General features: G+C 72.7%; 35 protein-coding genes and 3 pseudogenes (1 of these 38 running past the window's edge). 16 read left to right on the plus strand and 22 right to left on the minus strand.

Going from position 1 to position 53815, the window contains the following annotated elements:
* Positions 1-111: the 3' end of a class I SAM-dependent methyltransferase gene (locus tag LZF96_RS12615; protein ID WP_233870511.1), read on the plus strand. Its footprint begins 597 nt before the window's first position; only the last 111 of its 708 coding nucleotides appear in the window; its start codon lies off the left edge, out of view; its stop codon occupies positions 109-111.
* A gap of 226 nt (positions 112-337) precedes the next feature.
* A complete protein-coding gene (locus LZF96_RS12620; RefSeq protein ID WP_233870421.1) occupies positions 338-1000 on the plus strand; it encodes a zinc ribbon domain-containing protein in 663 nt (220 codons plus the stop codon).
* A 366-nt stretch (positions 1001-1366) separates the two neighbouring features.
* Here the strand turns inward: LZF96_RS12620 and LZF96_RS12625 are convergent.
* The 8 genes and pseudogenes from LZF96_RS12625 to LZF96_RS12660 all read right to left on the minus strand — a co-directional run.
* Positions 1367-2032, minus strand: a pseudogene (locus tag LZF96_RS12625) (response regulator); the annotation flags it as partial.
* Positions 2033-2118: 86 nt separating this feature from the next.
* Complete coding sequence (locus tag LZF96_RS12630; protein WP_233870424.1) at positions 2119-4200, minus strand: sensor histidine kinase; 2082 nt, start codon at positions 4198-4200, stop codon at positions 2119-2121.
* 325 nt (positions 4201-4525) lie between these two features.
* The gene (locus LZF96_RS12635) at positions 4526-6208 is read right to left on the minus strand and encodes a DASS family sodium-coupled anion symporter (RefSeq protein ID WP_233870427.1); all 1683 of its coding nucleotides are present in this window, start codon (positions 6206-6208) and stop codon (positions 4526-4528) included.
* 206 nt (positions 6209-6414) lie between these two features.
* The gene (gene glgB / locus LZF96_RS12640; RefSeq protein ID WP_267940822.1) at positions 6415-8655 is read right to left on the minus strand and encodes a 1,4-alpha-glucan branching protein GlgB; all 2241 of its coding nucleotides are present in this window, start codon (positions 8653-8655) and stop codon (positions 6415-6417) included.
* A 210-nt stretch (positions 8656-8865) separates the two neighbouring features.
* Positions 8866-10338 (minus strand): phosphotransferase, encoded by a 1473-nt coding sequence (locus LZF96_RS12645; RefSeq protein ID WP_233870433.1) that lies wholly within the window; start codon positions 10336-10338, stop codon positions 8866-8868.
* A gap of 817 nt (positions 10339-11155) precedes the next feature.
* On the minus strand, positions 11156-12952 hold the full coding sequence (gene treS, locus LZF96_RS12650; RefSeq protein ID WP_233870436.1) for a maltose alpha-D-glucosyltransferase: 1797 nt from the start codon (positions 12950-12952) through the stop codon (positions 11156-11158).
* Positions 12939-14993 (minus strand): alpha-1,4-glucan--maltose-1-phosphate maltosyltransferase, encoded by a 2055-nt coding sequence (locus LZF96_RS12655; RefSeq protein WP_233870439.1) that lies wholly within the window; start codon positions 14991-14993, stop codon positions 12939-12941. Before LZF96_RS12655 ends, treS begins: the two co-directional genes overlap by 14 nt.
* Positions 14994-16090: 1097 nt before the next feature.
* Positions 16091-16891 (minus strand): pectate lyase, encoded by an 801-nt coding sequence (locus LZF96_RS12660; RefSeq protein WP_233870443.1) that lies wholly within the window; start codon positions 16889-16891, stop codon positions 16091-16093.
* Between the two features lie 454 nt (positions 16892-17345).
* Between LZF96_RS12660 and LZF96_RS12665 the strand changes: the two genes are divergently transcribed.
* The 5 genes and pseudogenes from LZF96_RS12665 to LZF96_RS12685 all read left to right on the plus strand — a co-directional run bounded on the left by LZF96_RS12665 (position 17346) and on the right by LZF96_RS12685 (position 23734).
* Positions 17346-19010: an ABC transporter substrate-binding protein gene (locus tag LZF96_RS12665; protein ID WP_233870446.1), complete on the plus strand. Its 1665-nt coding sequence runs from the start codon at positions 17346-17348 to the stop codon at positions 19008-19010.
* 359 nt (positions 19011-19369) lie between these two features.
* Complete coding sequence (locus LZF96_RS12670; RefSeq protein WP_233870449.1) at positions 19370-20374, plus strand: ABC transporter permease; 1005 nt, start codon at positions 19370-19372, stop codon at positions 20372-20374.
* Positions 20375-20496: 122 nt separating this feature from the next.
* Positions 20497-21474 carry an ABC transporter permease gene (locus tag LZF96_RS12675; RefSeq protein WP_233870514.1) on the plus strand — a complete coding sequence of 326 codons (978 nt, stop codon included), beginning with the start codon at positions 20497-20499 and terminating at the stop codon, positions 21472-21474.
* 5 nt (positions 21475-21479) lie between these two features.
* Positions 21480-22469, plus strand: a pseudogene (locus LZF96_RS12680) (ABC transporter ATP-binding protein); the annotation flags it as partial.
* 224 nt (positions 22470-22693) lie between these two features.
* Complete coding sequence (locus LZF96_RS12685) at positions 22694-23734, plus strand: ABC transporter ATP-binding protein (RefSeq protein ID WP_233870455.1); 1041 nt, start codon at positions 22694-22696, stop codon at positions 23732-23734.
* Positions 23735-23816: 82 nt separating this feature from the next.
* Here the strand turns inward: LZF96_RS12685 and LZF96_RS12690 are convergent, their stop codons facing one another.
* The 3 genes from LZF96_RS12690 to LZF96_RS12700 all read right to left on the minus strand — a co-directional run bounded on the left by LZF96_RS12690 (position 23817) and on the right by LZF96_RS12700 (position 27625).
* Positions 23817-24305, minus strand: a complete 489-nt coding sequence (locus LZF96_RS12690; protein ID WP_233870458.1) for a pyridoxamine 5'-phosphate oxidase family protein — start codon at positions 24303-24305, stop codon at positions 23817-23819.
* Positions 24306-24516: 211 nt separating this feature from the next.
* A complete protein-coding gene (locus LZF96_RS12695; protein WP_233870462.1) occupies positions 24517-25863 on the minus strand; it encodes a M14 family metallopeptidase in 1347 nt (448 codons plus the stop codon).
* A gap of 523 nt (positions 25864-26386) precedes the next feature.
* On the minus strand, positions 26387-27625 hold the full coding sequence (locus tag LZF96_RS12700; RefSeq protein WP_233870465.1) for a damage-control phosphatase ARMT1 family protein: 1239 nt from the start codon (positions 27623-27625) through the stop codon (positions 26387-26389).
* A gap of 1430 nt (positions 27626-29055) precedes the next feature.
* Here LZF96_RS12700 and LZF96_RS12710 point away from each other — a divergent pair.
* From LZF96_RS12710 to LZF96_RS12725, 4 genes are all read left to right on the plus strand, one after another.
* Complete coding sequence (locus LZF96_RS12710; RefSeq protein WP_374203210.1) at positions 29056-30726, plus strand: PP2C family protein-serine/threonine phosphatase; 1671 nt, start codon at positions 29056-29058, stop codon at positions 30724-30726.
* Positions 30723-31832, plus strand: a complete 1110-nt coding sequence (locus LZF96_RS12715; protein ID WP_233870469.1) for a B12-binding domain-containing protein — start codon at positions 30723-30725, stop codon at positions 31830-31832. Before LZF96_RS12710 ends, LZF96_RS12715 begins: the two co-directional genes overlap by 4 nt.
* Positions 31829-32320: a hypothetical protein gene (locus tag LZF96_RS12720; protein ID WP_233870472.1), complete on the plus strand. Its 492-nt coding sequence runs from the start codon at positions 31829-31831 to the stop codon at positions 32318-32320. The genes LZF96_RS12715 and LZF96_RS12720 overlap by 4 nt, the downstream gene beginning before the upstream one ends.
* A gap of 685 nt (positions 32321-33005) precedes the next feature.
* Positions 33006-33626 carry a superoxide dismutase family protein gene (locus LZF96_RS12725; protein ID WP_233870474.1) on the plus strand — a complete coding sequence of 207 codons (621 nt, stop codon included), beginning with the start codon at positions 33006-33008 and terminating at the stop codon, positions 33624-33626.
* On the opposite strand, the gene LZF96_RS12730 is transcribed toward LZF96_RS12725, so the two are convergent.
* Together LZF96_RS12730 and LZF96_RS26560 are read right to left on the minus strand one after the other, a co-directional pair.
* A complete protein-coding gene (locus LZF96_RS12730; RefSeq protein WP_233870477.1) occupies positions 33616-34104 on the minus strand; it encodes a hypothetical protein in 489 nt (162 codons plus the stop codon). The two genes, LZF96_RS12725 and LZF96_RS12730, sit on opposite strands and share 11 nt — an antisense overlap.
* 281 nt (positions 34105-34385) lie before the next feature.
* Positions 34386-34514, minus strand: coding sequence for a hypothetical protein (locus tag LZF96_RS26560; RefSeq protein ID WP_267940811.1), 129 nt, complete (start codon positions 34512-34514; stop codon positions 34386-34388).
* Positions 34515-34989: 475 nt separating this feature from the next.
* Here LZF96_RS26560 and glgP point away from each other — a divergent pair, with 475 nt between their 5' ends.
* Positions 34990-37584: an alpha-glucan family phosphorylase gene (gene glgP, locus LZF96_RS12735; protein WP_233870480.1), complete on the plus strand. Its 2595-nt coding sequence runs from the start codon at positions 34990-34992 to the stop codon at positions 37582-37584.
* A gap of 201 nt (positions 37585-37785) precedes the next feature.
* On the opposite strand, the gene LZF96_RS12740 is transcribed toward glgP, so the two are convergent.
* Positions 37786-39720: an ABC transporter ATP-binding protein gene (locus tag LZF96_RS12740; RefSeq protein WP_374203211.1), complete on the minus strand. Its 1935-nt coding sequence runs from the start codon at positions 39718-39720 to the stop codon at positions 37786-37788.
* Positions 39717-41858 carry an ABC transporter ATP-binding protein gene (locus LZF96_RS12745; protein WP_233870483.1) on the minus strand — a complete coding sequence of 714 codons (2142 nt, stop codon included), beginning with the start codon at positions 41856-41858 and terminating at the stop codon, positions 39717-39719. Before LZF96_RS12745 ends, LZF96_RS12740 begins: the two co-directional genes overlap by 4 nt.
* A 344-nt stretch (positions 41859-42202) precedes the next feature.
* Between LZF96_RS12745 and LZF96_RS12750 the strand changes: the two genes are divergently transcribed.
* Positions 42203-42517, plus strand: coding sequence for a hypothetical protein (locus LZF96_RS12750; RefSeq protein ID WP_233870486.1), 315 nt, complete (start codon positions 42203-42205; stop codon positions 42515-42517).
* A 196-nt stretch (positions 42518-42713) separates the two neighbouring features.
* On the opposite strand, the gene LZF96_RS12755 is transcribed toward LZF96_RS12750, so the two are convergent.
* The 3 genes from LZF96_RS12755 to LZF96_RS12765 all read right to left on the minus strand — a co-directional run bounded on the left by LZF96_RS12755 (position 42714) and on the right by LZF96_RS12765 (position 45858).
* On the minus strand, positions 42714-43148 hold the full coding sequence (locus tag LZF96_RS12755; RefSeq protein WP_308294195.1) for an ATP-binding protein: 435 nt from the start codon (positions 43146-43148) through the stop codon (positions 42714-42716).
* 577 nt (positions 43149-43725) lie between these two features.
* A complete protein-coding gene (locus LZF96_RS12760; RefSeq protein ID WP_233870492.1) occupies positions 43726-44496 on the minus strand; it encodes an enoyl-CoA hydratase/isomerase family protein in 771 nt (256 codons plus the stop codon).
* Between the two features lie 123 nt (positions 44497-44619).
* Positions 44620-45858 (minus strand): Ig-like domain-containing protein, encoded by a 1239-nt coding sequence (locus tag LZF96_RS12765; protein ID WP_233870524.1) that lies wholly within the window; start codon positions 45856-45858, stop codon positions 44620-44622.
* Between the two features lie 432 nt (positions 45859-46290).
* On the opposite strand from LZF96_RS12765, the gene glgX reads away from it, so the two are divergent.
* The 3 genes from glgX (at position 46291) to LZF96_RS12780 (ending at position 50298) form a co-directional block, all read left to right on the plus strand.
* A complete protein-coding gene (gene glgX / locus LZF96_RS12770; RefSeq protein WP_233870495.1) occupies positions 46291-48789 on the plus strand; it encodes a glycogen debranching protein GlgX in 2499 nt (832 codons plus the stop codon).
* Positions 48790-49048: 259 nt separating this feature from the next.
* A complete protein-coding gene (locus LZF96_RS27035) occupies positions 49049-49345 on the plus strand; it encodes an EF-hand domain-containing protein (protein WP_233870496.1) in 297 nt (98 codons plus the stop codon).
* Between the two features lie 275 nt (positions 49346-49620).
* Positions 49621-50298: an ADP-ribosyltransferase gene (locus tag LZF96_RS12780; RefSeq protein WP_233870498.1), complete on the plus strand. Its 678-nt coding sequence runs from the start codon at positions 49621-49623 to the stop codon at positions 50296-50298.
* 48 nt (positions 50299-50346) lie between these two features.
* Here LZF96_RS12780 and LZF96_RS12785 read toward each other — a convergent pair whose 3' ends face one another.
* The 4 genes and pseudogenes from LZF96_RS12785 to LZF96_RS12800 form a co-directional block, all read right to left on the minus strand.
* The gene (locus LZF96_RS12785) at positions 50347-51057 is read right to left on the minus strand and encodes a 4'-phosphopantetheinyl transferase superfamily protein (protein WP_233870500.1); all 711 of its coding nucleotides are present in this window, start codon (positions 51055-51057) and stop codon (positions 50347-50349) included.
* 93 nt (positions 51058-51150) lie between these two features.
* Positions 51151-51780 (minus strand): annotated as a pseudogene (locus tag LZF96_RS12790) (ABC transporter ATP-binding protein); the annotation flags it as partial.
* A 22-nt stretch (positions 51781-51802) separates the two neighbouring features.
* Positions 51803-52267 carry a GNAT family N-acetyltransferase gene (locus LZF96_RS12795; RefSeq protein WP_233870502.1) on the minus strand — a complete coding sequence of 155 codons (465 nt, stop codon included), beginning with the start codon at positions 52265-52267 and terminating at the stop codon, positions 51803-51805.
* Positions 52268-52329: 62 nt separating this feature from the next.
* Positions 52330-53694 (minus strand): MFS transporter, encoded by a 1365-nt coding sequence (locus LZF96_RS12800; protein WP_233870504.1) that lies wholly within the window; start codon positions 53692-53694, stop codon positions 52330-52332.
* Positions 53695-53815: the final 121 nt, after the last annotated feature.

The following is a 53815-nucleotide window of genomic DNA, read 5'->3' on the forward strand; positions in this document are numbered from 1 at the left end:
CGGCACGTCCGGTACGCGACCTGGGAGGGCGACCCCTTCGACCCGGACGCCGGTTACGCGGTCTCGGTGCACGCCCGCCCGGCGGAACCGCTGCTCCCCGAACACCTCTGAGGAGGAACCCGGATCCGGCCCGCCCCGACGGGCTTCGTGCCCAACGCCCGTCGGGCCGGACCGGTTTCACCGCCGGGACGGAACGGGGACGAAACCCCGACCGAACCGATGCGGAACCGATCCCCCCGACCCCCGGGCGCCCGGCGGGCGGGCCCGTAAGATTTCGCGGACTTGCCGTGCGCACCGTGGCGGAGATGTGCGCACCGGGCGAACGATGGGGGGTTTCATGAACGAGATCTCGTTCAGCCGCAATCACCGCGACCTGTCCCGTTCCAGTGGGGCGGACGCCGGTTTCCAGTTCGAGTTCCACTGCACCCGGTGCCGGGACGCGTGGCGATCGCAGTTCGAGCCGTACGGCTCCGGCCGCGCCGCCGACTGGCTGCGGCGCGGGGCGGGGATGCTCGGCCAGGTGATGGGTGGCGGCAACGGACGCCACATCAGTCGGGCCGCCGACGGCTTCGCCGACGCCGGCTGGGGCAAAGCCCGGGACGAGGCGTTCCAGCGGGCCATCGATTCCGCCCGGCAGCACTTCAACCGCTGCCCCAAGTGCACCGGACAACTCTGCGGCACGTGCTGGAATCCCGGCCTCGGGCTCTGTCTGCGCTGTGTCCCGGACACCGTGACCGAGGTGTCCGTCGCGCGGCACCGGGGACTCAACCGCGAGGCGTCGCGGCGGGCCTCCGAGGTCGGTGAGTCCCGGGCCGCCTCCTACGACGTGGAGACCGAGCACACCCTGGTCTGCCCGCGCTGCTCCACCGAGACCCGGGGCGGACGCTTCTGTCACGGCTGCGGGTACCAACTGGAGTTGAAGTCGACCTGCGCCGGCTGTTCCAACGACCTGCCGGAGGGCGCGGCCTTCTGTCCGGGCTGCGGGCGCCCCGCCGGCTGATCCGGACCCTCGCCCCGGTGCCGCGCGGTCGACGGCGCGGCGCCGGGGCGACCGGCGCGGACCGGGCCCTGCCGGGGCCATCCGCCGGCCGGCCCACCCGGGTTGTCCGGGGTGCGCGGGTCCGGCCCGGGGTGTGCGGGCGGTTCCGGGAGCGTGGTGCCCGCGGGGCCTCGTCGGGGACGCGGATCAGAACGCCGGGGACCCGCCGGGCGCCGCCGATGGGCCGTCCGGGCGATCCGGGTGCCCGCCCGGGGTGTCGAACCTCCCGGGTCCGCCGGCCGCCGGACGGGCCGGTCCCGTCCCGTCCGGCGCGGCCCCCGCGTCCGGGGACCAGGGCGGTCCGGGGGAGCGGTCGCGACCCAGCGCCCAGCTGTAGACGTGTTCCGGCCGGCCCTGACTGCCGTACCGGGGCGTACGGTCCACCACTCCCTGCGCGGCCAGGTGTTCCAGGTAGCGGCGGGCCGTGACCCGGGCGGCGCCCAGCTCCGCACCGGCCTCGGCGGCCGTCACCCCGCGCGGTTCCACCCGCCGCAGCAGGTCGACGACGGCGGTCAGCGTGCTGTCGCTCAACCCCTTGGGCACCGGGCCGCCGATGCTGCCGCGCAGGGCCCCGAACGCCCGGTCCAGGTCCTGCTGGGCGGCGTCCCCGGCGGGAGCCAACAGATGCCGACGGTACTCGGCGTACCGTTCCAGTTTCTCCCGGAAGGCCGCGAAGCCGAACGGCTTGAGCAGGTACTGCACCACCCCGTGCACCAGCATCGAGCGCACGGTCTCCACGTCCCGGGCGGAGGTGATGGCGATGACGTCCACCAACAGGCCACGGGCGCGCAGGGCCCGGCAGACCTCGAGCCCGTTCATGTCGGGCAGGTAGAAGTCGAGCAGCACCAGGTCCACCGGGCGGCGGGCGACGGCCTCCAGTGCCTCGGCGCCCCGGTGCGCGACGCCGACGACGGTGTAGCCGGGCACCCGGCCGACGTAACCGGCGTGGGCCTCGGCGATCAGCGGGTCGTCCTCGACGACGAGGGTGCGAATGGGGGTCGTGTCGGGGTCGTGTCGGGCGTCGTCGCCGGCACCGCCGGCGGGTTCGCCGGGGCGGTGCGGATCGCGGCGGGAGGGTCTCACGGCCGCCCATCCTCCCCGGTGTCGGGGGCTCGCGTCACCCCCGGGGCGGTACCGGTCCGCAGTCGGACGGTGAACACCGCCCCGGTGCGTGCCGGTGCCGCCCCGGCCCCGCCGGTGCCGACGGCCCGGTCGTGCGTACCGGTCCCGCCGGTGCCCGCGTCGCCCGAGCCGTCCGTACCGGTGTCGTTCGCTCCGGCCGTGCCGGTGCCACCCGTGCTGCCCTCACCGATGTTGTCCGTGTCGGCGCTGCCGATGTCGGTCCTGCCCGCGCGGTCCGTGCTGGTCCCGTCCGCGTCCTCCGTGTCGGCCCCGCCGGTGCCGGTTTCGCCCGCGCCACCCGTGCCCTCCGCGCCGCTCCCGCCGGTGCCGATGGCCCGGTCGTGCGTACCGGTCCCGCCGGTGCCCGCGTCGCCCGAGCCGGTCTCGCCCGGGCCGGTGCCCGGCTCACCGGGGTCGCCGGGGCCGGGACCGCCCGTGGTGACCTCGACGGAGCCGCCGTACCGGTCGATGACCTGCCGCACCAGCGCCAGCCCCAACCCCCGGCCGTGCGCGGCGTCGGTGGTCTTGGTGGACCAGCCGCGTCGGAACATCTCCTCCACCCGGTCCCCGTCCACGCCCGTGCCGGTATCCGCGACCCGCACCAGCAGTACCTCCCCGCCGCCGGGTCGTCCCCCGTTCCCCGGTCCCTCCTCCCGGACGGCGGCGGTGACGGTGACCCGGCGCGGTGGGGGAGCCGCCAGCGCGGCGTCGATCGCGTTGTCCACGAGGTTCCCGACCAGCGTGACCAGGTCGCGCGGGGAGATGCCGTGCCGGTGGCCGGTCAGGTCGGCGTCCACCTCGGTGTCCTCGGTGATCACCAGTTCCACACCCTTCTCGGCGGCCTGCGCGGCCTTGCCCAGGAGCAGGGCGGCGAGGGCCGGCTCGGTCACCGAGGCGGTCATCCGGTCGGCCAGTTGCTGGGCGGCGGCCACCTCCACGGTGGCGAACTCCACCGCTCGCTCGGTCTGCCCCAGTTCCACCATGGTGATCACGGTGTGCAATCGGTTGGCGGACTCGTGGGCCTGGGCGCGCAGCGCGTCGGCGAAGCCGCGCGCGGAGTCCAACTCACCGGCCAGTTCCTCCAGTTCGGTGTGGTCGCGCAGGGTGATGACGTTCCCCAGCCGCCGGCCGTCCTTCTCGATCGGCTTCGTGTTGAGCACCAGCACCCGGTCCCCGTACACGCACAGCCGGTCGGTGACGCTCTCACCGGTGGCGAGGAGTTCGTCCAGCGGGGCGCGCACGGCCAACTCGGCAGGCCGTCGGCCCTCGGCCTCGGCGGGCAGTCCGAGCAGCCGACGGGCGGGGTCGTTGACCAGTACCAGCCGGCCGGTCGGGTCGACGATCAGCAGCCCCTCGCGGACGGCGCGCAGCACGGCGTCGTGGTGCTCGTACAGGCGTGTGATCTCGGCCGCGCCCAGTCCCAGCGTCTGGCGGTCCAGACGGCGGCTGACGGCCCAGCTGCCGGCGGCGCCGACCGACAGGGCCGCGCCCGCCAACCAGACCACCGGGGCCAGCCGGCGCCGCAGCTCACCGCCTATCCGGTCCTGGAGGATGCCGACCGACAGCAGGCCGATCACCTCTCCGTCCGCCTCGCCGTCGCCGTCGGGGTCGTCGTGGATCGGGACCACCGCCCGCACGGAGGTGCCGAGGGTGCCCTCGTACTGTTCGGTGACCATCTCGCCGTGTCGGGCGGGCTCGATGGTCCCCAGGAAGCGTCCCCCGATCCGGGTCGGGTCGGGGTGGGTGTACCGGATGCCGTCGGGCGTCATGAAGACGATGAAGTCGGTGCCGGTGGCCTCCCGCACCGCGCGGGCGGTGGGGCGCAGTTCCGCCGTCGGGTCGGGGGCCTTCAGCGAGGCGCGGACCTCGGGGAGCCGGGACAGGCCCGTGGCCAGGGTCAGGGCGCGCTCCTCGGCGTCGGAGCGGCTGTCCCGCCGCACCTCCAGGGCGATCAGGGCGGTGCCGCTGCCGAGCAGCAGCACGATGACGGCCAACTGGAGGAGCAGCAGCTGGCGGGCGAGGCTCAGCCGGGCGTGCATGGGCCGATTCTCGCAGTCTCGGCCGAAACCCGACCCCGCCGGGCGTCCGTCGGTCGGGAGGAGCGGGGAACGCGCGGGAAGACGTTCGGATGATCGCCCCGGGGCTCGCTCCGGGGAGGGACATCGGGGCGGAGCCATCCGGTGTCGGTGTCGGTGATCCTCGGTCGGCTCCCCCGGACCCCCACGGGGAGCCGACCGCCGGACCGGGCCGGCCGGGTGCGGGGGAGCACGCCCGGCCCCGGCCCCGGTCCGGCTCCCGGGGACGGTACGAGCCGGCAGGCCCGTCACCGGGGAGCCCTCCCGGGAGGGCGGAACGGGGCGTGCGTCAGAAGACGATCCCCATCGCCCAGCCGCCGAGCAGCAGCGTCATCACCGTGATCAGCACGACGCCGATGAGGTTGAGCCACAGGCCCGCGCGGACCATCTGGGCCATGGTGACGTGCCCGGAGCCGAACACGATCGCGTTCGGCGGGGTACCGACCGGCAGCATGAAGCTGCAGGTGGCGGCCATGGCGGCGGGCACGGCCAGCAGCAGCGGGTCGACCGCGATACCGACCGCGACGGCGGCCAGCACCGGCAGGAAGGTGGAGGCGGTGGCGGTGTTGCTGGTCAGTTCGGTGAGCATCAGGATGATCAGACAGACCGCCGCGATGAGCAGGACGACCGGCAGCGTGCCCAGGCCGTCCATCTTCGTGCCGATCCAGGCCGCCAGGCCGGTCTCCTGCACGGCCTTGGCCAGTGCCAGGCCACCGCCGAACAGCAGCAGCACACCCCACGGCACGCCGCTCTGCACGGTTCGCCAGTCCATCGTCTGCACCCCGCGCCGGGTGTCGACCGGGATGAGGAAGAGCGCGACGACGGCGGCGATGGCGATCACCGTGTCGTCGAGGTGGGCCATGAACGGCAGCACGGAGGTGAGCGCGGACCACTCGGTGAGCGGCTCGCGGAAGACCCACAGCAGGGCGGTGGAGGCGAAGATCGAGAGCACGGTCCACTCGCCGCGGGACATCGGGCCCAGGTCGTCCAGCTCCCGCTGGATGACCTCGCGACCGCCCATGACGTCGCTCAGCCCGGTGGGGTAGGCGACCCGGGTCAGGAACAGCCAGGCGATGACGAGGAAGAGCGCCGACAGCGGCACGCCCAGCATCATCCAGTCGGCGAAGCCGATGGAGACGCCGTGGCTCTCCTCCATGATGCCGCTCATGATCAGGTTGGGCGGGCTGCCGATCAGGGTGGCCAGGCCGCCGATGGTGGCGGCGTAGGCGATGCCGAGCATCATGCAGACGGAGAAGTTGCGCACGTCCCGGTCGGCGACGGCGGTCGGGGTGACCGCCGTGGTCGCGCCGTCCCTCGCGGTCTTTCGCGCGGGCCCCACCGCGCCGTCGGCGGCGGCCCCGGTGTCGGCGGTGTCCGCCGCCTCCCCGGTGTCCCCGTCGGCGGTGCGGCGGGCCGTCACCAGGGCCAGCACGCTGGTACCGATCGGCAGCATCATCAGGGTGGTCGCGGTGTTCGACACCCACATGCTGAGGAACCAGGTGGCGGCCATGACGCCGAACATCAGCTGCTTGGGCCGGGTGCCGATGGCGCGCATCGTGAGCAGCGCGATCCGGCGGTGCAGGTTCCACTTCTGCATGGCCAGCGCGATGACGAAGCCGCCCAGGAAGAGGAAGACGATCGGGTTCGCGTACGGCGCGGCGGCCTCCGCGACCGGGAAGATCCCCAACAGGGGGAGGGCCACGATCGGTACCAGGGAGGTGGCGGCCAGCGGCAGTGCCTCGGTCATCCACCACACGGCCACCAGGACCACCACCGCCAGCGCGGTCCGGGCGGCGGTGGACAGGTCCGGGTCGGCGGGGATCAGGTGGTAGGCCGCCAGGGCCAGCACGGGGCCGAGGACTCGTCCCAGCCACATTCTTCGTCGGGGCAGGTGTTCCTCGGTCGCCCCGGGGCGGGGACCCGCGTCGTGCCGGGCCCGCGTCTCCGCGGTCGGCGTCTCCGTCGTCGCCATGACTCATCCTCCGAAATGTTCCGGCCATCTCGCGGTAACCGGTGGGTTCGGGTGAATGTGGCACGGCTCACCATCGCTGTCGCGCTTTTGTTCGTAAGGGTCGTGAACACCGGGAGTGAAGCCGACGGCCCCGGCCTCCCGTTCGGGAACGGGGAGCCGGGGCCGTGGCGTCGGGACGGCCGCCGGACCGACCGACGGGACGTCGGTCAGGCCGCCGGGCCCAGCCAGACCGTGGCCAGCGGGGGCAGGGTCAGCACCAGGCTGTTCGCGCGCCCGTGCCAGGGCGTGTCCTCGGCCTTGAGGACGTCCGGGTTGTCGATGCCGCCGCCGCCGTACCGCTCGTCGTCGGTGTTGAGGATCTCCTCCCAGCGCTCCACGTCGTCCGGTACGCCCACCCGGTAGTCGAAGCGCACCACGGGGGAGAAGTTGCACACGGCCAGCAGCGGCGTGCCGTCGGCCGCGTACCGGGCGAAGACCAGCACGTTGTCCTCGGCCGCGTTCGCCTCCATCCAGGAGAAGCCGGCCGGCTCGGTGTCCCGCTCCCACAGGGCGGGGTGGTCGCGGTAGACGTGGTTGAGGTCGCGCACCAGGTGCTGCACGCCCCGGTGGTCCGGCGCGGCGGGCCAGCCCGGGTCGAGCACCCACCATTGCGGTCCCTCCTCCTCGGACCACTCGGCGCCCTGCGCGAACTCCTGTCCCATGAAGAGCAGTTGCTTGCCCGGGTGGGCCCACATGTAGCCCAGGTAGGCGCGGTGGTTGGCCCGCCGCTGCCACCAGTCACCGGGCATCTTGGAGACCAGCGCGCCCTTGCCGTGCACCACCTCGTCGTGCGAGATGGGCAGCACGTAGTTCTCCGAGTAGGCGTAGACCATGGAGAAGGTCAGCTCGCCGTGGTGGTGGACCCGGTGCACCGGGTCCTTCGAGATGTACACCAGGCTGTCGTGCATCCAGCCCATGTTCCACTTGAAGCCGAAACCCAGGCCGCCGATGCCGGTGGGTCCGGTCTCGTGGGTGGCGCGGGTGACGCCGTCCCAGGCGGTGGACTCCTCCGCGATGGTCACCACGCCCGGGCAGCGCCGGTAGACGGTGGAGTTCATCTCCTGGAGGAAGCGCACCGCGTCGGGGTTGTCCCGGCCGCCGAACTCGTTCGGCGACCACTGGCCCTCCTCGCGGGAGTAGTCGAGGTAGAGCATCGAGGCGACCGCGTCCACCCGCAGCCCGTCGATGTGGAACTCCTCGCACCAGTACACGGCGTTGGCGACCAGGAAGTTGCGCACCTCGTGCCGTCCGTAGTCGAACTCCAGGGTGCCCCAGTCGGGATGCTCGGCCCGCGTCGGATCGGGATGTTCGTAGCAGGGGGTGCCGTCGAAGCGGGCCAGCGCCCACTCGTCCTTGGGGAAGTGGGCCGGCACCCAGTCGATGATCACACCGATCCCGGCCCGGTGCAGCGCGTCCACCAGGGCGCGGAACTCGTCGGGCGTGCCCAGCCGGGCGGTGGGCGCCCAGTAGCCGGTGACCTGGTAGCCCCAGGAGCCGCCGAAGGGGTGCTCGGCCGGCGGCATCAGCTCCACATGCGTGAAGCCCATCTCCTTGACGTACACCGGTAGTTGCTCGGCCAACTCGCGGTAGCCCAGGCCCGGCCGCCAGGAGGCGGGGTGCAGTTCGTACACCGACATCGGCGCGGCGTGGGAGGGACGCCGGCCGCGTTCGGCCATCCACCGGGCGTCGCCCCACTCGTATTCCGACTCCTCGACGATCGACGCCGTGGCGGGCGGGCACTCGGTGCGCCGGGCCATCGGGTCGGCCCGCAGGATGTGTGAGCCGTCGGCGCCGCAGACATCGAACTTGTAGTGGGCGCCGGCGCCGACACCCGGGAGGAACAGCTCCCACACCCCACTGGAGCCCAGCGATCGCATGGGGAAGGCGGTGCCGTCCCACACGCAGAAGTCACCGGTGACGCGGACGCCCCGGGCGTTGGGCGCCCACACCGCGAACCGGGTGCCGGTCACCCCCCGGTGGGTCATCACCCGCGCCCCCAGCACCCGCCACAACTCCTCGTGCCGGCCCTCGGAGATCAGGTACAGGTCCAGGTCGCCGAGGGCCGGCAGGAAGGAGTACGGGTCGGCGGTGACGACCTCGGTCCCCTCCCCGGCGCCGTTCCCCTCGCCGTCGTCGGTCTCGCCGGACCCGCCGTAGCGGATCCGCAGGCGGTAGTCGGGGATCTCGCGCAGCGGGAGCACGGCCGCGAAGAGGCCGTCACCCTCGGGGACGAGCCGGACCCGACCGCCGTCGTAATCGACGGTCACCCGCTCGGCGTACGGGCGCAGGACCCGCAGGCGGACGCCACCGGTCACCCGGTGGGCGCCCAGGAGGGAGTGCGGATCGTGGTGCGCCCCGGCGAGCAGGCGGGCGCGCTCCTCGTCGGGCAGCGGGACGGGGGCGGTCAGCGCGGAGGTCTCGCGGGGAACGGGAGGGGGGACCACGGGGGCTCCTCGGATGCGGATCGGGCCGGCCTTCCGGCAGCCGGCGGAATGTGGATGCGGTCGGACGGGGTCGGGCGCCGGCCGGCGGCGCGCGATCCGGGGGCCGGTCGATCGGCGCCGGTGCCCGGATCCGGCGGTGCCCCGGTGGATGTTCGGGGCACCGCCGGAACCGGGTCAGGCGGCGGCCTCCTCGGCGAGCCGGCGGATCGCGGCCATCGGCACGTGCAGCCATGCGGGACGGTGCCGTGCCTCGTACAACACCTCGTAGACGGCCTTGTCGGTCTCCCACGCGCGCAGCAGTTCGGGGTGTTCCAGCGGATCGCGCCCGCCGCCCTCGGCGTACCCCCGGCAGTAGGCGTCCCGGCAGAGCCGGGCCCACCGTTGGGCGCGCGGCCCCGGGTCGCGGTGCTGCGCGGCGGCGTAGTCGAAGGAACGCAGCATCCCGGCCACGTCGCGGATGGTGGGCTGCGGGGAGCGCCGCTCGGCCAACGGCCGGGCGGGTTCGCCCTCGAAGTCGATCAGGCTCCACCGATTCTCGTGCAGCAGTACCTGCCCGAGGTGCAGGTCGCCGTGGATGCGCTGGGCGGCGAGCCGGCCGCCGCGCCGGCCGTGTTCGGCGACGGCGTCGAAGGTGCGGCGGAGCTCCGCGCGGTGGGGGCGCAGGGCGGGAACGGCCGCGGCGGCGGCGTCGAGCCGCTGGGACATCTCCGCCGCGGCCTGTTCCAGTTGCGGGCGGCGCAGCACGCCGGTGGGCAGCGCCCGGGCGAGCGCGGTGTGCACCTCGGCGGTGGCCACGCCCAGGTCCCGGGCGCAGAGCTCGAAGTCGGTCCGGTGCTGCAGGGAGCTCAGGGCCAGGTGCCAGCCGTCCCGCGACCCATCGAGGAAGGGCTGGAGGATGCCGAGGGTGACCGGCTCGGAGGTGCCGGGCAGGTCCGCCTCGAACCAGGCGGTGGGCGGCGGCACCCGGGTGCCGCCCTCCTCGGTCAGCGCCAGGGAGAGCTCCAGATCGGGGTTGATCCCGGGACTCACCCGGCGGAACAGTTTCAGGATGTGTGAATTCCCGTATACCACCGATGAGTTGCTCTGTTCTGCGCTCAACAGTCGGCCGGGGAGACCGGAGGGGATCCCGGCGCCCGGGGCCTGTTCGAAGCGCAGCGCCCCGAGTGCGCCGGGTGCCCGCAGCCGCTCCAACAGGAGGGTGAGCAACCGGGGATCCTCCAGCGCCTCGTACACGGCCCGGCCGCGCAACGGCCCGTCGGCGGGGGTTCCGACGAAGGCGTCGGCGAGGTGCGGGGGGAGGGAGGGGCGAACGCCCAGCAGGAGTTGATAGCAGTCGCCGTCGCCCTCCCCGTCGGCATCGCCCGGTACGGCCCCCGGGGCGGGGGCGATGCGGGGGCCGGGTGGACCCACGCGCACGAGCAGGTGCAGCAGGCCGGGCTGGGGACCCGTGGTACCGCAGGGCAGCAGCTCGGTGGCCGACAGGAGTGTGAGTCCGCCGGGCGGACGGCCCTTGCCCGCGTACCAGCGGCGGCTCGGCAGCCACCGGGCGAGCAACCCCGTCAGGGAACGGAGCAGCACGCCGCCGGCGGGGGTGCCGACCGGCCGGGTTCGGGAAGGGGCCGTCCGGGGCGGAGAGCTTTCCGACATGGCGTCCTTTCCCCGGGGCACGTTGAATATATGGCGAAGTGTCCCGAAATACGGATGATGCTGTCCGGTGCGGTGGGACGTGTCGTGCGGGATCGGCCGGGTGGGTGATGGCTCACCCGGCCGGCCGACCCGGTGGAACGGGTGGTGCCGGTGGTGCGGGTGGTTCCGGTCCTGCGGTCGGCACCGGTGACGCCGGTGGTGCCGTCCCCCGGGGCCGGGTGGGGCCGGCGGGGTCGATGGGGGTTGTGGGGGCGGAGCCGTGAAAGCCACCCACAAGATCATGTGAGGATATGAAAAATTGGGATAGTGGGGAGGCTTCCCGGAGTCGTCCGGGGTAACCGTCCCTCCCGCGGACTTTCCGCCGGCTCCCCGGGGCCGGCGAAGGGCTCGTCGCGCGGCGAGCCCCGCGCGACGGGCGGGACACCCCGGCGTGCCCCGGCGGGGGAGGGGCACCGGTCGATACCCCCTCCCCGTGCGGTGCGGAGCCCGTGATGTCCCCGCATGTTCCCCCGGGCCGGAGCGCCGGCGGGAACGTCCGGATGACATCCCGGTTAAGCCCTCGGGTTCCGGGCGGCGCGCGCCCCGCCCGTCGCCCGTGCCCGGTGCGGGGGCCGAGCCGGCGCGGCCCCCGGAACCGGCACGGGCGACCGTTCCCGGTATCCGGGCGGTCCCCCGGGGGCCGGTTCCGGAACCCGGGACGAACCCCGGTGGCCGTCCCGACGCGCCCGGCAGGGTCTCCGGCAGGACCGCCCCGGCGCCCCGGGGGCGGTACCGGCCCGGTCGCACGCGACCCGACCGGCACCGGCGCCGGAACGGCTCAGTTCCCCGGCGTGCGGGCGTCCGCCCGCTCGGCGGCCCGCCGGCCGCCCTCGTCCCGCTCGGCGGCGAGCGCCGCGGCGGGGTCACCGACCCCGCCCGGCGTCCCCTGGCGCAGTCGGAACCAGTAGAAGCCGTGGCCCGCCAGGGTCAGCAGGTACGGCCACTCTCCGATCCGCGGGAACTGCACCCCACCGATCAGCTCGACCGGGTACCGGCCCTCCAGTGGGCGCAGGTCCAGCTCCGTCGGCTGCGAGAACCGCGAGAAGTTGTGCACGCACAGCACCAGGTCGTCCCCGTACTCCCGGGTGAAGGCGAGCACGGCGGGGTTGGAGGACTCCAGTTCCGTGTAGGTGCCCAGGCCGAAGGCCGGGTTCTGCTTGCGGATCTCCACCATCCGGCGGGTCCAGTGCAGCAGCGAGGAGGGAGAACTCATCGCCGCCTCCACGTTGGTCACCTGGTAGCCGTGGACCGGATCCATGATCGTGGGCAGGTACAGCCGCCCCGGGTCGCAGGTGGAGAAGCCCGCGTTGCGGTCGGGGGTCCACTGCATCGGCGTGCGCACCGCGTCCCGGTCACCGAGCCAGATGTTGTCGCCCATGCCGATCTCGTCCCCGTAGTAGAGGATCGGCGAGCCGGGCAGAGACAGCAGCAGGGCGGTGAACAGTTCGATCTGGTTGCGGTCGTTGTCCAGCAGGGTCGCCAGCCGCCGACGGATGCCGATGTTGGCGCGCATCCGCGGATCCTTGGCGTACTCCGCGTACATGTAGTCGCGCTCCTCGTCGGTGACCATCTCCAGGGTCAGCTCGTCGTGGTTGCGCAGGAAGATGCCCCACTGGCAGCCGGAGGGGATCGACGGGGTCTTGGCCAGGATTTCCGAGACCGGGTAGCGGGATTCCCGCCGGACGGCCATGAAGATCCTCGGCATCACCGGGAAGTGGAACGCCATGTGGCACTCGTCGCCCCCGGCCGAGTAGTCACCGAAGTAGTCGACGACGTCCTCGGGCCACTGGTTGGCCTCGGCCAGCAGGACGGTGTCCGGGTAGTGGGCGTCGATCTCGCTGCGCACCCGCTTGAGGAACTCGTGCGAGGCGGGGAGGTTCTCGCAGTTGGTGCCCTCCTCCGCGTACAGGTAGGGCACGGCGTCCAGCCGGAAGCCGTCGATGCCCAGGTCCAGCCAGAACCTCAGAGCCGAGAGGATCTCCTCCTGCACCATCGGGTTCTCGTAGTTGAGATCCGGCTGGTGCGAGAAGAACCGGTGGAAGTAGTACTGCTTGCGCACCGGGTCGAAGGCCCAGTTGGAACTCTCCGTGTCCACGAAGATGATCCGCGCGTCGTCGTACTTCTTGTCGTCGTCGGCCCACATGTAGTAGTCGCCGTACGGCCCGTCGGGATCCCGTCGGGACTCCTGGAACCACCGGTGCTGATCGCTGGTGTGGTTCATGACGAAGTCGATGATGACCCGGATGCCGCGCTGGTGGGCGGCGTCCACGAACTCCACGAAGTCGGCGAGGTCGCCGAACTCGGGGAGCACCGCGGTGTAGTCGGAGACGTCGTAGCCGCCGTCCCGCAGGGGCGATTGGAAGAAGGGGGGGAGCCACAGACAGTCGATGCCCAGCCACTGGAGGTAATCCAGCTTGGACGTGAGGCCCCTCAGGTCGCCGATTCCGTCCCCGTTGCTGTCCCGGAAGGATCGGACGAGGACTTCGTAGAAGACCGCGCGCTTGAACCACTCGGGGTCGCGGTCTCGGGCGGGCGTGTCCTCGAACGTGTCGAGGACCGGCTCATTGACGCTCATGGTTGGGTGACCCTCCGGTCTCCGAGGACGGTCGCAGGGAGAAGACGTGCGCCGAGGGAGCCGGCGCGTCCGCCCGCTCCGGCCCGAGCCGCACATAGTTGTCCCTGCCCCAGTGGTAGGTCTCCCCGGTGAGCAGATCGGTCACCGGGAAGGGCTCGGCGACGCCGCCGTCGGCGGTCGCGAGGCCGAGTTCCGCCGTGTTCAACGACACGGTGGCCTCGTGGGTGTGGTGGGGATCGAGGTTCGCCACCACGAGCACGGTGTCTCCCGCCGGGGCTCCCGGCGCTCCGGCCGGGACCCGCTTGGAGTAGGCGATCACGTGCTCGTTGTCCGTGTGGTGGAAGCACAGCCCGCGCAGCCTGCGCAGTGCCGGGTGCTCCCGCCGCAGCCGGTTCAGCCGGGTGATCAGGGGGGCGATCGTGGCCCCGGCCGCCTCGGCGCCGGCCCAGTCGCGGGGCCGCAGCTGGTACTTCTCCGAGTCCAGGTACTCCTCGCTGCCCGGCCGCACGGGGACGTTCTCGCACAGCTCGTACCCGGCGTACACGCCCCAGGTGGGGGAGAGGGTGGCGGCCAGCACGGCCCGCGTCTCGAAGGCGGGCCGGCCCCCGTGCTGGAGGTGGGCGTGCAGGATGTCGGGGGTGTTGACGAAGAAGTTCGGCCGCATGTAGGAGGCCGCGTCACCGCTCAGCTCGGTGAGGTACTCGGTCAGCTCCGCCTTGTCGTTGCGCCACGTGAAGTAGGTGTACGACTGCTGGAAGCCGATCCTGGCCAGGGTGTGCATCATCGCCGGCCGGGTGAAGGCCTCGGCGAGGAAGATCACGTCCGGGTCGGTGCGGTTGATCTCCGCGATCACCTTCTCCCAGAACACCACGGGCTTGGTGTGCGGGTTGTCCACCCGGAAGATCCGCACGCCGTGGGACATCCAGTGGCGCAGCAGCCGCACCGTCTCGGTGATCAGCCCGCGCATGTCCGCGTCGAAGGCGATCGGGTAGATGTCCTGGTACTTCTTCGGCGGGTTCTCCGCGTAGGCGATGGAGCCGTCGGGTCGGGAGCGGAACCACTCCGGATGTTCCTTGACCCACGGGTGGTCCGGACTGCACTGGAGGGCGAAGTCCAGGGCGATCTCCATGTCCAGCGCGCGGGCCCGCTCGACGAAGGCGTCGAAGTCCTCGATGGTGCCCAGGTCGGGGTGGATCGCGTCGTGCCCACCCTCGGCGGAGCCGATCGCCCACGGGCTGCCGACATCGTCGGGGCCGGGGGTCAGGGTGTTGTTCGGGCCCTTGCGGAAGGCGGTGCCGATGGGGTGGATCGGCGGCAGGTACACGACGTCGAAGCCCATCTCCGCGACGGCCGGCAGACGTTCGGCGGCGGTGCGGAAGCTGCCGGAGACCGGCGCGGAGTCGGGTTCGACACGGGCGCCCTCGGAGCGCGGGAAGAACTCGTACCAGGAGCCGAACAGGGCCCGCTCGCGTTCCACGAGCAGTGGCGCGGGGCGGGAGGAACTGACCAGTTCCCGCAGCGGGTGACGGGTGAGCAGGGCGGTGACCTCGGGGGAGCGGGCGGCCGCCCAGCGCTCCTCGACCGACAGCGAGGTGTCCTTGACGGTCGCGGCGGCGGCGCGCACCACATCCCGGCCGCCACCCTCCTTCGGTACGCCCGAGGCGGCCCGGCGCAACAGCGCGGCGCCCTCCGCGAGGACGAGTTCGACGTCCTGTCCGGCGGGGATCTTGATCCCGGCGACGTGCAGCCAGCCGGTGATGGGATCACCCCACGCCTCGACGGTGTAGGTCCAGCGGCCCTCGGCGTTCGGCGTGACCTCCGCGCCCCAGCGATCGGTGCCGGGGGCGAGTTCGCGCATCGGGGTCCACGGCCCGGGACGTCCGGCGGGATCACGCAGTACGACATTCGCGCCCAGCGCGTCGTGACCCTCCCGGAAGACGGTCGCGGTGACCGTGAAGGTCTCGCCGGGAACGGCCTTGACCGGGCGGCGCCCGCATTCGATCAAGGGCTGGACATCGAGGACGGGGATGCGACCGATCATGTGGTGATCACCTGGTGGAGTAGCGGGGGTTGCGGCGTCGGCGTCCGGGGACGGTGGGGAGACGGCGCCGAGTATGGGGTGCTTTGTCTTTTTTATCCGGTTTGGGGGAGTTGAGTGGGATCTGGGCATGGCTGCTCCCGGGCGCGTTCACTCGGCTGGGGGGAGGCATCGGACACGCGTACTGCCTTCAGCGGGTGATGGGGACAATCCTGCCCGCACCCGGGGGAGGGGCAATCAGAACCCGTGTGACCGGATTGTGTCGTCTCGGGAAACCGCCGGTGGGCCGGTTGATCGGCTGAACACCCGCCGGATTCACAACCGTCATCACCGCGCGACCGGCGCGCCCCGGGGCGAATCCGTGCGCCCACCGTGAACCGGTGGCTCCGACCGGAGCGGCGTGGCCCCCGGCACGACGGGGAATCCGGGGGATTTCGTCCACAATGTCGTCCCGGGCGTGTCGGGCGTGTTCCGCCGGGAGGCCGACGGGGCGCCCGGGACGGGGCCCGGGCGCCCCGGTGTTCGGGGCGCGACACCGGGGCGGGGGGCGTCGGGCCGGCGGGCCGGTGGTCCGGAAGTTCGCCGGTGTGATGCCGACTTCCACCCGGTGGATCGGGCGGCCCCGGAGCGCGGCGCCCGGTGGGGTTCGCCCCCCGCGCGCCGGGGGCGGGAGCCGTCGGCGCGCGGGGGGCGGCGCGGCCGAGGGCGCGAACCGGTGGAAACGTGGAACCGGCCGGCCCCCGGGGCCTCCTCCGGGGCCTCCTCCGGGGACCGGCCGGGGCCGGTGGGGCGGGGCGCCGTCCTTCCCGTGGAGGGGAAGGAGGAAGGACGGCGCCCCGCCGGTGTGGGGGGTGTTCGTTCCCGCCCGGGGGTGTGGGGCTCCCCGGGTGGGGTCGGGGGGCGGGGCGGTCGCTCGGCGACCCACTCCCCGACCAGCCGCGGACGGGGGGTCGACCCGGGTGTCCGGGAGTTCGGCGGAGCCGGGGCCCGCCGACGTGGGTGTCACCCGGTGTCGCACCGAGACATCGGGTGCCGACGCGCGTCGGTGGGCCCCGGTCCGTACCGGGGTCGATCCCCCGCCGCGGGGCGGGGGTCGGACGTCACTTGTAGGTGATGTCCGAGGCCTTGTAGACGCAGTGCTTGCCGTCCGCGTCGGTGCCCAGTCGCTTGGGCTCCTTGCCGCCGTTGTTGCCCTCGTACTTCTGGCAGATCACGATCTTCTTCGAGGAGTCCCCGAGGATCGTCACGCCCTGGAAGGTCGCGGTGTCGCCGTAGTTGGTGTTGATCCCCGCGAGCCGGGTGCCCGGGGCCTTCACCTCGACGTTCTTGAAGGTGACGGAACGCTTGTACTGGGTACCGCAGTTGCCACAGGAGCGGTACAGGGTCAGGAAGCTCTCCGCGGCGAAGTTCTCCACCGTCAGCCGGCCGCCGCCGTTGTGCTGGAAGACCTTGTCGGAGGCCTTCCGGGCACCGCCGCCCTTGACGTGGAAGACGGCGTTGTTGTCCCCGCGGAAGGTGGCGGCGTCCTCGCCGACATCCTCCCACCAGACGTTCTCGATGGTGCAGGAGCCCTGGCAGTGCACGCCGTCCGCACCCGGCGCGCCGATGATCACGTTCTTCAGGGTGGCGCCGGCGGCCAGTTTGAAGACCGGCTTCTGGCTCTCGCCCTGTCCGCCGTTGCCGAGGCCGACGGGGATGTACCGCTTGCCGCCGCCGTCGAAGGTGCCCTTGACCTCGATGGTCTTGGTGACCTTCTCCTCGCCCTTGGCGGAAGGCCAGGTGGCCGCGCTCGCCGAGGACATCATGGTGCCGGTCACGGCGGCGCCCGCGATCAGGGCGGTCGCGCCCACGCCGCCGAGCAGCGCGCGCCGCTTGATGCGACGCGACTTGTGCTGTGCCATTCGATGTTCCGATCGTTCGCTTGTGGGGGTGTGAGGGTGTGGTGGGGCGAGTAGCCGGAGAGTGGTTGGAAGGACCGCCGCCGGTGTGCCCCGTGCGGCCGGGCCGAACCGGATGTTCGGTTCCGTGTGCCGCTGTGCACTGCTGTGTGCACTTCCTGGTCGCCGCCGACCCGGGGAAGGTTGCCGCGCCCCTCGGAAATTTTTCCGACCCCATCAACGGTGACTCCGAGTTGTCGAGAAATTTCGGAGTGTGGCCATCGATGGTGTTGTTCCGCGGTCGGGCCCTTCGTCCCCGTCACCGCAAGCGGAACACGCGGGGGAAAGGTTGCCGTAGGAAGGAGGGCCGGTTGCGGCTCGGTCTCGCCCGTCTGCCGGCCGTTCACAACTATGGGGTTGCGCAGTAATCTGCGGCCACCAGAACCGGCCCTACCACCGCCAACCCCTGAGGTGGATGATGCAGATAGCCCGATCCAAGGCTGCCGCTGTCGCGGCGGCGGTTTCGATCGCCATGGTCGCGACCGCCTGCAGCAGCGAACGCGACACGTCGGACGACGCGGCCTCCACGGAGAGCTTCGTCTTCGGCGCCGCCGGCAACCCGGCGTCCCTCGACCCCTTCCTCGCCAGCGACGGCGAGACCTTCCGTATCTCCCGCCAGGTGCTCGAGACCCTCCTGGACCACGAGTCCGGCGGCTCGGAGCTGGTCGGCGGCCTCGCCGAGGAGTGGGAGAGCAACGACGAGGGCACCGAGTGGACCTTCTTCCTCCGGGACGGGGTGACCTTCCACGACGGGGCCGAGCTCACGGCCGAGGTCGTCTGCCAGAACTTCGACCGCTGGTACAACCTCACCGGCACCTACCAGTCGACCGCGCTCACCTACTACTGGCAGGCCGAGTTCGGTGGCTTCGCCGAGAACGAGAGCGAGGACACCCCGGAGAGCAACTACGCGGGGTGCGAGGCGACCGACGACCTGACGGCCGTCATCAGCGTCAACGAGCCCTCGGCCGTCTACCCCGGCGCCTTCTCGCTCGCGGCCTTCGCGATCCACTCGCCCAACTCCATCGAGGCCTACGAGGAGGACGAGGCCGGCGGTGAGGGCGACGCCATCTCGATGCCGGACTACAGCCAGGAGGCCGGCACCATCGCCGGCACCGGCCCGTTCGAGCTCACCGAGTGGAACAAGTCCAGCGGCGAGGTGACCATCACCCGCTTCGACGACTACTGGGGCGAGACCGCGGGCTTCGAGGAGATCGTCTTCCGCACGATCTCCGACGAGGCGGCCCGCCGCCAGGCCCTGCAGACCGGCGAGATCCACGGTTACGACCTCGTCGCCCCCGGCGACGTGGACACCCTGCTGGACGCCGGCTTCCAGGTGCCCACCCGTGACGTCTTCAACATCTTCTACATGGCGTTCACGCAGGAGAGCAACGAGGCGCTGGAGGACCTGCGGGTCCGGCAGGCCATCGCCCACGCGCTGGATCGGCAGACCCTGGTCGACACCCAGCTGCCCGAGGGCGGCGTGGTCGCCACCCAGTTCGTCCCCGACACCATCGAGGGCTACTCGGACGACGTCACCCTCTACGACTACGACCCGGACACCGCCCGGGACCTGCTCGCCGAGGCCGACGCCGAGGACCTCACCCTCGAGTTCTGCTACCCGACCGAGGTCACCCGGCCCTACATGCCCTCCCCGGCCGACCTCTTCGAGCTGATGAAGTCGGACCTGGAAGAGGTCGGCATCACCGTCGAGCCCCGCCCGATGCAGTGGACCCCCGACTACCTGGACACCACCCGGGACGGCGGTTGCGACATCTACCTGCTCGGTTGGACCGGTGACTTCAACGACGCCTACAACTTCCTGGGCACCTGGTTCGACGGCTACTCCAAGGAGTGGGGCTTCCGCAACGACGAGATCTTCGACGCCCTCGCCGCCTCGGCGGTCGAGCCCGACGTCGAGACCCGCGTCGAGATGTACAAGGAGGCCAACGAGCTGGTGATGGACTTCCTGCCGGGCGTCCCGATCTCCTCCTCGCCGCCCTCCATCGCGTTCGCCGAGAACGTGAACCCGCCGACCGTCTCCCCGCTGACGCAGGAGAAGTTCGCGGAGGGCTCCTTCAAGTAACCACCGCGGGCACGCGCCGGTCGGACCGCCCCGCGCGCCGTCCGGCACCGCCCGACCCCGGCCTCCCGCCGGGGTCGGGCGGACCGCCGCCTCCCGGACCGGCCTTCCCACGGAAGGCCGGTCCGGGAGCGGTTCGGCGGACCCGCTCGGCCCGTCCCTCCGCACCATCCGCCTCTCCCGCCGTCCGCCGCGCCCACCCGTGTGCCGCGCCGGCCCATCGGGCCCACCGCCCCATCGGGCCCACCGCCCCATCGGGCCCACCGCCCCATCGGGCCCACCGCCCCCTCGGCCACCGCCGAACCACGTGAACCACCGCGCGCGCACCGCGTGACCCACCCGAGAAAGGCGCGTCAACTCCCGTGTTGCGTCTCATCGTGCGCAGACTCCTACAGCTGATCCCCACCCTGATCGGCCTGTCGGTTCTGCTCTTCATCTGGCTCCACCGACTGCCCGGCGGTCCGACCGCCGCGCTGCTCGGTGAGCGGGCCACCGAGGCCGACCGCCGTCAGGCGGAGGCCCTGCTCGGACTCGACCAACCCCTGTGGGTGCAGTACGGCCGTTTCCTGCGCCGCCTGGTCGAACTCGACCTCGGCACCTCCATCCGCACCGGCCGGCCGGTGTGGGAGGAGTTCACGATGCGCTTCCCCGCCACCGTCGAACTCGCCCTCGCCGCCATCCTCCTGGCCATCGTCATCGGTGTGCCGCTCGGCTACTTCGCCGCCCGCCGGCGTGGTGGATGGCTCGACATCGGCGCGGTCACCGGATCCCTGATCGGCATCTGCATCCCGGTGTTCTTCCTCGCCTTCCTCCTCAAGGAGGTCTTCGCGGTCGTCCTCGGCTGGTTCCCCAGCGTGGGCAGGCAATCCACCGGCATCAACGCCACCGACGTCACCGGGTTCCACGTCCTGGACGGCATCCTGACCGGCGAGTTGGACGCCTCGGGCGACGCGCTGTGGCATCTGGTGCTGCCCGCCCTGGCGCTCTCCACCATCCCGCTGGCGATCATCACCCGCATGACCCGCGCCAGTGTCCTGGAGGTCCTTCAGGAGGACTACGTGCGCACCGCCGAGTCCAAGGGCCTGCACCAGCGCGTGGTGCGGCTCCGGCACGTGATGCGCAACGCGCTCCTGCCGGTCGTCACCGCCATCGGCCTGCTCACCGGCGGCCTGCTGTCGGGCGCCGTCCTCACCGAGACCGTCTTCTCCTGGGGCGGCATCGGCTCCTTCATCCGTGACGCCATCGACGGCCGCGACTACCCGGTCCTGATGGGCTTCATCCTCTTCATCGCGCTGATCTACGTGCTGATCAACCTGCTGGTCGACCTCGCCTACAGCGTCATCGACCCGAGAGTGCGGGTGCACTGATGGGTTCTCCTGTGTCGAACACCCCGAACCACCCCGACGACCGCGACGCCACGGACACCCCGGGCACCCCGGAGCTGTCGGGTACACCGGCCGTCCCCCACCAGTCCGAGGGGCCGGCCCCCGTGGAGGGCGAGCGCTCACGCCGCGCGTCCCGCAAGGTGGACCGCATCGACCGGCTCGCCGAACTCACCGCGCGCCGGGAGACCACCACCGGCGCCGGACTGTGGGTCGAGGCGTTCCGCCGACTGCGCACCAGCAAGATGGCGATCATCGGCGCCTGCGTCATCGCGGTCTTCGTCATCCTGGCGATCATCGGCCCGTGGATCGCGCCGTACAGCCCCACCGCCCAGAGCTGGCGTGGCGAGGTCTTCCCCAACCGCGGCCTGTTCGTCGGCCCGCGCGGGGAGAACTGGCTGGGCCTGGACCACCTGGGTCGGGACGTGTTCTCCCGGCTGCTGGTCGGGGCCCGCCAGACCCTGCTGGTCGGTGTCGTGGCCACCCTGATCGGCTTCACCGTCGGCGCCCTGATCGGCGGCGTCTCCGGTGCGGCCCTGGTCCTGGGCGGACGCACCGGGCAGCGGGTGGACGCCGTCATCATGCGCTTCATCGACATGATGCTCGCCCTGCCCTCCCTGCTGCTGGCCGTCAGCATCGCCGCGGTCATGGGGCAGAGCCTGACCACCGTCATGATCGCGGTCGGTGTGGTGCAGATCCCGGTCTTCGCCCGATTGCTGCGCGGAGCCATGCTCGCGCAGGGCGGCAGCGACTACGTGCTGGCCGCCCGGGCCCTGGGCGTGCGGCGCCGGCGCATCGTGATGGCCCACGTGCTGCCCAACTCGCTGAGCCCGGTCATCGTCCAGGCCACCCTCGCCCTGGCCACCGCCATCATCGAGGCGGCCGCCCTGTCCTTCCTCGGACTGGGCAACCCCGACGCCGCGCAACCCGAGTGGGGCGTCATGCTCGCCCAGGCGCAGCGCTTCTTCGACCAGGCGCCCATGCTGGCCGTCTACCCGGCCGTCGGCATCATCATCACCGCGCTCGGCTTCACCCTGCTGGGCGAGGCCATGCGGGAAGCACTCGACCCGAAACTGCGGAGCTGATGGGCATGGCACTGCTCACGGTGGACGAACTGTCCGTCACCTTCACCGCCCGGGGCCGCCGCGACGTCACGGCCGTCTCCGGCGTCTCCTTCGACGTCGCGCAGGGCGAGGTCGTCGGCCTGGTCGGCGAGTCCGGCTGCGGCAAGTCCGTCACCTCCCTCGCCCTGATGGGGCTGCTGCCCCGCAAGGGCGTGCGGCTCGGCGGCCGGGTCGACTTCGACGGCACCGACCTGCTGACCCTCTCCCAATCCCGGATGCGCGATCTGCGCGGTCGGCAACTGGCGATGATCTTCCAGGACCCGCTGTCCTCCCTGAACCCGGTCGTCCCGATCGGCGTGCAGGTCACCGAGATCCTCACCCGGCACCGCGGGATGAGGGGGGCACGCGCCCGCAAGGAGGCCGTCTCCCTGCTGGACCGGGTCGGCATCCCCGACCCGGACCGGCGACTGAAGGAGTACCCGCACCAGCTCTCCGGCGGCATGCGGCAGCGCGCGCTGATCGCCATGGCGGTGGCCTGCGCGCCCCGGCTGCTCATCGCGGACGAGCCGACCACCGCCCTGGACGTCACCATCCAGGCACAGATCCTGGAACTGCTGAGGGAACTGGTCGACCAGGAGGGCACCGCCCTGTTGATGATCACCCACGACCTCGGTGTGGTCGCCGGGCTCTGCGACCGGGTCAACGTCCTGTACGCCGGGAAGGTGGTGGAGGCCGCCGAACGGCGCCCGCTGTTCTCCGACCCCGCCCACCCCTACGCGCACGGGCTGCTCGGTTCCATCCCCCGGCTGGACGCCCCGCGCGGGCAGCCGCTCAGCCCCATCCGGGGCTCGATCAACGACACCATCGCCTGGGCCGACGGCTGCGCCTTCGCGCCCCGCTGCGACCACTACACCCTGGAGTGTCTGGAGGGCACCCCGGCGTTGGTGGAACCCGAGGGGTTGGGGCAGCCCGGTCACCTGGTGCGGTGCGTGAACCCGGTGCTGGACAGCTCCGACCTGCACACCCCGCTGCTGGAGACCCCGGTGATGGACGCCTCCGCCGAGGAGGGCGGCGACCCGGGGGCGGCCGGTGGGCCGGCCGCCGGCACCGAGGCCCCGTCCGGGGCCGCGACCTCCGGCATCCCCGGGCACGACGGGGTCTCCGACGCCGGTACCGGCAGCACCCCCGACACCGACCCCGGGGCGACACCCGGCAGCGAACCCGGGAAGGACACCCCCGCATGACCACCCTGCTCGAGCTGAAGGACCTCAAGGTCCACTTCCCGGTCCGCAAGGGCATCCTCTTCGACCGCACCGTCGGGCACGTCTACGCCGTGGACGGCGTCTCGCTGAGCGTCGAGGCGGGACAGACCTACGGCCTGGTCGGCGAGTCCGGCTGCGGCAAGACCACCCTGGGCCGGGCCGTGCTGCGGCTGGTGGACATCACCGACGGCGCCGCCGTCTTCGACGGCACCGACCTCGCCCGGCTCCCCGAGGAGGAGATGCGTCGTTCCCGCCGCCGTCTCCAGATGGTCTTCCAGGACCCGCTGGGCAGCCTCAACCCCCGGCAGAACATCGAGTCCATCCTCGCCGAGGGGATGGCCGCGCACGGCATCGGCGCCAACCGCGAGGAACGCCGGGCGAAGATCTCCGAGATCCTGGAGCGCGTCGGTCTGCCCGCCGGCTCCCTGTCCCGCTACCCCCACGAGTTCTCCGGCGGGCAGCGGCAGCGCATCGGTATCGCCCGGGCGCTGGTCCTGGAGCCCGATCTGATCATCTGCGACGAGCCGGTCTCGGCCCTGGACGTCTCCATCCAGGCGCAGGTCATCAACCTGCTGGAGGAACTCCAGGAGTCGATGGGCCTCACCTACCTGGTGATCGCCCACGACCTGGCGGTCGTCCGGCACATCTCCGACGTCATCGGGGTGATGTATCTGGGAGCCCTGGTGGAGGAGGCACCCAGCGACGAGATCTACTCCGAGCCGCGCCACCCCTACACCAGGGCGCTGATGTCGGCGGTGCCGGTCCCCGACCCCGAGGTGGAGGACAGCCGCGAGCGCATCCTGCTCACCGGCGACCTGCCCTCACCGGCCAACCCGCCCACCGGTTGCCGCTTCCACACCCGGTGCCCGTGGCGGCAGGAGACCCGCTGCGACACCGAACGCCCCGCGCTGCGGGACGTGGGCGGCGGGCACAAGGTGGCCTGCCACTGGGCCGAGGGCATCGCCGACGGCACCGTCACCCCCACCACCGAGTTGGCCCCCACGCTGCTCAAGGAGTGAGCCGCCGGGCCCTCCCGGCGGCGTCGCGGCGCGGCCCCGGTCGCTCCGTCCCTCCGGACGGCGCGACCGGGGCCCGCGCCTCTCAGCGGGCCTCGCCGCGCATCAGCCACCGCCGCACCCCGACCTCGAGCAGCAGGGTGCGCTCGCCCGCCTCGTAGGGCTCCCGGGGGTCCCGGTCGTACTTGGTGATGTACGCCGCCACCACCTCCGGTGGGAAGTCCTCCCGGTGGACGCGGACCTCCCCCTCGGCCACCACCGGACGGTCACCGTCCTCCAGCGCCAGGGAGACACGTGCCGAACGGGCCACCAGACGGGCTTTCACCGAAGAGGCGTGCACGCCGATCCACCACCGCTCCCGCAGGAAGACGAACCACACGGGCGTCACGTGCGGGGAGCCGTCGGCGCGCACACAGCACAGCCAGACGTTCCGCTCCCGGGCCAGACGGTCGGAAAGGTCCGCCCCGGCCCCGGGGGGCCGGGGGGCCTCGGGGGTGTCGGGGGTGTCGGGTGCGTTCGGGACATCCGGGGTGTCGGGGCCCGGGGGGACGGACGGTTTCCGTGACGAGGTCATCACCCCATTCCACCCGCTCGGCCGGTCCGGAGCCCCGGACCGGCGCGGTGTCTTCCCTCCGCCTTTCGTCCCGGGCCCCGTTCGGACCGCCCGCCCGCCCGCCTTCCGTTCCGCGGTCGGACACGGCACGCGGCCGGTGTCCTCCCGGTGGGGCGGGAGGACACCGGCCGCGCGGTGGAGCGGGCGGCACGGGATCAGGCGGCGCGCCTCATCACGTGGTGCAGAGCTGCGGCTTGCCGATGGAGCGGTACATGCAGTCGGCGTTCTCCAGGAGGATCAGCACGGCCTCACGGTTGCGCGCGGTCTCCCGGTTGATGACGCTGCCCGGGGGATAGAAGCCGCCCTGGCTCGCCGTCCTCGGGTACATCTCGAAGGTGTAGGACCAGATGCGCTGGTTACCCCACATCCAGTCACTGATGCTGCCGTCGGTGATGTACAGGTCGCTGGACTGCTGCGGCCGGTAACCGTTGCTCGCGGCCATCTGCCGGCCCACCGTGGCGAAGACGTTGTGCTGGTCCTGGTTCAGACCCGTCGCGGTGTCGTTGTAGGTGTAGCCGAAGGGCCACAGGATCAGCTCGCTGTAGGTGTGGAAGTCGATGTGCGCGGTGATCTGCTGGCGGCCGCCGATCACCCGGCTGCGCACGAAGTTGGTCAGCACCCGGGTCTCGGGGGCGGACTCGGCGCTCGGGCCCCGGTAGGTGTCGCTGGCCGGGTTGGTCGAGGACCCGCCGCAGCAACCCCACAGGTAGGCGAAGTTCCGGTTGATGTCGGTGCCGATGGCGGTGGAGCCGGAGTTGGGCTGCCGGTTCTTGCGCCAGTTCCGGAAGGTACCGGAGTCCTGGTCCCAGACCTTTCCGTCGGGGTTGAGGGTCGGGATGATCCAGATCTCACGGGTGTTCATCATGTTGGTGATGCGCGAGTCCTGCCCGTACCCGGTGGCGAACTCGTTCATCAGGTAGAGCGCCATCTCGGTGGTCAGGTGCTCACGGGCGTGCATGTTGTGGCTGAACAGCACCTCGGGACGGTTGTGGTCGACCCGGGCGTTGTTGCTCATCTTGACCGCGATGATCTCGCGGCCTTGGTGCGAGCGGCCGATGACCTGGCGGGTCATCAGGTTCGGGTGGCGGGAGACCAGTGAGTTCACCGTCGCCGTCATCTGGGCGTAGCTGGTGTACTGCGAGGGGGTGGAGGTGACGGAGAAGTCACCACCGCCGGAGGCGTCCTGCGGAAGGGCGTCCGGCACGGCCTGCGGGATCTCATCCAGCAGGTAGCCCATGCTCCGCAGCCGCTTGGCGGTGGCCTTGTCGGCGGTGACGGTCACCGAGTGGTCGTCGACCGCGTCGATGGACACGCCGTGGGCGGCGAGGACGGAACGCTGGGTGGCGGAGGAGACGCCGCGCACCTCGTAGACGCCGGGGATCTCCTCGGCCGTGGTCCGGGTGTCGGGGGCGGCGTCGGTGCCGACGGCGGCGGCCTGCGCCCCGAGGGTCACGGCCATGGCCAGTGAGAGGGCGGCGGCGGCGGTGGCGGTGAAGCGGCCGCGCAGGGGTATTCGCATCGCGTCTCCGGGGGTGTCCAGTGCGACGGGCGGGGGGATGCGCGTCGGTGGGGCGCGCGGGGCACATCGTGGCCGAATGGCATGGACGGGTCAAGGATGCGAATCCGGCCGTCCCGAACCCGCCGGTAAGCCCCCGACCAGCGGTGTTATCGCCGGTTTGCGGACGGTTCGGCGCTTCCTCGGCTTGGTTTACCCGCCGGTCAAACGAAGCGGAGGGGGAACGGCCGGTTCCCGTCGCGAAAGGCCTTTCGGGAACGCGCCGGCGCCCCTCGGTGCCATCGGGCTCCCACCCCCGGCGCGCCCCTTCGGTCCGCTTCCGCCGGCCCCTTCCCATATCCGGCGCTCTTCGTCGCCGGGGCGAGCGCCGGCTCTCCCCGGCGGTGTCGCGCCGGTGGGGGTGATCGAGGGGCGTTGCCCGCAAGGGGGTTCGGCGAGGACGGGGCCGCTGCCCGGCACCTCGACGCGTCGTGTCCCCGGCCCGGACGCCCCCACCGGGGCGACACTGTCCCGGGGCGACCGCCGGTCAGCCGCCGGCGGTCTGGACGACGGCGTGGGCGCCGGAGATCCGCCAGCCGTCCTCCGTGGCGGTCAGTCGGTTCACCGTCCCCGCCGACAGCCCCGTCACCACGTCCGACTTCAACAGCCGCAGCGCCACCAGCGGCGAGGGGAAGTGCGCCACCAACGGCGCGAACGGCGTGGTCGCCGGCCACAGTCGGTCCCCGACCAGCCGCCGGTAGTTCAGGTCGCCCTTGAGCAGGGTCACCGAGCATTCCGCCAACCCGGCCCGCAGGTCGGCGGGCATCTCCGCGAAGGACAGCGGCGCGCAGAAGAACGGATGGGCGGAGATCGTCAACCGCCCGGTCCCGATCGCCTCCCACAACCGTTCCCCGATGCCCGCCGCGCGCCCGGGGCCGAAGGACAGCCGCCGCACGCCGTGCATCACGTCCGCGAGCACCGCGTCCGAGACGTAGTACGGCGCCGGCTTCACGTGCAGAGCCACCCGGCCGGCCAGGCCGTGCACCAACAGGTGGTCGATCAGGGCCAGATCGGCGATCAGTTCCCGACCACTGTTGTCCGCGATCACCGCGACCGTCCCCGGCCCCTCCGGTCCCGGCTCCAGGAGTTCCCGCGCCGCCGTGATCTCGTCCACCACCAAGGCGGCCTCGCCCTCGCCGAGACCGCCGCCGGAGATCATCTCGAAACTCAGGTCGGCCCGGTTGGCCTGCACCGAGGCGAGCAGGAACGCCCGCAACCGGTCCTCCGCCGGGCGCGCGCCCAGGTCGTGCAGGACCTCCAACAGGGTGTCCACGCCCCCGCTCCGCAGCTCGGCGTGCTTGACCGGCGCGAAGGGGTCCAGCCCGCGCCACGGGCCGGGGCCGAAGTGCGAGACGGCTTCCAGCAGGCGCCGGTAGAAGAAGCTCTCGGCCCACAGGAACGGGACGTCCAACCACCGACGGCCGTGGTGCGGGTACCCCCACTCCGCCCACTGCTCGTGCTCGTGCGCGTCGGCCGGCAGGGGGGTGATGTCCCCGCCGTCGATCTCGGTCAGCAGCACGTCCAGCGCCCGCTGTTGCTCCGCGCCGTAAGGGAAGGACCGGCGGACCCGGTCGACCAGCGCGGGATGGCGCTCCTCCAGCACGCTCCGGGGGAACGAGCCCGGGATGTTGCCCCGGATGACCGGGGCCTCGTCGTCCGCTCCGGGACGTCCGCCGCCGACACCGGCGGTGCCGTCCTCGCCGTCGGGGGTGAGTGCTGCGTTCACGCGGGTCTTCCCTTCCCTGGCGTTCCCGTCCCGCCGGGTGCCCCGGGTCCCGGTGCCCCGGTGTCGGTGGGGGCGGACCCGGGGCCCGTATCCCCCGGTGGGTCCTTCCCGGCGATCCTGCCCCGCCCCGCCTCCCGCGCCACCCCCGACGCGCCCCCGCACGGATGTGCGGCTCCGGCGGGGGCCGGCCGGGACCCCGTCCGTTCGCCGCGTCCCGGGTGCCGGTGGGGCCGAGTGGTCGTACGGTCGGACTCCGGTGATCGGTCCGCGTCGGGCCCCGGGCGAGGAGAAGGTCGTGGCCGTTCATCGGGCGGAGAGTGACGGAGCGGAGGGCCCCGAGCGGAACGCGGGGCCCGTCAACCCCTTCCACGGGCCGGTGAGCCCCGCGGCCGACATGCTCGGCGCTCCCCGGAGCACCTGCCGGAGGAGAGTCGGCCCTCCGGGCGAACCACCTCGGCGGCGGGACGCCCACCTTCGCCCTCGACTTCTCCCGCCCCGGAGCACAGGTGGCCGCGCGGTGTCTCACCTCCGTCCGTCCGGGGCGGGAGGGATTCCGCGCCGTGCAGCGGACCATCCGGGAGGCCGCCCGCACCCCGGCCGGCGGCGTCGGGGAACCGGGGGACTTCCGGATGCTCACACGGGGGAGGATCTGCCGGTCCTGACCTTCACCACCGCGCCGCACGTCACGGCCCACGACATCTTCGACGTCTCCCGGTCCTCCCGGGAGCACGGATGGCTCGTTCCCGCCTATGCCTTTCCGTCGAACCGCCGGGATCTCTCGGTTCCGGGAGTGGGTTGTCGCAACGGCTCCAGCGGGAATCCGGCGTCGGTGCCCGTGGAGGCCCGGGGCGGATTCTTCCGCGACCGCGGCGCGGGGCCGACGCGGGCGCCGGTGAGGGGAATCACGCGGACCGCGAACGGGCGACGACTTTCCACCGCCGAGTCGCCTCGTCCGGTCGCGCCACCGGATTGTGCCACCGGTTCCCGGGCAGCCGGCCCCGGGTGCCCGGGAGGTCCCATCCTCCCGACACGCCCGGGCCGGTGGACGGGACGGAGAGGGGTCGGCCGGGACATTCGGGGCGGGTGCGGGAGGGGTAACAATGCCCGCGCACAGGTTCGTTGACCACGGTGGATGGTCCTTCGCCACGGCCGTGACCCGTGCGGCCCCGATCCCCGCCGGAACCCCAAGGAGTTCCCGAGTTCCTCCCCAAAACGCTTTTCCGAGTCGAAAAAAGAGGACAATGAAAATTCCGCACCCCGAATAAAGGGCTGTGGGGCCCGCCGACGCCTCCCCGTTCCACGGGAGTCACGGAGGGTGGAAAACGCCGGGGAAGATTACGGTGAGGGGGTATGTACGCGATCGTTGCCCGCAGGAAACAGTTGTACCAGTGGTGAAGAGGTGAAGGAGCCCACACTGGGGGCTCCCGACCGTGGAGAATTTCGCGAAAACTTCCGACCGACCCGGCGGCACCGAGGAAAACGGTGCGGCCTGGGACACGGCGCCCTACCCCGTGGTGGTGGTGGACGCCGACGGCGCGGTGCGTCAGGCGAACCACGCGGCCGGCGTGCTGTTCCCCGACGCCCATCCGGGCGCCCGACTGACCGAGGTGGTGCCGCGGTGGCTCTCCGCCGCCCACCATCGGGGATTCCTTCCCCATCAGGTGGGGGACGGTGCCGGCGCACCGCCGCCCGCCGTCAGCGGCCCCGTGGGTGACCGCGTCTACGAGGCCCATCCCACCCGCCACGATGACGGCGGTGTCGTCTGGTGGTTCGTGGACGACACCGACCACCGCCTGGCCACCGACGCCCTGCGGGTGGAACGCGAACGCACCGCCTTCCTGGCGGAGGCGTCCAACCTGCTGCTCTCCTCCCTCAACCTCGAGCGGTGCATGGACGTCACCGCCCGCCTCGCGGCCCGGTACCTCGCCGACGCGGCCCTGGTGATCGTGCCCCGCTCCGGACGACGGCACCCCGTGACCGTCTGCGCCCACGGCGGCGAGCCCCGTCGCGCCCGCCTCGCGGTGGATTCCTCCGAGGTGCCCGGCCTCACCGAGGCCCTGCAGGGTTTCCCGCCCGTGCCCTCCCGCTGGATCGACCCCGCCTCCGCCCCCGACTGGGTGGTGCCCGAGGGGTTCGGCGAGGTCGGCTCCCTGGTGGTCACCCCGCTGCCGGGCCACGGCGTCCCGGCCGGGGCCCTGGTTCTGCTGCGCCGCGTGGGCCGGGCCTCCTTCAACGCCGACGAGGAGGTCTTCGCACGACTCTTCGCCGCCCGTGCCGGCGCCGCCATGTCCACCGCCCGGCTCTACGCCGAGCAGGCGTCGATAACGGAGATCCTCATGCGGGAGCTGCTGCCCCCGCCCCTGCACCACGTGGACGGGGTCGAGTTCGCGGGCGGCTACCGCCCCTCCGCCGACGAGGAACGCATCGGCGGCGACTTCTACGATGTCCACCCCGCCACGGCGGAGGGAGAGGAATCCCTCGCCGTCCTCGGCGACGTCTGCGGCAAGGGTCTCGAGGCCGCCGTCCTCACCGGAAAGATCCGCAACACCCTGCACGCCCTGTTGCCGATGGCCGATGACCACCAGCGGGTGCTCCGGCTGCTCAACGGCGCGCTCCTCGACTCCCGCCACACCCGCTTCGTCACCCTGGTGCTCGCCTCGGCCGTGCGCCGCGACGGCAACGTCCGCCTGCGCCTGACCAGCGCCGGCCATCCGCGGCCGCTGATCGTGCGCGCCGACGGCCGCATCGAGGAGGCCGACACCAAAGGCATGCTGGTCGGCGCCCTACCCCGGATCGAGGCCCACACCCACACCACGGAACTCGCCCCCGGTGAGAGCTGTCTGCTGTTCACCGACGGCATCACCGAGGCGCGGGGCGGGCCTCTGGGCGACGAACTCTTCGGCGAGGAGCGCCTGCACGCCGCCCTCACGGAGTGCGCCGGAATACCCGCCGAGGCGATCGTGGAACGGGTGCGGATGCTCGTCTCCGAGTGGCTCGGCACCGGGCGGCACGACGACATGGCCGTCGTCGCCATCACGGCACCGCGTGGCGCGCATCTGAGTGCGGTGGGAGGTCACGGACGGGGCAGGTTCACCGCATGACCTCCGAGACCCGTACCCGGGCCCCCCTCGACGCGGGAACCGGGCCGGCCGAGTGGGCCGACCGTCTCTGGGAGGCCGTGTGGCACGGGGACGAGCGGCGCGCCGGTGACGCCACCCTGGCCGCGCTCGACGCCGGAGTGGGACCCGAGACGCTGTTCCTCGACGTCGTCGGCGCCGTCCAGCGGAAGGTCGGCGAGGAGTGGGCCGCCAACCGGATGAGCGTGGCCCGGGAACACGCCGCCACCGCCATCAACGAGCGCGTCATCACGGCACTGGCCCGCCACCCGGCGGTGCACCGCGAACCCACCCGGGGTCGGATCACCATCGCCTGCGTGGACGGTGGGTGGCACGCCCTGCCCGGCCGCCTGCTGGGTGAGGTCCTCAAGCTGCGCGGCTGGCGGGTGGACCACCTCGGGGCCCGGGTGCCCACCGCCCACCTCATAAGCCGGCTCCACCTCACCGGGCCGGAGGTGGTGGCGCTCTCCGGCTCCATCGCCACCCGCCTGCCCACCGCCCACGCCACCATCACGGCCTGCCGGGCCGCCGGCGTGCCGGTACTGGTCGGCGGCGCCGCGTTCGGTCCCGACGGCCGTTACGCCAGGATGTTCGGTGCGGACATGTGGGCCCCCGACGCCCGCATCGCCGCCGACCGCCTGGACGCGGGCCTCCCGCCACACCCCGCACCGCCGCACCAGGCGGTGGACGACCTGCCGCACCTCACCGACCAGGAGTACACCCTGGTCACCCGCTCCGCCTCCCGACTGGTGCGCGAGATCCTCACCGGCCTGGAGGAGCGCTTCCCGCCGATGCGGGAGTACTCCCGTGCCCGGCACCGGCGCACCGCCGAGGACATCGCGCACATCATCGACTTCCTCGCCGTCGCCCTCTACACCGACGACGACGACCTGTTCACCGGCTTCATCCACCGGACGGCCGGCGTCCCGGCCACCCGCGGGGTACCCGCGCACTCCCTGCCACCGGTGATGGACCTGCTGACCCACCGTCTCAAGGACCTGCCGCGGGCCGTCCGTCTGCTCGACCGGGGACGTCATACGCTGCTGGACCACCCGGCCGTCTCCGTCCTCGACCCGGAGATCCCCGCATGACCACGTTCCCGCCGCGGAACCTCCTCCTCATCCGGGCCGTGAGGAAGCCGCACGCCCGCCACGTCGCGATCTCCGGTGACCTCGACTACGACACCTCCGAGGACTTTCCGGAGACCGTGATCGGGGAGATGGGCGCGTGCCCCGAACCGCGCGAACTCCACCTGGACCGCGCCGAGCCGGGTGTCTGCGACTCCATGGTCCCGTCCATCCTGCTCATGCTCCACCGCCGGGTGGTGTCGGCGGGGATCACGCCGCACCCGGACAACCGTCAGCCGGCTCCGAACCGGCTGCTCGGGATCACCGGCACCTTCCGACACTTCATCGACGCCTCGAAGGGTGGGGTCCCGGCGGTCCGGGAGACCGGCGTCGTCCATCCCGCCCACCCCCGCGACGAGGACCGGGCCGGGCCGGAGCCCCGGGCCTCCGGTCGCGGGGGCGTCGGGAGAGCCCGACCCCGCGGAGGAAGGCGGTCCAGGCCGGTGCGCTGACGGGGCCGGCCCGGAAGCGGGCACCCGACCGGGGGCGGGTCGGGGATCGGAGCACCGGCCGGGCCGCGGGTCGGGGGAGGAGCGGGCGTGATCGGCCCGGTGCCGCTTTCCGATCTCCCGGTCGGGCGCGCCGCCGTCGGGGGCGGCGGAGTCACGCCCGGGCCCGCCGTCCCCGGCGCGTCACGGTTCCCGCGGGCGCGTCCGGCGGAGCGCGGCGGCGCCCGGACGATCGGGAGGCGCTGGTTGTCCTGTCGGCGGCCCGATGTGCCGGTGGTGTGGGTCGGGACGATCCGCACCCCTGCCGGGGTCGTCCACCTCCACGGTTGTGCCGAGTGCCCGGTGGAGTCGGACGCGATGATCCGGACGGCGTCCGGTGTCGAAGCGGGCGAGGGGGCGGGGGAGACACCCACCGGGCCGGGGAAGGGTGTCGGCACCCCGTGACCGAGTTCCGGCGGGGGAAGACGCACCGTGCCGCCTGCGGTCGTCAGGTGTACCCATGAGGGCGAGTCACCGAACGTGCTTGCGGGAGTTCGAAAGTGGGGCCGGGGTAACCGGACGGTCGTTCGCGGCTCACCCGAACGCCCCGTCCGTCATGCGCGTTCCGCCCCCTCCCGGTGCGGTATCGATGGGGGTCGCCCGGACACCGTCCGAGCGGCCCCCACCCCCACGCCAGGGAGAACCCCAGATGACACCAGCCACCCGGGTCCGCCACGCGAGCGCGATCGCGGCCGTCGTCCTCCTCGGAGCGACGGCCTGCGCGGCCGACACCTCCACCGAACCCGCCGCCGCCCCGGCCGTGGAGCAGGACGACGCGTCGGACGATCTGATCGGCGAACTGATCAACACCGAGGGGCAGTCGGTCGGTACCCTCTCGCTGAGCGAGGACAACGGCTCGGTCCGGGGCGAGGTGTCGCTGACCGACCTGACCGTGGACCCCGGTTTCCACGGTTTCCATCTGCACGAGACGGCCGTGTGCGAGGCCGACGCCCCCGACGGGCCGTTCACCACCGCCGGCGGGCACTGGAACTTCACCGACGCCGAGCACCCCGGGCATGTCGGGGACATGCCGGCCCTGCTCGTCATCGAGAACGGCACGGCGGAGGCCATGTTCGTCACGGATCGCTTCACCCTCGACGACTTCCCGGACGAGGGGGTGGCGGTGATCCTGCACGAGGACCGCGACAACTTCGCCCACATCCCGGACCGTTACCAGTCGGAGGACGCCGACGAGCCCGGCCCGGACGAGACCACCCTCGCCACCGGTGACGCCGGCGACCGCTACGCCTGCGCCACCCTCACCCCCTGAGTCCGCGCGACCGACCCCGGCGCCGGCGGTCCCCGCCGGGGTCGGGGTCGGGGTCGGTCGGTGTTCCGGGCCGGCGGAGGGGCGGGAGCCCCGGGTCCCATGGAGGGCGGGGTGTCCTCCTCCGGTGATCGGGCCTCGTGAGGATCGAGCCGACCACGGTCGCCACGGTGCAGAGCGCGAACAGGATGATGGCCGAATTGAGCCACAGTGGTGTCAGGTTGGGGCCGCCGTCGCAGGTGGCGATCACGGGGAAGGCCAGTTCCACCTCGGGCACCCCGCCGCCGGGTCCGGGGCACCTCGTCCACTCGAACGGCAACGCGTGCATCCACAGGGTGAAGGTGCCGAACAGGGCGATCGAGCGAAGATGCCGCCAGAACCGGCGCTGTCGCCACTCTTCCGTCCACCACAGCCGCAGGACGACCGTCAGGCTCCACAGGAGCGAAACACCCCAGATGGCCCACGCGAAGAACCACAACATCTCCGACGCCTCCCCCGTGACCGGTCGGCCCCCGGGTGGACCGGCCCTGTCGCCGAACCCCGAAGCCCGGCTCCCACAGCGTTGTTCCCCGATGATCCCGGCGGTGAAGCGACGGTTTCCGGCCCCGTGATCCCGTCCCCGCCCCCGGCGGGCGCCGCCGGCGGGGGGAGATGACCGGGAGCCCGGCCGCGTGTCACACCGGAGCCGGCCCGCCGGGGCGGTCTCCCGATCCGTCGACCGCGAGGTGGTTCGGCGCCGTCTCCGGAATGGTTCGGAAGTCCTCACCGGAGCGTCGGACAGGGAGCCCATCCGCCCCATCGGGCCACCGTGACGCGGTCCTCGGCCCGACCGATGTCGTACAGCGGGATGGAGGTGCCGGCCTCCGACAGGGCGACGTGCGCGGCGTACACGCCGGAGGAGTCGCCGACCTGCGCGCGCCGTGGTCCTCCCGGTCGGCCACCGCGCCGGGGTTCCCTCGCAGCCGGTCGGCGACCGTGCCCGTCCCGTCGGCATCAACGATGCCGGGCCTCTCGGCCCGTGGCGGTTCCGGCGCCGGCCCCGGCGGTCGGGTGACGGCCGATCGGGGTGCCCGGGGGCGGGCACGGGAAGGGTTCGGGGGCGGAAACCGGCCGGCCGTCGGCGCCTTCATGTCGTGAAGGAGAACTCATCGGAAACCCCCGGAAAACCGCCATCGGAGTCAACTCCCCGATCCACCGGGGGGTTGGTTCCGCCCGAGAAGGCGGTGATTCCGCCCCCGCCGACGGTGTCCGCTCTCCGGGGCGCGGCGTTCGTTCCTCGGGAACCGGGCCGACACGCCGTCCCTCCGCCGGCCCAATCCTCCCGAAACTCTCGCGACACGCCCGGCCTCGCCGTTACCTTCGAATGGTGAAGGCCATTCGTCGATTCTCCGTTCGTCCCGTCCTTCCGGAGTCCCTGCTCCCGCTCCAGGAACTGGCGCTGAACCTGCGCTGGTCCTGGCACCCCGAGACCCGAGAGCTGCTGCGCTCGGTCGATCCCGAGGGGTGGACCGCGGCCGGGGGCGATCCGGTGCGGATGCTCAGCACGGTCTCCGCGTCCCGGCTCGCCGAGCTGGCCGCCGACCGCGGGTTCCTCCGCCGCCTCGGCGTCGCCGCAGAGGAACTGCGCGACTACCTCACCGATGACCGCTGGTATCAGCAGGAGGGTGCGGAACTGCCGCGCTGTGTCGCGTACTTCTCCCCGGAGTTCGGCATCACCGCCGCGCTGCCCCAATACTCCGGTGGTCTCGGCATCCTCGCCGGCGACCACCTCAAGGCCGCCAGCGACCTCGGTGTTCCGCTGATCGGTGTCGGCCTGCTCTACCGCCACGGCTACTTCCGCCAGACGCTCTCCGCCGACGGTTGGCAGCAGGAGCACTACCCGGTGCTCGACCCGCACGCCATGCCGCTGACCCTCCTCGCCGAGGAGGACGGCACCCCCGTGCGGGTGGCCCTGACCCTGCCCGGCGGACGCTCGCTGGGCGCCCAGATCTGGCAGGCCCGGGTGGGCCGGGTGCCGCTGCTGCTCCTGGACTCCTCGCTCGCCGAGAACGACCCCGCCGAACGGGATGTCACCGACCGCCTCTACGGTGGCGGCAGCGAGCACCGTCTGCTCCAGGAGATGCTCCTGGGCATCGGTGGCGTCCGGGCGCTGCGCGCCTACTGCCGGATCACCGGGCACGCCGAGCCCGAGGTCTTCCACATGAACGAGGGCCACGCCGGATTGCTGGGCGCCGAGCGCATCCGCGAACTGGGCGAGGAGCGGGGGCTGGACTTCGACGCCGCCCTGCGCGCCGTCCGCGCCGGCACCGTCTTCACCACCCACACCCCCGTCCCGGCGGGCATCGACCGCTTCCCCGAGGAACTGGTCGCCCGGCACTTCGGTCCGGACGCCGAGTTGGCCTCGCTGGACCGCGACCGGCTGCTGGAACTGGGTCGGGAACCGGAGGGCACCGCCGCGCCGGGCGGGCAGCCGCCGGCCGAGGGGCAGCCGCGCGCCTTCAACATGGCGGCCCTGGGCCTGCGCACCGCGCAGCGCTGCAACGGTGTCTCCACGCTGCACGGCTCGGTCAGCCGGGAGATGTTCTCCGGGCTGTGGCCGGGCTTCGACCCCTCCGAGGTGCCGATCGGCTCCATCACCAACGGCGTGCACGCCCCCACCTGGACCGACGACGCCATGCGCGACGTCCGGGCCGGCGACATGTCCGACACGGAGCTGTGGGAGCTGCGGCGCGAGATGCGCGAGCGGCTGATCCAGGAGGTGCGCGAGCGGCTGCGGGTCTCCTGGCGACAGCGCGGTGCCGCCCGCGCCGAGCTGGGCTGGATCGACGACGTCCTGGACCCGGACGTGCTCACCCTCGGTTTCGCCCGGCGGGTGCCCTCCTACAAGCGGCTGACGTTGATGCTCAACGACCGTGAGCGGATGAAGAGGCTGCTCACGCACGCCGAGCGGCCGGTGCAGATCATCGTCGCGGGCAAGGCGCACCCGGCCGACGAGGGCGGCAAGCGGCTCATCCAGGAGTTGGTGAAGTTCGCCGACGACCCCAGGCTGCGCACCCGCATCGTCTTCCTGCCGGACTACGGCATGGCGATGGCCGGCTTCCTGTACTCCGGCTGCGACGTATGGCTCAACAACCCGATCCGCCCGCTGGAGGCGTGCGGCACCTCCGGGATGAAGGCGGCCCTCAACGGCTGCCTCAACCTCTCGGTGCGCGACGGCTGGTGGGACGAGTGGGCCGACCAGGACTTCGGTTGGGAGATCCCCACCGCCGACGGGATGGCCGCCGAGGACCCGCAGTGGCGGGACGCGGTGGAGGCCGCCGCACTGTACGGGTTGCTCGAGGAGCAGGTGGCGCCCTGCTTCTACGACCGGGCCGGCAACGGCGGACCGCCGCCCCGGTGGATGGAGATGGTCCGCGCGACCATCGACCGGCTGGGCCCCAAGGTCCTGGCCGAGCGCATGGTGCGCGAGTACGTCGGCGAGCTGTACTCCCCGGCGGCCCGCGCCCATCGGGAGCTGGACGCCGAGGCGGCCCGCGAGTTGGCGGCCTACGTCGATCGGGTGCGCCGGGAGTGGCCCGGCGTCTCGGTGGACCACGTGGACTCCGGCGAGGAGCCCCCGGTCCTCGGCGGCATGGTGCCGCTGCGGGTGCGGGTGGCCCTCGGCGGACTGGACCCGGACGCCGTGCAGGTGCAGGCGGTGACCGGCCGGGTGGACGAGAACGACACCCTCGCCGACCCCCGGGTGGTCCCGCTCAAACCGCTGGGCGGTGCCGATCTGGAGGGCCGCTGGACCTACGAGGGCGAGCTGACGCTGGACCGCTCGGGGCCCTTCGGCTACACCGTGCGGATCCTGCCGTCGCACCCGATGCTCGCCTCCCGGGCGGAGCTGGGGCTGGTGGCCCTGCCGAGCATGGATGTCGAGCAGGTGCCGGAGCACGAGGCGGGCGTACTGCTGCGCTGAGTCGGTGCCGGTGCCGGTGCCGGTGCCGGTGCGGGGCGGGCACGACGGCGACGCCGCGTCCGCCCCGCAGGGTCCGCCGTTCGTCCGGGTCGTCCGGGTCGTCCGGGTCGTCCGGGTCGCCGTGATGGTGACGGCGCGACGGCCCCATCCGGGACACGGGACCAGGGACACGGGGACCCCGACACCCCGCGCGCGGCGGGATCAGACCAGGCTCTCCCGCCAGGCCCGGTGCAGCGCGGAGAACTCCCCGCGACCGGCGATCAGGTCCTTTGGCGAGCCGTCCTCCACGATCCGGCCCGCCTCCATGACCAGCACCCGGTCGGCGATCTCCACCGTGGACAGCCGGTGCGCGATGACCACCGCCGTGCGGTCCCGCAGCACCGTGAGCATGGCCCGCTGCACCGCCTGTTCGCCGGGGATGTCCAGCGAGGACGTCGCCTCGTCCAGGATCACCACGCCGGGGTCGGCGAGCAGCACCCGGGCGAAGGCGACCAGTTGCCGCTGCCCGGCGGAGATCCGGCCGCCGCGCCTGCGCACGTCGGTGTCGTACCCCTCGGGCAGCGCGGCGATGAACTCGTGCGCCCCGATGGCCCGGGCGGCGGCCTCGATCTCCTCCCGATCGGCTTCGGGGCGACCCAGCGCGATGTTCTCCGCGACCGAGCCGGAGAACAGGAACGCCTCCTGGGTCACCATCACCACACCGCGCCGCAGCTCGGGCGTGGACAACCGCCGCAGGTCCGTGCCGTCGAGCAGGACCCGTCCCTCGACCGGGTCGTAGAGCCGGGCCAGCAGCTTGGCGAGGGTGGACTTGCCCGCGCCGGTGGCGCCGACCAGGGCGACGGTCTGCCCGGCGGACAGGGTCAGGTCGAAGCGCGGCAGCACCTCGCCGCCGGTCCGGTAGGCGAACCGGACCCCCTCGAAGACCACCTCGCGGCCGGGCCGGTCGACGGGCCGCTCCGACAGCGACTCCGGGGACTCCGGCTCGGGGACGTCCGGACGCTGGGCCAGCAGCCCGGCGATCTTGTTCATCGAGGCGGCGGCCGACTCCCAGTAGTTGAGGATCATGGCGAGCCGGTCCAGGGGTTCGAACAGCCGCCTGATGTACAGGGCGCCCGCCGCCAGGGCGCCCAGGGCGAGCGCGTCGGTGGCCACCCGGTAGGCGCCCCACATGACGATCACGGCCATCGCCACGTTGGCGGTCAGTCGGGCCAGCACCACGAAGCGGGCCATCTCCAGGATGGTGCCGCCGTTGAGGTCCCGGTGACGCTCGTTGAGCCCGGCGAAGTGCGTGTCGTTGTGTCGCTCGCGCCGGAACGCCTTGACCGGCCGGATCCCGTTCAGGGTCTCGTTGAACTTGACGATCACCGCCGCGATGGCGGTGGACCGCTTGGAGAACATCGTCCCGGCCCGGCGCCGGTAGCTGCGCACCAGCACCCACATGGGGACCAGGGAGGCGAAGGCGAGCCCGCCGAGACCGAGGTCCAGCCACAGCAGCAGGACACCGATGTAGCCGACCGACACGATGACGATCAGCAGGTCCTGCAGGCCCTCGTCGAGCAGGTCGCGCAGAGCCTGCACGTCGCTGGTGGCACGCGAGATCAGCCGGCCCGAGGTGTACCGGTCGTGGAAGTCCAGGCTCAACGCCTGGCCCTGCCGGTAGATGCGTCCGCGCAGGTCGAGCAGGACGGCCTGGGCGGCTCGGGCCGCGACCCGCAGGTAGCCGTTCATCAACAGGCCGGAGGTGATCGCGGCGATCAGGTAGAGCACGGCGACGGTGACCAGCGGCCCGTGGTCACCGGCCACGGCGGCGGGCACGCCCCGGTCGATGGCGTGGGCCACCAGCATCGGTCCGGCCTGTACGGCGACCTGCTGCACGAGCAGCAGGACGGCGGCGAGCACCACGGCCCGGCGACGGGGCCGCAGCAGGGAGCCGAGCAGGCGGCGCGGGGCATCGGGCGGGGCGGGCAGCCGGTCGGCGGCCACCGCGTCGTCGGGGCCGGGCACCGGCTCCGAAGGGAGCGGCCGGTCGTCGTCGGGCGGTTCGGGCGGGGTACCGGGGGAGCCGGGGCCTCCGGGGGCGTCCTCGCGGGAGGAGGGGGGCCGGCCGGGGCCGCCGCCGGGAACGGTGGTGGTCACGGTGCGGGGACCTCCTCGGAGTCGGGCCGGGTGGATGTCCCGGTGGGTTCGGCGTTCCCGGTCATCAGTCGGCGGTACTCGGCGCTGGAGGCCAGCAGTTCGGTGTGGGTGCCCACGGCGGTCACCCGGCCGTTCTCCATCAGCGCCACCCGGTCGGCGAGCTGCACCGTGGACGGGCGGTGGGCGACCACCAGTGCGGTGGTGCCGCTCAGCACCTCGCGCAGAGCCGCCTCCACCCGTGCCTCGGTGTGCACGTCCAGTGCGGAGAGCGGGTCGTCCAGGACCAGGAAGCGGGGACGGCCGACCACGGCGCGGGCCAGGGCGAGACGTTGGCGCTGGCCGCCGGACAGGCTCATGCCCTGTTCGCCGACCTCGGTCCCGGCACCCAGGGGAAGCGCGGTGACGAAGTCGAGGGCCTGGCCGATGCGCAGGGCCCGCTCCAACTCCGTGTCGGCGGCGCCCTCGGGCCCGTCGGTCTCCCCGGGATGGGTGCCGGTGCGAGCCGGGTCACCGCGCCCCGGGTCCTCGGTGTCCGGGGCGGTGTGCGCGCCCATCAGCACGTTCTCCCGGACGGTGGCCGAGAAGAGCGTGGGCTCCTCGAACGCCATCGCCACCCGTCGGCGGACCTCGGAACGGGGCAGCGTCATGATGTCGGTGCCGTCCAGGGTGATCCGGCCGGCGGTGGGTTCGTGCAGTCGGGGCACCAGGGCGGTCAGGGTCGTCTTCCCGCAGCCGGTCGCCCCGACCAGCGCCATGGTCTCGCCGGGACGCACGTGCAGGTCGATCCCGTCCAGCACCGGCGGGGCCCCGGCGGGGGCGTCGGGGTAGCGGAAGACGACCTTCTCGAACCGCAGACCCGCCTCCCCCTCCCGGGTCCCGCCGTCGCCGGTGGGGCGGTCGTCGGGGGAGTCGGTACGGACCGGGGGAGTGCGGTCCGGGCCCGGGTCCACCGGCCCGCGCGCGTCGCGGACCTCGAAGTACCGGTCGGCGGCGGTGGCCGCCTCGTTCGACATGGCCAGCAGGAATCCGAAGGACTCCACCGGCCACCGCAGCGCCAACGCGATGGTCAGGAAGGCCAGCAGGGTGCCCGCGGTGATGGCGCCGGAGGCGATCTGCAGCACACCCAGAACCACGACGGCGCCCATGAACAGTTCGGGCACGCAGAAGATGACGCCCATCAACAGGCCCAGCAGCCGGGCCTTGCGCACCTCGGTGTCGCGCAAGCGCCCGGCCAGCTCCCGGAAGGCGGCGGCCTGGCTGCGGTGCCGGCCGAAACCCTTGATGATCCGGATGCCGAGGATCGACTCCTCGACCACGGTGGTCAGGTCGCCGATCTGGTCCCGGGCGCGGCGGGCGGCCACCGAGTAGTACCGCTCGAAGACCGTGCACACCACGATCAGCGGCAGCACGGGAGCGAGCACCACCAGGGCCAGCGGCGGGTGCAGGGCCAGCAGCAGCGCCGCGCCGATGACGATGGTGGTGGTGTTGACCACCAGGAAGGTCAGCGGGAAGGCCAGGAAGAGCCGGAGCTGTTGGAGGTCGCCGGTGGCCCGGGAGAGCAACTGCCCGGAGGACCAACGGTCGTGGAAGGAGACCGGCAGCCGCTGCACGTGGCGGTAGAGGTCGCCGCGCATGTCCGCCTCGACCCGGGCCAGGGGGCGGGCGACCAGCCAGCGGCGCAGGCCGAACAGGAGGGCCTCGACGACGCCGACGAACAGCAGGACCAGGCCGCCGAGCAGGACGCCGCCGGGGTCGCGGTCGGCGACGGGGCCGTCCACCAGTTCACGCAGGATGATCGGCATCACCAGCGCCATGGAGGAGGCCAGCACGGCCACCACCACGGCGGTGAACAGCCGGCCGCGCACCGGTCGCACGTAGGGCCACAGGCGGAGCAGGGAACGGACGGTGGAACGCCGCCCTGCTGGTGCGGCTCCCGGGGCGGTCGTGGTGGTCGCGGTGGCGCCGGCGGCCGGCGGGGCGGGGGAGGGGCCGGGGTCGGCCCCCGCGCGGGTCGCCGGGGTCCCGGGGGCGTCCGGAACGGGGCTCGGGGACCCTCCGTCGGCACCGGTGGCGGGGCGGGAGGGATCCGGCGGGTGGTCGGGATCCGGGGGTGGCGGGGGTGGGATCGAGGCAGACATCAGGACCGAGCCTACGGTTCACCACTGTCATGACTCACGTGTTTTCGGCCGGTCCCGGTGGATCCGCCCCCGCCGACGCGTTCCGGCCCGGCCGGTCCCGGCGGCTTTGCCGCCCACTCGTCCGGGTGGTCCCGCCCGGGGCGGCACGGGGCCGTCCCATCCCCCGTTCGAGCGGTGATCCGGGGCCGTGACGCTCACCCACCGGCCGTGCGGCGGCCCTCCCACCGGGCGGGTTCCGTCGTCCGGGCCCGGTGAGCGGGCCCGCCGCCCGTTCCCCGTCCGGGCGCCGCCGATCGGGGACGCGGTGCGCGGAGTTGTCGGTGGCGCGGCCTACGCTGGCGGACATGAGTCAGCACAATGACTGGGCGGAGATGCAGGCCGCGCTCCGCACCGCCTCGGACATCGGCTTCGCCGAGGAGATGCCGACCGGCGAGCAGGCGGAGTTCCTGGTGGACGCCCTGCGCAGGGCGCTGGTGGCGGCGCAGGGCCTGACCGCCGGCCCCGGCGCGACGGGATGTCGGATCCACCCGCACGGTGCGATCGATCCGTTGTACGGGGACAAGGAGGACCCGCTGCCGCAGGGATGGGGGAAGTGCCTGCTGTGCAACGACCGGCGGCGCCGGGCCGCCTCGGCGCGCCGGCGGGCGATGCCGCGTTGAGGGGGTCGGGAGGAGCGGGCCCCGGCCCGGGGCCCGTGCGGTCCGGGGCGTCGGGGAACAGGTGCCGCGGGCCGGGGGTTCGGCGCGGCCCGAGGGTTGCGGGGTTCCGGGTGGTGGAGGCGGCCCGGGCGGGTCGGTGAGACGGGGCCGCGGGGCCGATCGACGGGGAGGCGGGAGGTCGACCGGCCCCGCGGGGTCAACGTCCGCCGACCCGCATTTCGAACCAGACGCTCTTGCCCTGCGGGAGCAGGTCGGCGCCCCAGCGGTCGGAAAGGGTCTCCACGAGGGTCAGCCCGCGCCCGGTGGGGTCCAGGGGGTGGGTGGGCAGTCGGCAGGGCAGGGCGCGGGAGGGGTCGCGGACCTCGACCCGCACCCAGCCGCGACGGCGCCGGAAGCGCAGCCCGAAGCCGTCGGCGCCGGCGTGCCGCACCGCGTTGCCCACCAGTTCCGAGACCAGCAGCACGGCGTCGTCGGTGAGCTCCACCGGGAGCATCCACCGGGCGCGCAACTGCAGGAGGGTGATGTGCCGTGCCGCCCGCGCCGAGCGCGGATGGGAGGGCAGGACGATCTCATCGGTGGCCGGGTCGATGGTCAACGCCCTGACCGCCCGTACCGCTTCCAGGGGGTCCATCGTGCCGTGAGCGGCCGGGCTCCCCGCTGATCCGGCGCCCGGTTCCACGACCGCTTCGCCGCTTGGCCCCCCGCTTCGCCGCGGGGTGGTCTCCGCCGTTGCTCCCATGTCCCCCATCATGGCGCGCATATGCCGGCTCCGGGACCGTTTCGGGATGATCGAGCATGCTCCGGGGGAGGGACGGATGTCGCCTTCCGGCTGTTCGGAACCATTTGTTCTCGGGGGAGATGGGGACGGGATCATCCCTGTCACCAGCGATGACGGAACTTCGGCCGAGTAGCCGCGAAGAGGGGCGCACGGCCCCTTCCCGGCGCCGGAACCGACCGAAAACTTCGGGTCGCGCCGACGTACGGATGGGGCACGAAAGAGTGACGCGCGCCCGGCGGAGCGCACGAGAGCGCATCGATCCGATCCATGCGCTGTCCGTGCGCTCCCGCCGAGCCGTCCCGGTTCCGTCGGGGGTCCGAGCCGGCTCTTCCACGGCATCGCGCCCCGCCGGCGGGCGGCGCGGAACGCGGCCCGGCCCGGCTCGGCCCCTCCCGGGAGCGGCCGAGCCGGGCCGGACGGTGTGCTCGGTTCAGCGGGTGAAGCGGGCCTTCCCCGGACCCTCCTCGACGAAGGAGCGCATCCCGATCTCCCGGTCCTCGGTGGCGAAGAGCGCCGAGAACCAGGCGCGTTCCAGTGCCAGGCCGCTGTCGATGTCCGCCTCCAGGCCGGCGTCGATCGACTCCTTGGCGGCGCGCAGCGCGATGGCCGGTCCGTCCGCGAGCTTCCGCGCCAGGGCGTCGGCCTCGGCCATCACCTCGGCGGCGGGCACCACCCGGTCCACCAGGCCGATCCGCAGCGCCTCCTCGGCGCCCACCATGCGGCCGGTGAGGATCAGGTCCTTGGCGCGGGAGGGCCCGACGAGGCGGGGCAGCCGTTGCGTGCCGCCGGCACCCGGGATGAGCCCCAACAGGATCTCCGGCTGGCCCAGTTTCGCGTTGTCGGCGGCGATCCGCAGGTCGGCGCAGAGTGCCAACTCGCACCCCCCGCCCAACGCGTAGCCGGTCACCGCGGCGATCACCGGTTTGGGGATGCGGGCCACGGCGGTGAAGGCGTCCTGCAGGCCGCGGGAGCGGTTGACCATCGCGCGATGGTCCATCCCCCGCATCTCCTTGATGTCGGCGCCGGCGGCGAACACCTTCTCGCTGCCGCGCACCACCACCGCCCGGATGTCCTCGCGGGTGGTGATCTCCTCGGCGAACGCGCGCAGTCGGTCCTGGATGTCGATGTCCAGGGCGTTCATCGGTGGGCGGTCCAGGCGGAGGGTTCCGACACCGTCCGCCACCTCCAGGTGTACGGTCATGGCCGCCAGGTTAGCGGCCGTTCACGGGAACGGGCCCGGTGCGCTTGCTCACAGCGCGCCGGGCCCGTTCCGCGGTGGGGCGACGGGAGGTTCCGCCGGCGCCCACCGGTCCGTTTCGTTCTCCTACTGTCCGGAGCCCCAGGCGCTCCAGTCCGCGTTCCAGCCGCCGAGGCCGTTGTCGGGGGCGATGACGGCGTCGTTGGAGTTCACGACCTCCACCACGTCGCCGATGATCGAGTTGTCGAAGAACCAGGCGGCGGGGGTGTTGGGGTCGTTGGCGCCCTGCTTGTCGAACAGGCCGATGCAGCCGTGGCTGACGTTCTGCGAGCCGAAGGTGGCCTCGCTCGCCCAGTAGTTGCCGTGCACGAAGGTGCCGGAGGTGCTCAGCCGCATCGCGTGCGGGACGTCCTCGATGTCGTACTCGCCTTCGAACCCGACGGTGGAGCCGTCCATCCGGGTCTCCTTGAGGCGCTCGGTGATCACCATTTTGCCGTTCCAGGTGTCGTTGCCCGGCTCGCCGGTGGTCACCGGCAGGGTGCGCAGCTCCTCGCCGTCCCGCACGACCCGCATGGTCTTGGCGGCGGCGTCCACGGTGCTGACCTGGTGCCGACCGATGGTGAAGTACCGCTCGTTGTGCCGGGTGCCGTAGACGCCCGGCGCCCCCTCGACGCCGCGGGTGCGGAACTCGACGGAGACCTCGGTGCCCGGCTGCCAGTAGTTCTCGGGGCGGATGTCCAGGCGCTGATTCCCGAACCAGTGCCCGCGCAGCTCGACCTCGGGCTCGGTGGTGACGCGGATGGCCTCCTCGACGGCTTCCCGGTTCTCGATCGGGGCGTCGAAGGTGATCGACATGATCATGCCGGTGCCGACCGTGGCGTCCTCGGGGACGTTCCAGTTGGTGGCGAAGGTCGCCTCCGCCTCGAGTGTGGTGAAGGTGGAGGTCTCGTTCACCGTCTCGCCGTCGGCGGTCTCGGCGGTGGCCTCCACCGTGTAGACGGTGCCGGTGGCCAGGTGTTCGGTGGGCTCCCAGGTCGTGGCGGCGTCGTCGAGTTCACCGGCCACGATGCCGCCCTCGGGGTCGGTGACCGCGACCTCGGTGAGGGTGCCGTCCGTGATGGTCACCCGCAGTTCCCCCTCGGTGGCCACGTCCTCGGCTCCGTCGTCGGGGGATATGAGGAGTTCGGCGCCCGCCCCGGCGTTCTTCTCCCCGTCGCCCCCGGTTCCGCCGGAACTGTCGTCGGCGCTGCTGCTGCCGCCGCAGGCGGTCACCAGGACCAGCAACGCGCTTGTCAGCGCGGCGGCCACGACGCCCCGGCGGGGTGCCGCGCTCCCCCTGGTGTCCCCGACTCCCCTGATGGCCATGGTCCCCCGACTCGTGGCCCGCGTCCTCACGATGTTGTTCTCCCCTCGCACCGCACGTGGCACCCGCTGTTCCCACGGAGGCCATATGGCCATGTCATCACATGGATTCGACGGTCGGGACAGGGGATTGTCACCGTTCTGTCGCAGGTTCCCCTCCGGGCCGTGTCGTGGTCGACCCCGCGGCGTTCCCCCGGCTCCGACACCAGCTCCTTCGCCGATGCGTTCCCGTCCCGACCATCTTTCCGGGTGGGTCATATCACCCCCCCGGGCCCGGCATGGTGTGCTTTTTCCGGCAAAACTGATGGAATGACGCGAAACGACCCAGCGGGTGATGCGGCGTGATGAGATGACGGTGACCGGGCAGAGATGACACGAAAGCGAAAGCGACAGCGCCGCGCGGCCGACGAGCCGCGAACCCCAGGAGGCGGACAGGTGTCCCAGGCAGCTGAACAGGAGACGGCGCCCGGCTCCGGGCGCGGTGCCGACGTGCCCCTTCCCGAACACCCCCCTCGAACCGGCTCCCGGGGCACGGGGCCGCGCCCCGACACCTCCGGGGGCGCTGACCGGCAGGAGGTGTGGCCCGGCAGTCCGCAGCCGCTCGGCGCCCGCTACACCACCGGTCCCGACGGGGTCCAGGGCACCGGTTTCGCCCTGTGGGCGGGCGGTGCCGAGGGCGTGGAGTTGTGCCTCTTCGACGACGCCGGTCGCGAGACCCGTTGCGAGCTCACCGAGCACACCCACGAGATCTGGCACGGCTTCCTCCCCGGTGTGCGGCCCGGACAGCGCTACGGCTACCGCGTCCACGGCCGTTGGGACCCGTGGACCGGAGCCCGCTGGAACCCCGCCAAGCTCCTCCTCGACCCCTACGCCCGTGCCGTGGACGGGGAGTTCGCCCTGCCCCCGGAGGTGTACGGCCACGTCCGCGACTGGCCCGACCAGGAGTTCGCCGACACCGTCCGTGACGACCGTGACTCCGCGCCCCTGGTCCCCAAGGGGGTCGTCGTCCACGACACCGACACCTGGGCCGACGACGTGCGCCCCAAGACCCCCTGGTCGGACTCGGTGATCTACGAGTTGCACGTGCGCGGCTTCACCATGACCCACCCCGACATCCCCGACGAACTGCGCGGCACCTACGCCGGGCTCGCCCACCCCGCCGCGATCGACCACCTCACCCGGCTGGGCGTCACCGCCGTCGAACTGCTGCCGGTCCACCAGTTCGCCCACGAGGACCACCTCCTCAGGCGCGACCTGCGCAACTACTGGGGTTACAACTCCATCGGCTACTTCGCCCCGCACGCCGCCTACAGCGCGAGCGGCAGCCGGGGTCAACAGGTCGGCGAGTTCAAGCAGATGGTCCGCGCCCTGCACCGGGCGGGCATCGAGGTCATCCTCGACGTGGTCTACAACCACACCGCCGAGGCCGGACCCCTGGGCCCCATGCTCTCCTTCCGCGGCATCGACAACCGCGGCTACTACCGGCTGGGCGAGGACCCCCGTTACTACGCCGACTACACCGGCTGCGGCAACACCCTGCACGTCGTCCAACCCCAGGTACTGCGGCTGATCACCGACTCCCTGCGCTACTGGGTGCAGGAAATGGGCGTGGACGGCTTCCGATTCGACCTCGCCGCGGCCCTGGCCCGCTCCATGCACGACGTGGACATGCTCTCGCCGTTCCTCGCGGTCATCGCCCAGGACCCCGTGCTGCGCCGGGTCAAGCTCATCGCCGAACCCTGGGACGTGGGCAGCGGCGGCTACCAGGTGGGAGCCTTCCCACCGCTGTGGACCGAGTGGAACGACCGATACCGGGACGCCGTGCGCGACTACTGGCGCGGCGCCCTGCCCGACGTACGGGACCTGGGCTACCGGCTCTCGGGCTCCAGCGACCTGTACGCCTGGGGAGGCCGCCGCCCCTACGCCTCGGTCAACTTCATCACCGCCCACGACGGCTTCACCCTGCGCGACCTGGTCTCCTACCACGACAAGCACAACGAGGCCAACGGCGAGGACAACCGGGACGGCACCGACGACAACCGTTCCTGGAACTGCGGCGCCGAGGGCGAGACCGACGACCCCGACATCCTGGCCCTGCGCCGCCGCCAACTGCGCAACATGCTCACCACCCTGCTGCTGTCCACGGGTGTGCCGATGCTCGTCGCCGGCGACGAGATGGGCCGCACCCAGGGCGGGAACAACAACGCCTACTGCCAGGACAACCCCATCGGGTGGATGGACTGGGGGCTGCGCGACGACCCCGGGTGGCGTCCCCTGTTGGAGCTGACCACCCGGCTGATCCGGTTGCGCCGCGAGCACCCGGTGCTGCGCCGCCGCGCCTTCTTCTCCGGCCGTCGCCAGGGCCCGGACGGCATCCGGGATTTGGCCTGGTTCACCTCCGGGGGACGGGAGATGACCGAGGAGGACTGGTACCGGCCCGGTCTGACCCTGGGTATGTACCTCTCCGGACAGGACATCCCGCAACGCGACCCGCGCGGCCGCCCGGTGGTGGACGACAGCTTCCTGGCACTGCTGCACGCCGGCCACGAACCGGCGGAGTTCCCGCTGCCCGGCGCGCCCTGGGCGGATTCCTACGAGGTGGTCCTCGACACCACGCTGGAGGACCAGGCCCGGGCGCCGGGCGTCGAACACGTCCCCGGCGAGCCCCTGACCCTGCCGCCGCGCTCGGTGCTGCTGCTGCGCGCGGTGCGCGGATCGGAGCCCGGACGCGTCGTCCAACCGGCCGCCTCCGACGGGATGGAGGACATCGACGCGGTGCGCGGTGCCGACCGGGTGGTGCCGGTGCCCGGCGTGGTGCCGGTCGACGGGCTGAAGCGGTCCACACCGCGCGAGGAGGGCGGGGCGAACGGGGGAGCGGGGAAGCGCGACGGCGGCGCGGGAGACGCGGCTCCCGAGGGCACCGTAGGACGCTGAGCCGGGCACGGAACGGCGGGGCGGGGAACCGGGCACCGGTTCCCCGCCTCCCGACGGATGGGCCCCGGAGGGCGGATGCGCCGGGCGGATGCGGGGCAGGAGCCCCGCATCCGCCGGACCCGGCCGGTCCGAACCGCTCAACCCGTCCGAACCGCTCAGCCGGTTCGAACCGCTCAGCCGGTTCGACCCGTCCGACCCGCTCGACCCGTCCGTCGATTCCGGTGTCCCACCGGAATCCCGCACCCACCCGGAGCAGCACGTGAACCCCGAACACACCACCGACATCGAGAATCCCGCCGGCGCCGGCGACGCCGAGGAGGCCGGTCGCGCCGAGGCCCGCGAGATCTTCGACCGCTTCGACCTCAACGGCGACGGCCGCATCACCCCCGAGGAACTGCGGCAGGTCCTCGTGGACAGCGGCATCGACGTGGAGACCGAGGACGCCCGCCGGCTGATCGCCCTCCAGGACCGCACCGGCGACGGCCTGCTCTCCTTCGAGGAGTTCTGGACCGCCCGCCGGGAGATGCTCCGCCGGGGCCCCGGTACCCATTCCTGAGGTTTCCCGAGGTCATCGAGGCGCCCGGCGCCTCCGACACCCCCGACGCGTCGGGGGCTCCCGGGCGTTGGTTCGCGCCGGGCCCGGGACCGCCGTGCCCGGCGGGGGGAGAGGAGTCCACCCGCCCGGTGGGGCGGCCCTGGCCCGCCGCGAACCGGAGATCAACAGCTTGTCCGAGAAGCGGTGTTCACGGCGCGTCAGCCACGGGCCGGGGACACGCCCCCGACGGGTGAAAATCCCGTCGTCACGGCGTCGTCCCCGCCACAGTGACGCCCATGATCGCTCCACTGCTCCGCCGCGCCGCCCGGGCACGCCTCGCGGTTTCGGCGGCCCTGCTCGCGGCCCTCCTCGGCGCCCCGGCCGCCACGGTCGCCCACGCCGCCCCGGTCCCCGTCGCCCCGCCACCACCGGCCGTCCTCGCCGCTCCCGCCGCCCCGGCGGCCGTCCACCCCGCCGCCGCCTGCCCGGTGGTGGAGGACCGGCTGTACGCGGCGGCCGTCCGCGACGTGGACCTCCGGCGCATCACCCCCGAACCGGCCTGGCGCACCGACTGCCGACAGCTCTACCGGGCCGACCGCCGTGCCCCCTCGGTGATCTTCGAGGAGGGCTTCCGGCCCTGGGACACCGTCAACGGCCAGTACGACCTGTACTCCTACACGCAGGTCAACCAACCCTCGCCGTACGTCAGCACCACCTACGACCACGACCTGTACAAGTACTGGTGGAGCGTGGGGTGGAACTACTACATCGACGCCCCCGGCGGCATCGACATCAACGGCACCATCGGGGACGACCACCGATGGGCGGACCAGGTGGAGGTCGCCTTCCCCGGTGGCGTGGACCACTCCTTCGTCGCGGGCGGCTGCCCGGTGGACCCGCGACTGCGCATCGAGATCATGTCGCAGTGCGTGGACAACCCCCACTACGAGCCCTGGCGCACCCGCGCCGGGTGACGTCCCGGCGGGACCGACGGGCGGTGACCGACCCCGGACCGGGGTCGGTCACCGCCCATCCGCGTCGGTGGCGGAACCCGGCACGGTGACAACGGTCAACACCAACCCGCCGCGCACCAGCCACCGCCCGTCGAAGCCCGACAGGCGCCGCCCCGCCACCACCGGCCCCGGCACCAGCAGCCGGGCCCGGAAGGCGCCCGAGCCCGGCCCTTCCTGATCCGGGCTCAACCCCAGCTCCGCCTCCTCGAACCCCAGCCACGCCCCGGTCAGCGGGAACCACGCCTTGTAGACGCTCTCCTTGGCACTGAACAGCAGCCGCTCCCAGTGCACCGAGGGGTGCCGGGCGGCCAGGTCCGGCAGCAGCCGCTCACGCTCGGTGGGCACCGTGACCAGCCTCGTCACCCCCGGCTCGCGCAGCGGCTCGTGCGGCTCGGCGTCCACCCCCAGCGAGGCCCACCGACCCCGACGGGCCACGGCGGCGCCCCGGTAACCGGCGCAGTGCGTCATGCTGCCGATGATCCCGTCCGGCCAGCCCGGCGCCCCGCGTTCGCCGGGCAGCAGGGGCGCCGGCGGCACCCCGAGCCGGCCCAGCGCCTCGCGGGCACAGGCCCGCACCCCGGCGAACTCCCGGCGACGCTTGGCCACCGCCCGCGCCACCACCGCCTCCTCCTCGGGGAACAGCGGCGGCAGGTCCCCGGTGTCGGTCTCGCCGAACAGCTCGGCGGACTCCACGTCGGCGGGTAGCAGTTCCTTCAGCACCCCCACATTGTGGACCGCGCCGGGCGCCGGGGGAATGGTGCCCGCCCCCGGAACCCGGGGCGGGCCCGGCCCGTCGGATCCCCGGGCCCCCGCTCAGCGGGCCCGGACGGAGTGCAGCCGCGCGTACTCGCCGTCGGCGGCCAACAGTTCCGCGTGCGTGCCGCTCTCCACGATCCGCCCCGCGTCCATCACCACGATCCGGTCCGCGCCCCGGATCGTGGACAGCCGGTGCGCCACGACGAACACCGTGCGGCCCGCCATCAGTCGGTCCGTCGCCTCCTGCACCAGCGCCTCGGAGCGGGTGTCCAGGGCCGAGGTCGCCTCGTCCAGGATGAGGATGCGCGGGTCGCGGATCAGCGCGCGGGCGATCGCCAACCGCTGCCGCTGACCGCCGGACAGCCGGGCGCCGCGCTCCCCGACCACGGTGTCGAGCCCGTCCGGCATCCGCTCCACGAAATCCAGCGCGTTGGCGGCCCGCAAGGCCGTGCGCACCGCTTCGTCGTCCACCTCGGGCAGGCCGTAACCGACGTTCTCCCGGACGGTGCCCTCGAAGAGCACCGGCTCCTGCGGCACCACCGACAGGAAACGGCGGTAACTGCGAAGGTCCAGCCCGGCGGTGTCGGTGCCGTCCAGCAGGATGCGGCCCGAGGTGGGTCGGATGAAGCCGATGAGCAGACCGAGTACGGTCGACTTGCCCGCACCCGCTCGGCCTGCGGGGCTGACGGGGGAGGGGGCGAGGGGCGGGTCAGCTGATGACGAAGCGGAGTTCCGGTCGTGACCAGGTGACCTTCGGCGGCGACGGCGGCACCGTGCCGACCGGCTCGGCACCCTGGCTCCGGTAGAACTCCTCGGCCGGCGGATGGGCGACCACCCGTACCTCCGGCAGGCCGGCCGCCGCGGCCTGCTCCTTCATGTGCGCCATCAGGAGCCGGCCGATGCCGCGCCCCTGGGCGTCGTCGGCCACGAACGCCAGGTCCAGTTCCGGTGGTTCCAGCACGAGCGCGTAGAACCCCAGCGGTTCGCCAGCCGTGTTGGCCGCCGTAAAGACCTGGTGCCGGGCGATGTACTCGGCGGTGACCTGATAGCCGGCGATGATCGGGGCGTAGCGGCCGCGGTAGGCGCCGGACGACCGGACCAGAGCGGTCAGCCGTCCGGCGTCGGCCGCGGTGGCCCGGCGTACGGTGGCGAGGTGCGGAGCGGGTGACTGCATGCCTTCAGTCTGTCCGCCGGCCCGGTGCGGCGCAGCCGCATTTCACGACGCGCGGCGCCCGCTCAGCCCTCGACGGCGCGCGCTTCGGCAGCGGCCACCCGGGCGCTGTTGATGCGCGGCAACGCGTAGGCGAGCAGCGCCAGGTGGGCGAGCCCGGCGAGCAGGAACGGCATCCGCAGCGCCCCCTCGCGCCCCAGCCACGGCTCCCCGGCCGTGACCAGCACCCCGCCCAGTGCGGCGCCCAGCGAGAGCGTGCCCCAGCCGAAGAAGCGGTAGACGGAGTTGCCCCGCCCGAGCAGCCGGTCCGGGATGAGGCGCTGGCGCAGCGAGACGCTGACTACGTTCCACAGGATCATCAGGAAGCCGCTCACCACGCCGGTGGCCCAGAAGAGCACCGCCGAGGAGATGGTCGACAGGACGCAGAGCGCCGCCCCCGTCCCGGCGATGGAGGTCAGCATGGCGGTACCCGGCGTCAGCCGGGCCGCGACGCGGTCGGCGATGGCGGAGCCCGCCACCGCACCCACCGCGAAGCCCGTAGTCACCAGGCCAAACTGCCAGCCCTGGTAGAGGTTCAGCACGTCCTGGACGAAGAGCACGAGGACCACCATCGCCATCGCGCCCAGCGCGTTCATGGCCGCCAGCAGCAGCGCCAGGGTCCGCAGCAGTCGGTGGCGCCACAGCCAGCGCATCCCCTCCGCGATCTCGGCACGCCAGGAGATGCGGCCGGTCCGCGCGCCGGCCGCCGGGGCGAAGGAGCCGGCGAGGGTGAAGACGAGCAGGGCGCTGACGGCGAGCAGCCCGGCGTTGAGGAAGAAGGGCAGCGCCAGGGCGGCCGCCACCAGCAGCCCGCCCAGCGGCGGGCCGATGAAGTTGTTGGTGGCGGTCTCGGCGCCCCACATCCGGCTGTTGGCCTTCTCCAGGTCGCGCTTGTCGACCACCGAGGGCAGCAGGGTCTGGGCGGCGTTGTCGCGCAGCACCTCGGCGCTGCCGAGCAGCAGGGCGACGCCGCACAGCGCGGCCAGCAGCCAGCCGGCGTTGCCGGGCGGCGGGGCGCCGGCCGCCAGTTCGGCGGGGGTCGGCAGCCCGTCCTGGTGGAGGAGCAGGGCCGCGCCGAACGCCGCGACGACGGCGAAGCGGGCGGCGTCCGCCCAGGCGACCAGCAGCCGCCGGTCGATCCGGTCGGTGATGACGCCGGCCGGCAGCGCGAAGAGCAGCCACGGCAGCCGGGTGGCGAGGGCGACAAGCGCGATCAGCGACGCCTCGCGGGTGAGCGAGGAGGCCAGCCAGACGACGGCCACCGTCATCAGGCCGTCGCCGAGGTTGGCGGCGGTGGACGCGGACAGCAGCCTCCAGTAGTTCCGTCCCAGGCGCCGGCGGGCGGGCGGCACCGGCACCGACGCGGGCGTGCTCCGGGTGTCCTCGCTCATTAGAGGACCATCCCTTCTGCAGCCCTCTTCGGTAGGGTTGTGACCTCTCGGTCCCGGTGGGTGCATGGCCAAGCTTGCGAGCCGCTCGACGGCCAGCATGAGTTCCGCCAGCCCCGCCGGG

The sequence above is a fragment of the Streptomyces sp. ST2-7A genome (genome assembly GCF_021390475.1).
In the GTDB taxonomy this organism is placed as follows: domain Bacteria; phylum Actinomycetota; class Actinomycetes; order Streptomycetales; family Streptomycetaceae; genus Streptomyces.

Excerpts from the sequence above, each read along its gene's own strand:
- LZF96_RS12720 (WP_233870472.1), top strand. The coding sequence starts at position 31,829 with ATGACCACGTTCCCGCCGCGGAACCTCCTCCTCATCCGGGCCGTGAGG.
- LZF96_RS12655 (WP_233870439.1), bottom strand. The coding sequence starts at position 14,993 with ATGATCGGTCGCATCCCCGTCCTCGATGTCCAGCCCTTGATCGAATGC.
- LZF96_RS12690 (WP_233870458.1), bottom strand. The coding sequence starts at position 24,305 with ATGACCTCGTCACGGAAACCGTCCGTCCCCCCGGGCCCCGACACCCCG.
- LZF96_RS12750 (WP_233870486.1), top strand. The coding sequence starts at position 42,203 with ATGAGTCAGCACAATGACTGGGCGGAGATGCAGGCCGCGCTCCGCACC.
- treS (WP_233870436.1), bottom strand. The coding sequence starts at position 12,952 with ATGAGCGTCAATGAGCCGGTCCTCGACACGTTCGAGGACACGCCCGCC.
- LZF96_RS12630 (WP_233870424.1), bottom strand. The coding sequence starts at position 4,200 with ATGCACGCCCGGCTGAGCCTCGCCCGCCAGCTGCTGCTCCTCCAGTTG.
- LZF96_RS12745 (WP_233870483.1), bottom strand. The coding sequence starts at position 41,858 with ATGTCTGCCTCGATCCCACCCCCGCCACCCCCGGATCCCGACCACCCG.
- LZF96_RS12685 (WP_233870455.1), top strand. The coding sequence starts at position 22,694 with ATGACCACCCTGCTCGAGCTGAAGGACCTCAAGGTCCACTTCCCGGTC.
- LZF96_RS12730 (WP_233870477.1), bottom strand. The coding sequence starts at position 34,104 with ATGTTGTGGTTCTTCGCGTGGGCCATCTGGGGTGTTTCGCTCCTGTGG.
- LZF96_RS12725 (WP_233870474.1), top strand. The coding sequence starts at position 33,006 with ATGACACCAGCCACCCGGGTCCGCCACGCGAGCGCGATCGCGGCCGTC.
- LZF96_RS12760 (WP_233870492.1), bottom strand. The coding sequence starts at position 44,496 with ATGACCGTACACCTGGAGGTGGCGGACGGTGTCGGAACCCTCCGCCTG.
- LZF96_RS12645 (WP_233870433.1), bottom strand. The coding sequence starts at position 10,338 with ATGTCGGAAAGCTCTCCGCCCCGGACGGCCCCTTCCCGAACCCGGCCG.
- LZF96_RS12780 (WP_233870498.1), top strand. The coding sequence starts at position 49,621 with ATGATCGCTCCACTGCTCCGCCGCGCCGCCCGGGCACGCCTCGCGGTT.
- LZF96_RS12800 (WP_233870504.1), bottom strand. The coding sequence starts at position 53,694 with ATGAGCGAGGACACCCGGAGCACGCCCGCGTCGGTGCCGGTGCCGCCC.
- LZF96_RS12695 (WP_233870462.1), bottom strand. The coding sequence starts at position 25,863 with ATGCGAATACCCCTGCGCGGCCGCTTCACCGCCACCGCCGCCGCCGCC.
- LZF96_RS12620 (WP_233870421.1), top strand. The coding sequence starts at position 338 with ATGAACGAGATCTCGTTCAGCCGCAATCACCGCGACCTGTCCCGTTCC.
- LZF96_RS12715 (WP_233870469.1), top strand. The coding sequence starts at position 30,723 with ATGACCTCCGAGACCCGTACCCGGGCCCCCCTCGACGCGGGAACCGGG.
- LZF96_RS12765 (WP_233870524.1), bottom strand. The coding sequence starts at position 45,858 with ATGGCCATCAGGGGAGTCGGGGACACCAGGGGGAGCGCGGCACCCCGC.
- LZF96_RS12795 (WP_233870502.1), bottom strand. The coding sequence starts at position 52,267 with ATGCAGTCACCCGCTCCGCACCTCGCCACCGTACGCCGGGCCACCGCG.
- LZF96_RS12635 (WP_233870427.1), bottom strand. The coding sequence starts at position 6,208 with ATGGCGACGACGGAGACGCCGACCGCGGAGACGCGGGCCCGGCACGAC.
- LZF96_RS12755 (WP_308294195.1), bottom strand. The coding sequence starts at position 43,148 with ATGGACCCCCTGGAAGCGGTACGGGCGGTCAGGGCGTTGACCATCGAC.
- LZF96_RS12660 (WP_233870443.1), bottom strand. The coding sequence starts at position 16,891 with ATGGCACAGCACAAGTCGCGTCGCATCAAGCGGCGCGCGCTGCTCGGC.
- LZF96_RS12665 (WP_233870446.1), top strand. The coding sequence starts at position 17,346 with ATGCAGATAGCCCGATCCAAGGCTGCCGCTGTCGCGGCGGCGGTTTCG.